At 66.5% G+C, this 54,734-nt stretch carries 59 protein-coding genes and 1 pseudogene (2 of these 60 cut by a window edge); 32 read left to right on the top strand and 28 right to left on the bottom strand.

Translation table 11 applies throughout. From position 1 onward, the window contains the following. Positions 1-829 carry the 5' portion of an NAD(P)H-dependent flavin oxidoreductase gene (locus ACQR13_RS30525; RefSeq protein WP_315752957.1) on the bottom strand. It extends 248 nt beyond the left edge of the window, so 829 of the gene's 1,077 nt are visible here — the first part of the coding sequence; the start codon lies at positions 827-829; the stop codon falls past the left edge of the window. A 9-nt stretch (positions 830-838) separates the two neighbouring features. Beyond that, a complete protein-coding gene (locus ACQR13_RS30520; RefSeq protein ID WP_315752958.1) occupies positions 839-1,825 on the bottom strand; it encodes an NAD(P)H-dependent flavin oxidoreductase in 987 nt (328 codons plus the stop codon). A 104-nt stretch (positions 1,826-1,929) separates the two neighbouring features. On the opposite strand from ACQR13_RS30520, the gene ACQR13_RS30515 reads away from it, so the two are divergent. Beyond that, positions 1,930-2,820 carry a LysR substrate-binding domain-containing protein gene (locus tag ACQR13_RS30515; protein ID WP_434863518.1) on the top strand — a complete coding sequence of 297 codons (891 nt, stop codon included), beginning with the start codon at positions 1,930-1,932 and terminating at the stop codon, positions 2,818-2,820. Between the two features lie 229 nt (positions 2,821-3,049). Next, entirely contained in the window at positions 3,050-3,997 is a 948-nt protein-coding gene (locus tag ACQR13_RS30510) for a cyclase family protein (protein WP_315711362.1), read from the top strand. 178 nt (positions 3,998-4,175) lie between these two features. On the opposite strand, the gene ACQR13_RS30505 is transcribed toward ACQR13_RS30510, so the two are convergent. Next, the gene (locus ACQR13_RS30505; RefSeq protein ID WP_315752961.1) at positions 4,176-4,775 is read right to left on the bottom strand and encodes a TetR/AcrR family transcriptional regulator; all 600 of its coding nucleotides are present in this window, start codon (positions 4,773-4,775) and stop codon (positions 4,176-4,178) included. 49 nt (positions 4,776-4,824) lie between these two features. Between ACQR13_RS30505 and ACQR13_RS30500 the strand changes: the two genes are divergently transcribed. From ACQR13_RS30500 to ACQR13_RS30490, 3 genes are all read left to right on the top strand, one after another. Continuing rightward, complete coding sequence (locus ACQR13_RS30500; RefSeq protein ID WP_315711360.1) at positions 4,825-5,667, top strand: oxidoreductase; 843 nt, start codon at positions 4,825-4,827, stop codon at positions 5,665-5,667. A gap of 147 nt (positions 5,668-5,814) precedes the next feature. Further along, entirely contained in the window at positions 5,815-6,300 is a 486-nt protein-coding gene (ruvX, locus tag ACQR13_RS30495) for a Holliday junction resolvase RuvX (protein WP_316165136.1), read from the top strand. A 3-nt stretch (positions 6,301-6,303) separates the two neighbouring features. Further along, positions 6,304-7,227, top strand: coding sequence for an AEC family transporter (locus ACQR13_RS30490; protein ID WP_316202697.1), 924 nt, complete (start codon positions 6,304-6,306; stop codon positions 7,225-7,227). A gap of 10 nt (positions 7,228-7,237) precedes the next feature. On the opposite strand, the gene ACQR13_RS30485 is transcribed toward ACQR13_RS30490, so the two are convergent. From ACQR13_RS30485 to ACQR13_RS30475, 3 genes are read right to left on the bottom strand one after another with little or no spacing between them, the layout of a single operon-like run. After that, positions 7,238-8,062, bottom strand: coding sequence for a CPBP family intramembrane glutamic endopeptidase (locus tag ACQR13_RS30485; protein ID WP_434863517.1), 825 nt, complete (start codon positions 8,060-8,062; stop codon positions 7,238-7,240). Further along, positions 8,059-9,702 (bottom strand): acyl-CoA dehydrogenase family protein, encoded by a 1,644-nt coding sequence (locus ACQR13_RS30480; protein ID WP_316202699.1) that lies wholly within the window; start codon positions 9,700-9,702, stop codon positions 8,059-8,061. Before ACQR13_RS30480 ends, ACQR13_RS30485 begins: the two co-directional genes overlap by 4 nt. Before the next feature lie 22 nt (positions 9,703-9,724). Continuing rightward, complete coding sequence (locus ACQR13_RS30475) at positions 9,725-10,450, bottom strand: M15 family metallopeptidase (RefSeq protein WP_434863526.1); 726 nt, start codon at positions 10,448-10,450, stop codon at positions 9,725-9,727. 151 nt (positions 10,451-10,601) lie between these two features. On the opposite strand from ACQR13_RS30475, the gene ACQR13_RS30470 reads away from it, so the two are divergent. From ACQR13_RS30470 to dprA, 5 genes are all read left to right on the top strand, one after another. Next, positions 10,602-11,555, top strand: coding sequence for an aspartate carbamoyltransferase catalytic subunit (locus ACQR13_RS30470; protein ID WP_315740287.1), 954 nt, complete (start codon positions 10,602-10,604; stop codon positions 11,553-11,555). A gap of 23 nt (positions 11,556-11,578) precedes the next feature. Continuing rightward, entirely contained in the window at positions 11,579-12,880 is a 1,302-nt protein-coding gene (locus ACQR13_RS30465) for a dihydroorotase (RefSeq protein WP_315711353.1), read from the top strand. Between the two features lie 30 nt (positions 12,881-12,910). Next, a complete protein-coding gene (plsY, locus tag ACQR13_RS30460) occupies positions 12,911-13,507 on the top strand; it encodes a glycerol-3-phosphate 1-O-acyltransferase PlsY (protein ID WP_434844107.1) in 597 nt (198 codons plus the stop codon). A gap of 147 nt (positions 13,508-13,654) precedes the next feature. Further along, the gene (locus tag ACQR13_RS30455) at positions 13,655-15,049 is read left to right on the top strand and encodes a patatin-like phospholipase family protein (protein WP_434844108.1); all 1,395 of its coding nucleotides are present in this window, start codon (positions 13,655-13,657) and stop codon (positions 15,047-15,049) included. Positions 15,050-15,111: 62 nt separating this feature from the next. Next, the gene (gene dprA / locus ACQR13_RS30450) at positions 15,112-16,230 is read left to right on the top strand and encodes a DNA-processing protein DprA (RefSeq protein WP_434844109.1); all 1,119 of its coding nucleotides are present in this window, start codon (positions 15,112-15,114) and stop codon (positions 16,228-16,230) included. A gap of 3 nt (positions 16,231-16,233) precedes the next feature. Here the strand turns inward: dprA and ACQR13_RS30445 are convergent, their stop codons facing one another. Then, positions 16,234-16,632 (bottom strand): winged helix-turn-helix transcriptional regulator, encoded by a 399-nt coding sequence (locus ACQR13_RS30445; RefSeq protein ID WP_434844110.1) that lies wholly within the window; start codon positions 16,630-16,632, stop codon positions 16,234-16,236. Between the two features lie 97 nt (positions 16,633-16,729). On the opposite strand from ACQR13_RS30445, the gene ACQR13_RS30440 reads away from it, so the two are divergent. Both ACQR13_RS30440 and ACQR13_RS30435 read left to right on the top strand, forming a co-directional pair. Then, a complete protein-coding gene (locus tag ACQR13_RS30440) occupies positions 16,730-17,341 on the top strand; it encodes an FMN-dependent NADH-azoreductase (protein WP_434844111.1) in 612 nt (203 codons plus the stop codon). A gap of 126 nt (positions 17,342-17,467) precedes the next feature. Next, a pseudogene (locus ACQR13_RS30435) lies at positions 17,468-17,740 on the top strand (hypothetical protein); the annotation flags it as partial. On the opposite strand, the gene ACQR13_RS30430 reads toward ACQR13_RS30435, so the two are convergent. Further along, the gene (locus tag ACQR13_RS30430; protein ID WP_315712655.1) at positions 17,675-17,884 is read right to left on the bottom strand and encodes a hypothetical protein; all 210 of its coding nucleotides are present in this window, start codon (positions 17,882-17,884) and stop codon (positions 17,675-17,677) included. The pseudogene ACQR13_RS30435 and the gene ACQR13_RS30430 sit on opposite strands and share 66 nt — an antisense overlap. Before the next feature lie 225 nt (positions 17,885-18,109). On the opposite strand from ACQR13_RS30430, the gene topA reads away from it, so the two are divergent. The 4 genes from topA to ACQR13_RS30410 are packed head-to-tail and all read left to right on the top strand — an operon-like array spanning position 18,110 to position 24,509. Beyond that, positions 18,110-20,881: a type I DNA topoisomerase gene (topA, locus tag ACQR13_RS30425; protein WP_434844112.1), complete on the top strand. Its 2,772-nt coding sequence runs from the start codon at positions 18,110-18,112 to the stop codon at positions 20,879-20,881. 4 nt (positions 20,882-20,885) lie between these two features. Beyond that, positions 20,886-23,267 (top strand): ribonuclease R, encoded by a 2,382-nt coding sequence (rnr, locus tag ACQR13_RS30420; protein ID WP_434863516.1) that lies wholly within the window; start codon positions 20,886-20,888, stop codon positions 23,265-23,267. Next, positions 23,264-23,710, top strand: coding sequence for a DUF983 domain-containing protein (locus ACQR13_RS30415; protein WP_315711344.1), 447 nt, complete (start codon positions 23,264-23,266; stop codon positions 23,708-23,710). The genes rnr and ACQR13_RS30415 overlap by 4 nt, the downstream gene beginning before the upstream one ends. A gap of 40 nt (positions 23,711-23,750) precedes the next feature. After that, entirely contained in the window at positions 23,751-24,509 is a 759-nt protein-coding gene (locus tag ACQR13_RS30410; RefSeq protein WP_315752972.1) for an NUDIX hydrolase, read from the top strand. Between the two features lie 15 nt (positions 24,510-24,524). Here the strand turns inward: ACQR13_RS30410 and ACQR13_RS30405 are convergent, their stop codons facing one another. Next, a complete protein-coding gene (locus ACQR13_RS30405; protein WP_315752973.1) occupies positions 24,525-24,707 on the bottom strand; it encodes a hypothetical protein in 183 nt (60 codons plus the stop codon). A gap of 47 nt (positions 24,708-24,754) precedes the next feature. Between ACQR13_RS30405 and ACQR13_RS30400 the strand changes: the two genes are divergently transcribed. The 3 genes from ACQR13_RS30400 (at position 24,755) to ACQR13_RS30390 (ending at position 27,942) form a co-directional block, all read left to right on the top strand. Next, positions 24,755-26,080, top strand: coding sequence for an LLM class flavin-dependent oxidoreductase (locus ACQR13_RS30400; protein ID WP_316187308.1), 1,326 nt, complete (start codon positions 24,755-24,757; stop codon positions 26,078-26,080). A 120-nt stretch (positions 26,081-26,200) separates the two neighbouring features. Then, positions 26,201-26,368 carry a 50S ribosomal protein L33 gene (gene rpmG / locus ACQR13_RS30395; RefSeq protein ID WP_015666342.1) on the top strand — a complete coding sequence of 56 codons (168 nt, stop codon included), beginning with the start codon at positions 26,201-26,203 and terminating at the stop codon, positions 26,366-26,368. A gap of 221 nt (positions 26,369-26,589) precedes the next feature. Further along, positions 26,590-27,942 (top strand): globin-coupled sensor protein, encoded by a 1,353-nt coding sequence (locus ACQR13_RS30390; protein ID WP_315827256.1) that lies wholly within the window; start codon positions 26,590-26,592, stop codon positions 27,940-27,942. A 64-nt stretch (positions 27,943-28,006) separates the two neighbouring features. Here the strand turns inward: ACQR13_RS30390 and ACQR13_RS30385 are convergent, their stop codons facing one another. The 7 genes from ACQR13_RS30385 to ACQR13_RS30355 form a co-directional block, all read right to left on the bottom strand. Beyond that, positions 28,007-28,237: a hypothetical protein gene (locus tag ACQR13_RS30385; RefSeq protein WP_315711336.1), complete on the bottom strand. Its 231-nt coding sequence runs from the start codon at positions 28,235-28,237 to the stop codon at positions 28,007-28,009. A gap of 145 nt (positions 28,238-28,382) precedes the next feature. Continuing rightward, positions 28,383-29,081: an aspartate/glutamate racemase family protein gene (locus ACQR13_RS30380; protein ID WP_315711335.1), complete on the bottom strand. Its 699-nt coding sequence runs from the start codon at positions 29,079-29,081 to the stop codon at positions 28,383-28,385. Between the two features lie 255 nt (positions 29,082-29,336). Beyond that, on the bottom strand, positions 29,337-29,666 hold the full coding sequence (locus tag ACQR13_RS30375) for a hypothetical protein (RefSeq protein ID WP_315729365.1): 330 nt from the start codon (positions 29,664-29,666) through the stop codon (positions 29,337-29,339). A 540-nt stretch (positions 29,667-30,206) separates the two neighbouring features. Beyond that, positions 30,207-30,614 carry a DUF1127 domain-containing protein gene (locus tag ACQR13_RS30370; RefSeq protein WP_315752977.1) on the bottom strand — a complete coding sequence of 136 codons (408 nt, stop codon included), beginning with the start codon at positions 30,612-30,614 and terminating at the stop codon, positions 30,207-30,209. A gap of 465 nt (positions 30,615-31,079) precedes the next feature. Continuing rightward, the gene (locus ACQR13_RS30365) at positions 31,080-31,250 is read right to left on the bottom strand and encodes a hypothetical protein (RefSeq protein ID WP_315740306.1); all 171 of its coding nucleotides are present in this window, start codon (positions 31,248-31,250) and stop codon (positions 31,080-31,082) included. An 879-nt stretch (positions 31,251-32,129) separates the two neighbouring features. Beyond that, entirely contained in the window at positions 32,130-33,551 is a 1,422-nt protein-coding gene (locus ACQR13_RS30360) for a PleD family two-component system response regulator (protein ID WP_315718396.1), read from the bottom strand. 12 nt (positions 33,552-33,563) lie between these two features. Beyond that, positions 33,564-33,929, bottom strand: a complete 366-nt coding sequence (locus ACQR13_RS30355) for a response regulator (RefSeq protein ID WP_008964019.1) — start codon at positions 33,927-33,929, stop codon at positions 33,564-33,566. Between the two features lie 217 nt (positions 33,930-34,146). Between ACQR13_RS30355 and ACQR13_RS30350 the strand changes: the two genes are divergently transcribed. Together ACQR13_RS30350 and ACQR13_RS30345 are read left to right on the top strand one after the other, a co-directional pair. Next, positions 34,147-34,446 carry a DUF3572 domain-containing protein gene (locus tag ACQR13_RS30350; RefSeq protein WP_315718395.1) on the top strand — a complete coding sequence of 100 codons (300 nt, stop codon included), beginning with the start codon at positions 34,147-34,149 and terminating at the stop codon, positions 34,444-34,446. Beyond that, a complete protein-coding gene (locus tag ACQR13_RS30345; RefSeq protein WP_434863515.1) occupies positions 34,443-35,750 on the top strand; it encodes a DNA polymerase IV in 1,308 nt (435 codons plus the stop codon). Before ACQR13_RS30350 ends, ACQR13_RS30345 begins: the two co-directional genes overlap by 4 nt. A gap of 8 nt (positions 35,751-35,758) precedes the next feature. Here the strand turns inward: ACQR13_RS30345 and ACQR13_RS30340 are convergent, their stop codons facing one another. Beyond that, the gene (locus ACQR13_RS30340; RefSeq protein WP_315718393.1) at positions 35,759-36,616 is read right to left on the bottom strand and encodes a cell envelope integrity EipB family protein; all 858 of its coding nucleotides are present in this window, start codon (positions 36,614-36,616) and stop codon (positions 35,759-35,761) included. 205 nt (positions 36,617-36,821) lie between these two features. Between ACQR13_RS30340 and ACQR13_RS30335 the strand changes: the two genes are divergently transcribed. The 4 genes from ACQR13_RS30335 (at position 36,822) to ACQR13_RS30320 (ending at position 39,914) form a co-directional block, all read left to right on the top strand. Beyond that, a complete protein-coding gene (locus ACQR13_RS30335; RefSeq protein ID WP_434863514.1) occupies positions 36,822-37,289 on the top strand; it encodes a RidA family protein in 468 nt (155 codons plus the stop codon). A gap of 75 nt (positions 37,290-37,364) precedes the next feature. Beyond that, on the top strand, positions 37,365-38,117 hold the full coding sequence (locus ACQR13_RS30330) for a glycerophosphodiester phosphodiesterase (RefSeq protein ID WP_434863513.1): 753 nt from the start codon (positions 37,365-37,367) through the stop codon (positions 38,115-38,117). Positions 38,118-38,219: 102 nt separating this feature from the next. Continuing rightward, complete coding sequence (locus ACQR13_RS30325; protein ID WP_434863512.1) at positions 38,220-39,428, top strand: GNAT family N-acetyltransferase; 1,209 nt, start codon at positions 38,220-38,222, stop codon at positions 39,426-39,428. A 60-nt stretch (positions 39,429-39,488) separates the two neighbouring features. Further along, a complete protein-coding gene (locus ACQR13_RS30320) occupies positions 39,489-39,914 on the top strand; it encodes an HIT family protein (RefSeq protein ID WP_315718389.1) in 426 nt (141 codons plus the stop codon). Here ACQR13_RS30320 and nadC read toward each other — a convergent pair whose 3' ends face one another. The 9 genes from nadC to ACQR13_RS30275 form a co-directional block, all read right to left on the bottom strand. Beyond that, positions 39,915-40,763, bottom strand: a complete 849-nt coding sequence (gene nadC / locus ACQR13_RS30315; protein WP_316194851.1) for a carboxylating nicotinate-nucleotide diphosphorylase — start codon at positions 40,761-40,763, stop codon at positions 39,915-39,917. Continuing rightward, on the bottom strand, positions 40,760-42,313 hold the full coding sequence (locus ACQR13_RS30310) for an L-aspartate oxidase (protein ID WP_434863511.1): 1,554 nt from the start codon (positions 42,311-42,313) through the stop codon (positions 40,760-40,762). Before ACQR13_RS30310 ends, nadC begins: the two co-directional genes overlap by 4 nt. Next, complete coding sequence (gene nadA / locus ACQR13_RS30305; RefSeq protein ID WP_434863510.1) at positions 42,310-43,296, bottom strand: quinolinate synthase NadA; 987 nt, start codon at positions 43,294-43,296, stop codon at positions 42,310-42,312. The genes ACQR13_RS30310 and nadA overlap by 4 nt, the downstream gene beginning before the upstream one ends. Before the next feature lie 68 nt (positions 43,297-43,364). Continuing rightward, on the bottom strand, positions 43,365-44,324 hold the full coding sequence (locus ACQR13_RS30300; RefSeq protein ID WP_434863525.1) for an NUDIX hydrolase: 960 nt from the start codon (positions 44,322-44,324) through the stop codon (positions 43,365-43,367). A 69-nt stretch (positions 44,325-44,393) separates the two neighbouring features. Further along, complete coding sequence (locus tag ACQR13_RS30295) at positions 44,394-44,828, bottom strand: hypothetical protein (RefSeq protein WP_434863509.1); 435 nt, start codon at positions 44,826-44,828, stop codon at positions 44,394-44,396. Continuing rightward, positions 44,829-45,305, bottom strand: coding sequence for a tRNA (N6-threonylcarbamoyladenosine(37)-N6)-methyltransferase TrmO (gene tsaA / locus ACQR13_RS30290; RefSeq protein ID WP_434863508.1), 477 nt, complete (start codon positions 45,303-45,305; stop codon positions 44,829-44,831). It lies immediately after the preceding gene. A 78-nt stretch (positions 45,306-45,383) separates the two neighbouring features. Further along, on the bottom strand, positions 45,384-45,728 hold the full coding sequence (locus ACQR13_RS30285) for an AzlD domain-containing protein (protein ID WP_434845189.1): 345 nt from the start codon (positions 45,726-45,728) through the stop codon (positions 45,384-45,386). Further along, positions 45,725-46,471 (bottom strand): AzlC family ABC transporter permease, encoded by a 747-nt coding sequence (locus ACQR13_RS30280; RefSeq protein WP_434845190.1) that lies wholly within the window; start codon positions 46,469-46,471, stop codon positions 45,725-45,727. Before ACQR13_RS30280 ends, ACQR13_RS30285 begins: the two co-directional genes overlap by 4 nt. 121 nt (positions 46,472-46,592) lie before the next feature. Then, positions 46,593-47,558 (bottom strand): transglycosylase SLT domain-containing protein, encoded by a 966-nt coding sequence (locus ACQR13_RS30275; protein WP_409977993.1) that lies wholly within the window; start codon positions 47,556-47,558, stop codon positions 46,593-46,595. A gap of 192 nt (positions 47,559-47,750) precedes the next feature. Between ACQR13_RS30275 and ACQR13_RS30270 the strand changes: the two genes are divergently transcribed. Both ACQR13_RS30270 and ACQR13_RS30265 read left to right on the top strand, forming a co-directional pair. After that, entirely contained in the window at positions 47,751-48,686 is a 936-nt protein-coding gene (locus ACQR13_RS30270; protein WP_434863507.1) for a glycine reductase, read from the top strand. Positions 48,687-48,800: 114 nt separating this feature from the next. Continuing rightward, positions 48,801-49,262: a PEGA domain-containing protein gene (locus ACQR13_RS30265; protein ID WP_316226296.1), complete on the top strand. Its 462-nt coding sequence runs from the start codon at positions 48,801-48,803 to the stop codon at positions 49,260-49,262. A 15-nt stretch (positions 49,263-49,277) separates the two neighbouring features. Here ACQR13_RS30265 and ACQR13_RS30260 read toward each other — a convergent pair whose 3' ends face one another. Then, a complete protein-coding gene (locus tag ACQR13_RS30260; RefSeq protein WP_315718379.1) occupies positions 49,278-50,294 on the bottom strand; it encodes a carbon-nitrogen hydrolase family protein in 1,017 nt (338 codons plus the stop codon). Positions 50,295-50,485: 191 nt separating this feature from the next. Between ACQR13_RS30260 and ACQR13_RS30255 the strand changes: the two genes are divergently transcribed. After that, on the top strand, positions 50,486-51,442 hold the full coding sequence (locus ACQR13_RS30255; protein ID WP_434844123.1) for a helix-turn-helix domain-containing protein: 957 nt from the start codon (positions 50,486-50,488) through the stop codon (positions 51,440-51,442). A 78-nt stretch (positions 51,443-51,520) separates the two neighbouring features. Here the strand turns inward: ACQR13_RS30255 and ACQR13_RS30250 are convergent, their stop codons facing one another. After that, positions 51,521-52,405 carry a LysR family transcriptional regulator gene (locus tag ACQR13_RS30250; RefSeq protein WP_315718404.1) on the bottom strand — a complete coding sequence of 295 codons (885 nt, stop codon included), beginning with the start codon at positions 52,403-52,405 and terminating at the stop codon, positions 51,521-51,523. A 94-nt stretch (positions 52,406-52,499) separates the two neighbouring features. Between ACQR13_RS30250 and bla the strand changes: the two genes are divergently transcribed. The 4 genes from bla to ACQR13_RS30230 all read left to right on the top strand — a co-directional run. After that, complete coding sequence (gene bla, locus ACQR13_RS30245; RefSeq protein WP_316165107.1) at positions 52,500-53,399, top strand: class A beta-lactamase; 900 nt, start codon at positions 52,500-52,502, stop codon at positions 53,397-53,399. A gap of 141 nt (positions 53,400-53,540) precedes the next feature. Next, positions 53,541-53,702, top strand: a complete 162-nt coding sequence (locus ACQR13_RS30240; RefSeq protein WP_315718376.1) for a hypothetical protein — start codon at positions 53,541-53,543, stop codon at positions 53,700-53,702. A gap of 41 nt (positions 53,703-53,743) precedes the next feature. Then, entirely contained in the window at positions 53,744-54,070 is a 327-nt protein-coding gene (locus tag ACQR13_RS30235) for a c-type cytochrome (protein ID WP_315718375.1), read from the top strand. A 99-nt stretch (positions 54,071-54,169) separates the two neighbouring features. Beyond that, a protein-coding gene (locus ACQR13_RS30230; protein ID WP_434863524.1) for an MFS transporter crosses the window boundary here: on the top strand, positions 54,170-54,734 show its start. It continues 860 nt past the right edge of the window; only the first 565 of its 1,425 coding nucleotides appear in the window; it begins with the start codon at positions 54,170-54,172; the stop codon falls past the right edge of the window.

The following is a 54,734-nucleotide window of genomic DNA, read 5'->3' as shown; positions in this document are numbered from 1 at the left end:
GCCGGCCGGTCATCACGTTGGTGATGACGGTGGATTCGTCGTCGGCGGCGGCAAGCGCGGCGCGGGCCATCGCGCTGACCTTGGACTCGGGGCAGCGCAGAAACGCGCTGCCGATCTGCACGCCGCTGGCGCCGAGCGCGAACGCCGCGGCGATGCCGCGCGCATCGGCGATGCCGCCGGCGGCGATGACAGGCAGCTTCACCGCATCCACGATCTGCGGCACCAGCGCGAACGTACCGACCTGCTCGGCAAGCTTGTCGGTCAGGAACGTGCCGCGATGACCGCCCGCCTCCGCACCTTGCGCGATGATGACGTCGACGCCGTTCCGCTCCAGCCACACCGCCTCCCGCACCACGGTCGCGGACGCCATCACGACCGCGCCTGTCGCCTTCACGCGCGCCAACAGCGACGGCTCAGGCAGGCCGAAATGGAAGCTGATGACCTCCGGCCCCAGTTCCTCGACGACGGCGCACATCGCGGCATCGAACGGAGCGCGGTTCGCGGCCGTCACCGGAGCCGCCGGATCCACGCCATACTCCTGGTAATAGGCGCCGAGCCTCTGCTTCCATGCGGCCTCACGTGCCGCATCGGCCTCGACCGGCGTGTGGCAGAAGAAGTTCACGTTGATCGGCGCCGACACGCGCTGGCGGATGATGTTGACCTGCTCACGCGCCTTGTCCGCGGAGAGCATGGCGCAGGGCAGCGAGCCGAGCCCCCCGCCTTGCGCCACCGCGATGACGAGATCGGCATCCATCACGCCGGCCATCGGCGCGAGCACGATCGGGTGCTCGGTCTTGACGAGATCCAGGAAGCGGCGGTCGGGCCACATGGGCTGCTCCTATTGCTTGGCGAAGACGGCGGACGAGTTGCGCCGCCCTTGCAGGATCTGCGCGGCCTCATCGACGATGCGCGCGACGATCTCGGCGGCCGGCGGGATATCATGGATCAGGCCGACGGCCTCGCCGGCAATGACGGCGGCGATGTCGAAATTGCCTTCGGTCCGTGCCTTCACATAGTCCGCCGACACGTTCTCGACCTGCTGCAGCAGCTCCACCTCGCGCCCCATCCAGCGGCGCGCATGATCGTTGACCAGGCAGCGGCCGGTGAACGGCGCCGGCCAGACATTGTTGCGCGACAGATCAAAGATGATGCCGCGCACGGTCTCGCCGGATTTTGCCGCGCAGATCCGCCGCTTGGCCTCGTCGGCGCCGGCAGCCTCCCGGCTGGCATAGAAGCGCGTGCCGAGCAGCACGCCCTCCGCCCCCAGCATCAGCATCGCCGCAAGGCCGCGGCCATCGGCAAGACCGCCGGCCGCCGCCACCGGCACTCGCCCCGCGGCGAGGTCGACGATCGCCGGCACGAGATCGAGCGTGGTCCGCGACGCGCCATGGCCGCCCGCCTCGGTTCCTTGTGCAACCAGGATGTCGGCACCCGCCGCGATCGCCTGCTCGGCCATCGCCTCATCCTGCACCTGGCAAATCAGCAACGCACCAGCCTGCTTGATTGCCGGCGCGAACCGCGCAGGATCGCCGAATGACAGCATGATCGCCGCAGGCCTGGCGGCGAGCGCCACGTCGAGCAGATCGGGCTGCTTCGCCAGCGACCAGGTGATGAAGCCGATGCCGAACGGCGCAGGCAGGCCTTCAAGCCGTGCGGTCTCTTGCGCGAGCCAGGTTCGATTGCCATAGCCGCCACCGAGAATACCGAATCCCCCGGCGTCGCTGACCGCGTGCACGAGGCGCGCATCGGCAATCAGATCCATCGGCGCCAGCAGGATCGGCTGGCTGATGCCGAGCTTCTCCGTCAACGCCGTCCGCAGTGCCATGAAAGTCTCCTCAACTCTGGACGGCGACTTTAGGCGCGGCTAGCATTCTCTCAAAATGAATACTTGAGAACTCTGCCATCGCAGATTCAAAACGGAGATTGGCCGTGGAGCTGAGCGACCTCCAAACCTTTGCAGCCGTCGCGCGCAGCGGCGGCATCACCCGTGCTGCTGAGGCCCTCAACACGGTGCAGTCCAACGTGACCCAGCGGATCAAGGCGCTGGAAGGCGAGATCGGCACCGCACTGTTCGAGCGGCACAGCCGCGGCATGACCCTGACCCATGCCGGGCTGCGACTTCTGCCTTACGCCGACCGGATGGCGGCGCTGTCGCGCGAAGCGCTGCTCGCCGCGCGCGATGACGGCGAGCCGAGAGGACCGTTGACGATCGGCTCGATGGAGACGACCGCCGCCGTGCGCCTGCCGACGCTGCTCGCGGATTTTCATCGGCGCTTCCCGGCTGTCGCCCTCGGTCTGCGCACGGCGCCAACCGCCGAGCTGGTGGCCGCCGTACTCGACGGGACGCTCGAGGGCGCTTTCGTGGCCGGCCCGATCGAACATCCCGAGCTCTCGGGTATCATCGCCTTCGAGGAAGAGCTGGTGCTGGTGACGGCCCGGCGCTTTGAAAGCCTGTCAGCCTTGCGTGCGGCCACGGCTGCCTCCGGCCCGACGGCGCTGGTGTTCAGGGCCGGCTGCACCTACCGGCAGCGGCTGGAGCAGGTCTTCAACGATTTCGGCTGGCCCGCGGCCGCGCGCATCGAGCTCGGTACGCTCGACGGCATGATCGGCTGCGTTGCCGCTGGCATGGGCGTCGCGCTGCTGCCACGCGCTGTGGTGACGCGAAACGAGATGATCGGCAGCGTCAGCCTGCACACGCTCGATCCAAGTCATGGACGCGTCGAAACCCTGTTCATCCACCGCCGCGCGGCGCATCGCAGCAGCGGCCTCTCGGCCTTCATGGCCGGACTCGCCGGCCGGGACCACGACATCGCAGCCTGACGCGATTCATTCAAAGATTGTGCTGAGCATCGCCAGCGAACGGCGCATTCCATTGCGCGAAATGACGTTTTCGCGCAGGGAAAAACAGCCATTTCGACCGATGCGACTTTCGGGCGCTGTGCAGCGCACGCGCGCGAAATAGCTTTGTCTGGCCATCCTCTACTACGTTAGGATGCAGCGCTGGCCCAGCGCGAAACAGAACAAACGTCAACATGTCGGAGGAAATGCGATGCGCAACGCGTTCGTGTTGTGCTGCTCGATTGCCATGATGGGTGCGATCGGGACGGCGAATGCCCAGGACAAGACCCCGGATTGGACGAAATCGAAATGGGGCCCACAGGACGAGATCGGCGCGGCCAACTACATCACGCCGGAGCTCGTGGTCAAAGCCGCCTCGCTGGTGAAGACCGGCAAGACCTACCCGCTCGGCATGATCGTCGATTCCAAGACGCCGGCCTATCCGCCGCGTTCGTTCAAGATCACCGTGGTGCAGCCGGGCCAGGCCGGAATTCCCGGCCTCGGCCCGAACAAGGCGACCTACAATGACGACATCGTCGAAGGCTGGGTCGGCGTCGGCAGCCAGATCGACGGGCTCGGCCATCTCGGCATCGAGCACGTCTATTACAACGGCAACAAGCTGCTCGACTTCGCCGATCCGACCGGCCTGAAGAAGCTCGGCATCGAGAAGGTGCCGCCCTTGGTGGCGCGCGGCGTGCTGCTCGACATGGCGGCTTATTACAACACCGACGTGGTCAAGGAAGGCACCGCGTTCAACGTCAAGGAGATCGAGGAAGCTGCCAAGAAGCAGGGCGTCGAGATCCGCCAGGGCGACATCGTGATCTTCCACACCGGCTGGCTTGGTTTGATCGGCAAGGACGATAAGCGTTACGGCGCCGGCGAGCCCGGTCTCGGCGTCGAGGGCGCCAAATACCTGACCTCGAAGGGCGTGGTCGCGGTCGGGGCCGACAACTGGGCGGTGGAGGCGATCCCGTTCGAGTCGCCGAACCTGTTCGAGGTGCACCAGATCCTGCTCGCCATGAACGGGACCTACATCCTGGAGAACATGAACACGGCCGACCTCGCCAAGGACAAGGGCTACGAGTTCCTGTTCGTGCTGGGTCAGCCGCGCTGGCGCGGCGGCGTCCAGGGCATGATCAACCCGATCGCGATCCGTTAAGCTCCGCCGATCTCCTCGTGAGGGCATCCCGGGAGCGCCGCGTCCTCACGAGGAGTCTGGAATCGTCCTGCGAAAGCAAGCCTTGGACAAGGAGTCCGCCGCAGGCGCGCCTGGAGCGAGCCGGCCGACACAGACCTGGGACCGGTCGGTCAGTCGACCAAGCCGCCCCTATCGGACGTTAATGGAGGTAGGCGAGCAACAAGGCACTCGCCATGTCTCGCGCACGCGGGGCGAGCGCCGCGTCCGACAATTCGCCCGCAGTCCAGAAGGACAACACGCCGCGGAAACTGAAGGCGAGTTGCTCTGGAAGGCAGCACAGCGCTTGTTCTCGCCGGCTGGCCGTCAGTCCCTCTCCCTTTCCCAAGGCCAGTGCCCAGAAGGCAGTGGATCGGGAAAGCGTCTGACCGGGCGAAGCCTGGGCGGCACCCAGCCATCCCATCACGGTCCGGTTCACGTCTGGATTCTCCAACATCACCGCCACCGCCGTATCAATAGCCAATAGCACGCGTGTCTTCGTATCTCTCGATGGTGGCGCGGCGGTGTACCGCGTCTCCATGGTGTCGATCCGACGTATGGAGAGAGCCTGCATGATCGCCGCCTTGTTGCCAAACTGATTGAACGGCGTCGCGAAGCTGACCCCCGCCTCAGCGGCAAGGTCTCGCATCGAGAAATCGGCCCTGCCCTGACGGAGAAGCCGCTCTGCCGCATCGAGGACGTGCCGACGAAGCGGCTCGCCTCTCATGCCAATGGATGAATGTTCGGTCTTGCGAGGTACCATGCAATATCTATATCATGATATATATGACCTTGTCATGCGGAGTTGTACGATGGCGGCTGCCGAATCGAAGATTTTCCTCGTCACTGGCGTCAGTTCGGGCTTGGGCCGAGCGTTCGCAAAGGGCGCGCTGGCCGCCGGCCATCGGGTGATCGGGACCGTGCGAAGGGTCGGGGATGCCGAGGCTTTTGCCGCGCTTGCAGCGGGCAAGGCTCATCCTCTCGTGATCGATGTTACCGATTTCGATGCAATCCCGGCTGCTGTGGCAGAGGCCGAAAAGCAGATTGGCGCGATCGACGTCCTGGTGAACAATGCCGGCTACGGTCACGAGGGCACGCTGGAGGAGTCCTCGCTCGACGATCTGCAGCGGCAGTTCGCCGCCAACGTGTTCGGCCCTGTCGCGATGATGAAGGCCGTGTTGCCGGGGATGCGCGCGAGGCGGCGCGGCCATATCGTCAATGTGACATCCATGGGCGGCTTCATCACCATGCCCGGGATCAGCTTCTATTGCGGCAGCAAGTTCGCGCTGGAGGGCATCTCGGAGTCGCTCGGCAAGGAAGTGGCCCCCTTCGGCATCCGCGTCATTGCGCTTGCGCCCGGTCAGTTTCGTACCGATTGGGCGGGACGGTCCATGGATCGCACGCCGCGCAGCATTTCCGACTACGACGCCGTCATGGATCCGATTCGCGCCGCCCGATTGGCCAAGAGCGGAAACCAACCCGGCGATCCCGCGAAGGCCGCACAGGCATTGCTTGCCCTCGTGGAAGCCGAAAAACCGCCTGTGCGGCTGTTCCTCGGTGAGGACGCGCTGGCCCTGGTCGAGCAGAAGATCGAGGGCATGAAAGCCGAAGTGAGTGCCTGGAACAAGCTCTCGCGCTCCACCAGCTTCGCTTGATGATCCAAAGCCGGCGCATCCGGGAAAGACTGCAACGCTCGACATCTGGGCCGGTCGACTCGCGTGCGCGAGCTTCATCGGGGCGGCGAAGCGATGCACGTCCTCACCTGCTGGCCCGCCACGCACCTGCGTGTTAAGCGCATTGCCATGCCCGCCCCCATCCTCCCCCTCATCGAAGCCGCCGGCCGCTGGCCCGAGCGCGGCGCGCTCGTCGGCCTCGATCTCGGCACCAAGACCATCGGCGTCGCCGTGTCCGATCCGGACCGGCGGCTCGCCACCGGCGTCGAGACGATCCAGCGCAAGGCCTTCAAGGCCGACGCGGCGCGACTGCTGGCGATTTGCACCGAGCGCAAGGTGATCGGCTTGGTGCTGGGCCTGCCCATCAACATGGATGGCAGCGAGGGGCCGCGGGCGCAGTCGACCAGGGCGTTCGCGCGCAATCTCGCCGGCCTCACCGACCTGCCGATCGGCCTGTGGGACGAGCGGCTGTCGACGGCGGCGGTCGAGCGCGAGCTGATCGGCATGGATGTCAGCCGCGCCAGGCGCGCCGAGGTGATCGACACGCATGCGGCGATCTTCATCCTGCAGGGAGCGCTCGATCGGCTTGCGACCTTGCGCCAGTCCGGTCGCTAGCCCATGAGCCCCGTCGCCGCGGCGCTCGCGCCGGTATTCCTGCTGATCGTGGTCGGCTTCGGCCTGCGGCGCAGCCTGATCCGGCTGGATACGCAATGGCACGGGCTCGAGCGGCTGACTTATTATGTGCTGTTTCCGGCGCTGCTGATGCAGAGCCTGGTGAAGGCCGATCTCGGCAAGGTGCCGGTCGCCGGCATCGGCGGCGCCTTGTTCCTTGCGATGCTGGCGATGTCGGCGCTGTGCCTCGCGCTGCGGCCGCTGCTCACCCGCTCCGGCATCGATGGTCCGGCCTTCACCTCGATCTTCCAAGGGGCAACCCGCTGGCAGACCTACGTCGCGCTCAGCGTCGCCGGCAGCCTGTTCGGCGCGTCCGGGCTTGCGGCGGCGTCGGTGGCGATGATCGCGATCATCCCAATGGTCAACGTGTTCAGCGTCGCCGTGCTCGCCCACTACGCCTCGCCGACCCGCCGCTCGATGCGTGAGATCCTTGCCACCATCGTGCGCAATCCGCTGATCTGGGCCTGCATCGCCGGGCTCGCGCTGAACGTGGCGCATATGCCGCTGCCAAAGCTCTGGCACGATGCCGCCGATGCGCTCGGACAGGCCTCGCTGCCGATCGGCCTGCTGGTGACCGGCGCCGGCCTGCACTTCGAAGGCTTGCGCCGCGCTGGCCCGGCCGCTGCGCTCGGCGTCGTGCTCAAGCTGGTCTTGATGCCCCTCCTCGCGATCGGGCTCGCCGGATGGTTCGGCGTCACCAGCCCGAGCCTCGTCGTCGTCGCGATCTGCGCGGCGGTGCCGACCTCGCCCAGCGCCTATGTGCTGGCCAAGCAGATGGGCGGCGACGCGCCGCTGCTGGCGCAGATCATCTCGCTGCAAACGGTGCTGGCGGCGCTGACCATGCCGCTCGCGATCGCCTGGGCGAGCTGAACGCGTCCGTTCAGGAAGAACCGCTGGCCAGCCACATGGTCTGCACCGTGGCGGCGAGGTTGTTGAGGCCGTGCAGCACCATGGTCAGATAGGTGGAGTGGGTTCGAGAGCGCAGATAGCCGAACCACACGCCGAGGGAAAACACGTTGAGGAGGGCGAACCAGTCGTACTGCAGATGCAGCACGGTCCACAGCAAGGACGACAGCACGATGGCGCCGGGCACGCGCAGGAAGGAGTCCGACCAGCCGCGGTAGAGAAAGCCACGCGCCATCAGCTCTTCCGACACCGGCGCGGCGACGCAGAAGGCGATGACCAGCAGCCAGACCACGCCGTCGCCTCTGGCGGTCTTCATGATGTCCACCATGAAGCTCGCCGACTTCTCTTCGCGTCCCGTCAGCTGCGCCGCCAGCTCCCAGCATCCCAGGATCACGACCATCCCGACAACGCCAAAGACGAAATTCTTCCAGCCGGTCCAGCGCAGGCCGAGATAGTCGACGAACGACATGCGGGTGTGGCGGACGGCAAAATAGATCGGGATCAAAATGGCCGGAACGCCCATGATCGCCGACAGCGAGACCGTGAGCGACCGGCTCGCGATCTGGATCATGGCCAACTGAAACGCGGCCATGCTGTCGATTGGACCCTCATGGCGCAGCAGGAAATAGACGATCGGAGTCAGCTGGCCGATGAAGAACACGACGATGATGAGGAGGCCCCACAGCAAGGTGCGCCAGAAGCCGAGCGTGCGCGGCTGATGCTGCGCCGGAACGACCTGCTGCGGCGGGTTGCCCGGATCGAGCGAATCCATCACGGCGGCTTCGGGAGTGTCGGTCAAGGCAGCGCGCGCTCCAGCAAGCTACGGATGTCTGAGCGATCGAGATCGACCGCGCCATACATGCTCGGGTGCACATTGGCGAGCCGCGTGGCGGCGAACAGCTCCGCACGAGCGGGCATAACGAGGTTGAGCGCGGCGGCGGCTGCGAGCAGCGCCAGCTTCTCGACTGCGAGGCGCGCGACGCGCTCGGAATCCGGCCGGCGGAAGCTGGTCTCGATGAAGGCGAGCGACTCCGCCGCGCCGGGCAACCCGCTGGTCTCTGCTTTGAGATGCATCAGGACGTGCGCGGCCGCCTCCGCCTCGCGCGCCAGCGCCCGCAGCACGTCCAGGCACATGACGTTGCCCGAGCCTTCCCAGATCGCATTGACCGGCGACTCCCGGAAATGGCGGGCGAGGATGCCGTCCTCGACATAGCCGTTGCCGCCCAGGCATTCCATCGCCTCATACAGGAACGGCGGCGCGCTCTTGCAGACCCAGTATTTGATCGCCGGCGTCAGCAGCCGCACGTAGTTCGCCTCCCGCGGCGACAGAGGCGCGCGATCGAACGCCTGACACAGCCGCATCACCAGCGCCACCGTCGCCTCGACATGGAGAGCCATGTCGGCGAGCACCGCCTGCATCAGCGGCTGGTCGGCGAGATGCTTCTGGAACACGCTGCGATGGCGCGCATGATGCAGCGCGTGCGCGAGCCCCGAGCGCATCAGGCCGGCAGACGAGATCGCGCAATCCTGCCGCGTCAGTTGCACCATCTGGATGATGGTGCTGATGCCCCTGCCCTCGTCGCCGACCCGCTCGGCATAGCTGCCTGCGAACTCCACCTCCGACGAGGCATTGGAGCGGTTGCCGAGCTTGTCCTTCAAGCGCTGGAACTGGATCGCGTTCACCGAGCCATCCGGCTTGAAGCGCGGCATGAAGAAGCAGGTCAGGCCGGCATCGGCCTGCGCCAGCACCAGGAAGGCGTCGCACATCGGCGCTGACATGAACCATTTGTGCCCCGTGATGCGATAGCCATCGGTCGTACGCTCAGCGCGCGTCAGGTTGGCGCGCACGTCGGTCCCGCCCTGCTTCTCGGTCATCCCCATGCCGAGTGTCATGCCGCGTTTTTGCCACCACGGCGCAAACGCCGGATCGTAGTCATCGGTCGCGATGACCGGCATCGCTCTTGCCAGCAGATCAGGCTGGGCGGCCAGCGCCGCCACCGAGGCCCGCGTCATGGTGATCGGGCAGAGATGGCCGCTCTCGACCTGCGAGGCGATATAGAACTTCGCGGCGCGCACCACCTCCGAGCAGCCGCCGACGGGCTGGCCTTCTGCCGTCCATGTCGAATTGTGCAGGCCGGCTGCGGCCGAGCGCGTCATCATCGCATGGTAGGCCGGATGAAATTCGACGACGTCTCGCCGAAAGCCCTTGGCGTCGAAGCTGCGCAGCTTCGGCGTGTTCTCGTTGGCGAGCCGGCCCTGCTCGGCCATCGCAGCCGAGCCCCATAGCTTGCCGAAAGCTGTCAGCTCCTGCTCGGCCCCGGCACCATCATTGGCCTTCAAGGCATCCATCAAGGGCCGGTCAGCCGTGAACAGGTTGACGTCCTCGAACGGCGGCGACTGGTTGAAGACCTCATGGGTCGCGAAGGAAGACTGCGTCATGGCCGTGCCCTACAGAGATCGATCATCGGCGCGGCCGAATGGGAAAAACATAAGTCGTCGCGCCAGCGCCCGGCAGCGAAAAGTGCCACCACTCCTTGGCATAGTTCACAAAACCTTGCCGCGCCATCACCGCGACCAGTTCGTTGCGCCAGCGGCGCTGCTCCGGTGTCAGGTTCTGCGCGGCGGTATGAGCCTTCACGTCGGAACAATCGTAGCCGGTTCCCATGTCGACGCTGCCCTCGGGCGCGCGTAGCGCTGCGGGCGCGGTGCAGTCCGCGTAGTCCTTGGCCGGGTCGAACGCCGCGGAATTGTCGGCCGCGAGCTCGACCAGCGTGAGATCGAGCGCCGCACCGGTCGAATGGCTCGAACGCACGGCGATGTAGCCGAGACGGAACAGGTCCTGCTTGGCAATGCGCGGACTGTAGCGGCGGCCGGCCGTGGTCTCGACGCCGTCCTGCGACCAGGCCAGCATCTCTGCGACCGCACGCACCGGCCGGTAGCAGTCGAGCATCTTCAGCGACAGGCCGCGCGGCCGCAGCTCGGCCTGAGCCGCCTGCAGCCGCCGCGCCACGTCACGCGTCACGACGCATTCGGCCGCCTCGTAGCCCGGCAAGGGTCGGCCGACGAAATTGTTGCTGCCGGCATAACGGATGTCCTGGAGGATCGTCGGGTCGATGTCGCGGAGATAGACGAAATCGAACGGCAACGCGGCCGCGCCGGCCGGCACGATCGCCGCCAGCAGGATCAGGGCGTATCGGAGCGGACCTCTTCCGGCGATGGCCCGCCAGTCCCCGGTTTGGAGCCCCCCGAGAGGCTCGGAAGACGGAACGGGGGAAAACTCGGAACCCCGGCTTTCGGCCTTGCCCCCCATGGAAACCGCGCCTATAGCTCTGGCTTTAATGGCAACCTCTCCGAAATCGACTTTCGTCCTCGGGCACCGGCATTTGCTGGGAATCGAGGGCCTTTCCGCCCACGACATCACCGGCCTCCTCGATCTGTCCGAGGAGTATGTCGAACTGAATCGTCAGGTCGACAAGAAGCGCACCGTGCTGCGCGGCCGCACCCAGGTCAACCTGTTCTTCGAGGCCTCGACGCGGACCCAGTCGTCGTTCGAGATCGCTGGCAAGCGGCTCGGCGCCGACGTCATGAACATGTCGGTGTCGTCCTCGTCCATGCGCAAGGGCGAGACCCTGATGGACACCGCGGTCACCCTGAACGCGATGCATCCGGACATCCTGGTCGTCCGTCACCACGCCTCTGGCGCGGTGGAGCTGCTGGCGCGCAAGGTCGACGGCTCCGTGATCAATGCCGGTGACGGCGCGCATGAGCATCCGACCCAGGCGCTGCTCGATGCGCTGACCATCCGCCGCAACAAGGGCCGCATCGAGGGGCTGGTCATCGCGATCTGCGGCGACGTGCTGCACTCGCGCGTCGCGCGCTCCAACATCCTCTTGCTCAACACCATGGGCGCCCGCGTCCGCATCGTCGCGCCCTCCACTTTGCTGCCGCCGGGCATCGAGCGCATGGGCGTCGAGGTCGCGCGCGACATGCGCGAAGGGCTCAACGGTGCCGACATCGTCATGATGCTGCGGCTGCAGCGCGAGCGCATGAACGGCTCGTTCGTGCCGTCCTCGTCGGAATATTTCCAGTATTTCGGGCTCGACCAGAAGAAGCTCGCCTACGCCAAGCCCGACGCGCTGGTCATGCATCCGGGACCGATGAACCGCGGCGTCGAGATCGAGTCCATCGTCGCCGACGGTGCGCAATCGCTGATCCGGGAGCAGGTCGAAATGGGCGTGGCCGTGCGCATGGCCGTGCTCGAGGCTCTGGCCCGCAACCTGCCCAACGCGTGATACAGAAGTCGGGACCAAACGCCATGCTGACCGACCGCCGCCCGATCCTGCTCGCCAATGCGCGCGTCATCGATCCCTCCCGCGACTTCGACGGCCCCGGCGACGTGCTGATCGCCGACGGCGTGATCCGCGACCTCAAGCGCGGCATCGGCGCCGCGGGCGTGCCCGAGGGCACCGATGTCGTCAACTGCGCAGGCAAGATCGTGGCCCCCGGCCTGATCGACATGTGCGCCTTCGTCGGCGAGCCCGGCCTCGGCCATCGCGAGACCTTTGCCAGCGCCAGTCAGGCGGCGGCGACCGGCGGCATCACCACCATCATCTGCCAGCCCGGCACCGAGCCGGTGATCGACAATTCGGCGACCGTCGACTTCGTGCTGCGCCGCGCCCGCGACACCGCGATCGTCAACATCCAGCCGATGGCGGCGCTGACCAAGGGCCTGCGCGGCGAGGAGATGACCGAGATCGGGCTGTTGCGCGCCGCCGGCGCCGTCGCCTTCTCCAACGGCCACACCAGCGTGATGAACGCGCAGGTGATGCGCCGCGCACTGACCTATGCGCGGGATTTCGACGCCCTGATCGTGCATCACACCGAAGATCCCAATCTCGTCGGCGAAGGCGTCATGAACGAAGGCGAGTTCGCCTCGCGGCTCGGCCTCTACGGCATCCCGCCCGCAGCGGAAGCCGTCGTGCTCGAACGCGACATGCGCCTGGTGGCGCTCAGCAAGGGCCGCTACCACGCGGCCGCGCTGAGCTCGATCGACTCGCTCGACATTCTCAGGCGCGCGCGCGAAGCCGGCCTCACCGTGAGCGCGTCGGTCTCGATCAACCACGTGACGCTGAACGAGAACGACATCGGCCCCTACCGCACCTTCCTGAAGCTGACGCCGCCGCTGCGCACCGAGGCCGACCGCCGCGCATTGGTCGAAGCGCTGGCCTCGGGCCTCATCGACGTCATCATGTCGGACCACACGCCGCAGGACGTCGAGGTCAAGCGGCTGCCGTTCGCGGAGGCTGCGAGCGGCGCGGTCGGGCTCGAGACCATGCTGCCGGCGGCGTTGCGGCTCGTGCACAATGGCGAGCTGAGCTGGACGACCCTGATCCGCGCCATGTCGACGCGGCCCGCCGAGCTGCTCGGCCTGCCCGGCGGCAGCTTGCGGGCAGGCGCGCCGGCCGACATCATCGTGATCGATCCGGACGTGCCCTGGATCCTCGATCCGGCCGACCTCAAATCGCTGTGCAAGAACACGCCGTTCGACGAAGCCCGCTTCACCGGCCGCGTGGTCCGCACCATCGTCGGCGGCCGCACCGTGTTCGAACATGTCTGACGCAAGGCGAAGCTTGGAAGGAGTGGTGTGATGGGTTCCGAAGCCTTCCTGCCGGTCGCTCTCATCATCGGCTATCTCCTGGGGTCGATCCCGTTCGGCCTGATCCTGACCAAGCTGGCCGGCACGCAGGATCTGCGCAGCATCGGCTCCGGCAATATCGGCGCCACCAACGTGCTGCGCACCGGACGCAAGGGGCTCGCGGCAGCAACCCTGCTCGGCGACGCGCTGAAGGGTACGGCGGCGGTCATCATCTCGGGCTATCTCGGCGGCCCGAATGCCGCGATGATCGCGGGCCTCGGCGCCTTCCTCGGTCACTTGTTCCCGGTGTGGCTGAAGTTCCGCGGCGGCAAAGGTGTCGCCGTTTACATCGGTATTTTGATCGGTCTGTTCTGGCCGGGCGCGATCTTCTTCTGCCTGGTCTGGCTCGCCACCGCATTCGCGCTCCGCTACTCATCACTCGCGGCACTCGTCGCCAGCGTGCTGACACCCATCGTGTTGTGGGCATTCGGCCACACCGCGCTGGCGGCCCTGTTCGGCCTGCTCACACTGTTGCTCATTTACATGCATCGCGAAAACATCAAGCGATTGCAGTTGGGCACCGAGAGCAAGATCGGGGCGAAGAAGTAGTCGCTCCGGACAAATACGGAGCAAATACGGAAAACCTGTGTTGCGCCCTGATTTCACAGCGGCTGCGCAGCAACACCGGCGATTCATCAGCTCATAAGTTAACGCGGGACTCTGGCGTGAATCATGATTGCCTGTCATGATTCCTGCATGTGGTTACGCAAGACCAACTCCAGCGTTTCGTCGGCCACGCACGATGACCGTACTGATCAGGCTCCGGCGCAGCAGAAGGCGGCCCCGGCCCGGTCGAACGCCAGCCTGCTGCTATCGGCCGCTGAGATCTGGTCGACCGGCATCACGGCCGCTGCAGAACCGGCGCAGACGCCCGAGACGCCTGCCGGGCCGGTCATGTCGGACGTCGCGCTCCCCGCCGAAATATCCGAGCCCAGCCCTGCGCCGGAACGAGCCGATGGCGCGCCGGCGGTCGCCGAGATGATCATGGCGGCCACGAGCACGCCCGTGATCAGCGAGACCAAGACCGCAGAGGCGCCCGAGCGAACGCTCGCGGAGACGATCGCAACGGTTAAGCTGCCGCCGCCGCCCCGGACATGGCCGCCGCGCAAGCTGTCGCTGGCCCTGCAGGGCGGCGGAACGTTCTCGGCCTTCACCTGGGGCGTGCTCGATCGCCTGCTCGAGGAACCCGGTTGCGACTTCGACACCATCAGCGGCGCCAGCGCCGGTGCGGTCAACGCCGCGCTGCTCGCGAGCGGGCTCGCCAAGGGCGGCCGCGACGAGGCGCGCAACCGGCTCGCTTTGTTCTGGACCCGGCTGATGGAGGAGGCGTCGTTCCGATCGCTGCTGGTGATCGGCGCGTACTCGCCGGCGAGCAGCTCGGTGTCATTCGGTGCGGGGCTGCGCGGCGGACGCGCCGACCCGCTCGATCTCGATCCGCTCCGCGACATCCTCCGCGAGACGATCGATTTCGACGCCGTGCAGGGCCCGGCCGCGCCCCGCCTGCTGGTTGCGGCGACCCGGGCTCGTGACGGCCTGCCGCAGATCTTCCGCAATGCCGGCATCACGCCGGATGCACTGCTCGCCTCCACCTGTCCCGCGCAACTGCACGCCGCTGTCGACATCGAGGGCGAAGCGTATTGGGACGGCGGCTACGTCACCAATCCGCCGCTGATCCAGATCGCGCATGAGTCCAGCGCCGCCGACCTGCTGGTCGTTCAGGTCACGCCCGCGCGCGACGGCCATGTCCCGATGACCTCGGCCGCGATCGATCGCCGCCTCGACCAGATCGCCGGCAATGCGGTCCTGAACGCCGAACTCGCGGCGCTCGAATGGGCGCGCAGCGACGGCCTGCATCCGCCGCGCGTCCATCGGCTTGCGGCCGAGGACGAGATCGAAGCCCTGGCACAGCGCGATGCGACCGATCTCGGCAGCGACTTCGTCGAGCTGCTGTACCAGCGCGGACGCGATGCAGCCGAGCGCTGGCTGCGCGAAGCTCCGGTCGGCACCACGCCAGCCATCCAGGGCGATCAGCCGGTGCTATCGTCTCCGGTGTCCGAGTCCGAGGATGTGCGCGACGTCGCGCCGGCGTAGCGCGCCCTCTTCCCTGCGTCCTCGGGTTGCTCCATTCTAGTCCCCGGTAAAGGGGGCTTTGCGTGGATGCCATCAACACGACGATCGAGCTGAGCGACACCGAGCGGCGCGACCGGCTGCGCCTGATCCGGTCCGACAATGTCGGCCCGCGCACCTTCCGCTCGCTGCTCGACCATTTCGGCACCGCGCGCGTAGCGCTCGACCGGCTGCCCGATCTGGCACGCCGCGGCGGCGCGGCCGGAGCCGGCCGGATCTGCACGGTCGGCGAAGCCGAGGCCGAACTCGAAGCCTGCAAACGGCAAGGCGTCGAACTGCGGGCGCCGGACGAAGACGGCTATCCGCCCCGCCTCGCCACCTGCGAGGATGCTCCTCCGCTGCTCGCGGTGCGTGGCGCCCGCGAGACGTTGATGCGCCCGATGATCGCCATCGTCGGCTCGCGCAACGCCTCCGCCGCCGGGCTGAAATTTGCCGGCCAGATCGCCCATGAGCTCGGCCAGGCCGGCTTCGTCGTCATCTCCGGCCTCGCCCGCGGCATCGATCAGGCTGCGCATCGCGCGAGCCTCGGCAGCGGCACGGTCGCGGTGCTCGCCGGCGGCCATGACCGGATCTATCCTCCGGAGCACGTCGACCTGCTCGGCGCCATCGTCAGTGGCAGCGGCGCCGCAATCTCCGAGATGCCGCTCGGACACGAGCCGCGCGCCCGCGACTTTCCCCGCCGCAACCGGCTGATATCAGGCGCTTCGCTCGGCGTCGTCGTCGTCGAGGCCGCGCATCGATCGGGCTCGCTGATCACGGCGCGCATGGCCGGCGAACAGGGCCGCGAGGTCTTCGCCGTCCCGGGCTCGCCGCTCGATCCCCGCTGCGCGGGCACCAATGATCTCATCAAGCAGGGCGCGGCGCTCGTCACCGAAGCCGCAGACATCATCCAGGCCGTCGGCCCGATCATGGAGCGGCCGCTGCCCTTTTCGCTGCGCGAGCCGGAGGAGGAGTTGTTCGCCCCCGATCCCGAAAGCCACGACCGCGCGCAGATCACAGCCCTGCTCGGCCCGACCCCGGTTTCGATCGACGACCTGATCCGGATCAGCGGCCTGTCACCCGCCGTGCTGCGCATGGTGCTGCTTGAGCTCGAGCTGGCCGGCCGCCTGGAGCGCCACGGCGGCGGGATGGTGTCGCTGACCTGACGCTCAGTCAGCATCCCTGCGCGCGTCGAAGCGCGAGCGCGCCTGCTCGATCAGCTCCTGGTGCTGCATGGCCCACTGTCCGAGCGCCTGCACCGGCTGCGACAGCCCGCGGCCGAGATCGGTCAGCTCATAATCCACCCGCGGCGGGATGGTCGGAAACACCGTCCGCGTCACCAGCCCGTCGCGCTCGAGGCCGCGCAGGGTCAAGGTCAGCATCCGCTGGGAGATGCCGCCGACGAGCCGCTTCAGCTCATTGAAGCGCTTCGGCCCGTCCTGAAGCATCATGATGACGAACACACTCCATTTGTCGCCGACACGCGCCAGGATCGAGGCCACGCCCCGGCAATCATGATGATTTGGCTGCGTCGGGAGGTCGGGATCATCGCTGTCAGCAGGGGTCATGGCTGTGCCCGGGTTTCAAAAATGTGCGTTCTTGTGGGGTTACAGCACAGTCACTCATAGTGCGCCAGTTACAAACCAATACCGAGGTAACTGACCAATGACCCTCCTCCTCCACATCGACTCCAGCGTGCTCGGCCCCAACTCCGTCAGCCGTCAGGTGTCCGCCGCGATCGTCGCACGGCTCCGCCAGATCACGCCGGGGCTGGAGGTGACTTACCGAGATGTCGCAGCCGAGCCGCTGTCGCATCTGTCCGGAACGCATGTCGCCGTCGCATACGGTGCGCCCGTTGAGGATCCCGCAGTGGAAGCTGATGTCGCGGCCGGACAGGCCGTGCTGGAGGAGTTCCTGGCCGCCGATATCGTCGTGATCGGCGCCCCTATGTACAACTTCTCCATCCCGAGCCAGCTCAAGGCCTGGGTCGACCGCATCGCTGTCAGGGGCAAGACTTTCAGCTATGGCCCGAACGGCCCGCAAGGCCTGGCCGGTGGCAAGCGTATCATCGTGGCGGTCTCGCGCGGCGGCCATTACGGCGCGGACACGCCGATGGCGGCATTCGAACACCTGGAGACCTATTTGCGCAGTGTCTTCAGCTTCATCGGCGTCACGGATCTCGAATTCGTTGCGGCCGACGGTGTCCAGATCGGCCCGGAGCATCGCGAGCAGGCGCTGGCGAAGGCGATTCAGACGGCCGGCGGTCTCGCCGCTTGAGTCCCTCGGTGGCTGCCGCCGGCAGCCACCGCTTTCAATCCCGGGGGCAGGTCTCAAACCGCCACCGACCCGGCCGGTTAGCCCCGAAAGATCGGCGCTCCGGCCGGCGAGCTCGTGGCACCGCCATCGCCGAAGGGCCGCGGCCTGTTTCCCATCCTGGTCGCGCTGCGGCAGTGGAGCGAGGAATTCGACGAGCACCCCGACGAGATCGCCACCGCGCTCGTCGACCGCGCGAACCGCAGGCCGGTTCGCAAGCTGCTGCTGACTGCGGAGGACGGCCGGGTGCTGGCGCCGGAGAAACCGCCCTCGCCCCGCGGTGAGCGCGGGCGGCCGTCAGCAGAGCCTGCGGCGGCTGCGCAGCCTCAGATGCTCCTCGGCCTCAAGGTTCGCCATGCGTAGGAGGTAATCGAGCATGTCGAGACGATGGCGCTGCGCCAGATGCGACAGGCTGGCCGTCACCTCGGCGATCAGCGCCGCCGCGGCGTCGGGATCCTCCACCATCGCCTCGACGTCCGGGTCGCTTTTGTCCGCTGCCTTGGCCAACAACCGTCACCCAGCATAAGGAATTTGACGAAAAACAACCTCAAGAGCGCGCGGTTCTCATCGTGCTCCGTACAACCTGATAGGTACTTCGCCGGTCCAACGCAATCGCCTTTCAACATCCCTCGATTTGACAGGAACCCCCTCACCACCCATGTTCGGGTCAACGCAGCCGGCGCGAATCCCGCGAAGCCAGCTTCAATCCTTCCACTAAGCCATTGGAAATACATGAATATCGTCATCGTGGAGTCGCCTGCCAAGGCCAAGACGATCAATAAGTATCTGGGCTCCTCCTACGAGGTTCTGGCCTCTTTCGGTCATGTCCGCGACCTTCCGGCCAAGAACGGTTCCGTCGATCCGGACGAGAATTTCCGCATGATCTGGGAGGTCGATCCCAAGGCGGCGGGCCGACTCAACGATATCGCCAAATCGCTGAAGGGCGCTGACCGGCTGATTCTCGCCACCGACCCTGATCGCGAGGGCGAAGCGATTTCCTGGCATGTGCTGGAGGTGTTGAAGGAGAAGCGCGCGCTCAAGGATCAGAAGATCGAGCGCGTCGTCTTCAACGCCATTACCAAGCAGGCCGTCTCTGAGGCGATGAAGCACCCGCGCCAGATCGACGGTGCGCTGGTCGACGCCTACATGGCGCGCCGCGCACTCGATTACCTCGTGGGCTTCACTCTCTCTCCCGTGCTGTGGCGCAAGCTGCCGGGCGCCCGCTCGGCCGGACGCGTGCAGTCGGTCGCGCTGCGTCTCGTCTGCGATCGCGAGCTGGAGATCGAGAAGTTCGTGCCGCGCGAATACTGGTCGCTGATCGCAACCCTGGCGACGCCGCGCGGCGACACCTTCGAGGCGCGTCTCGTCGGCGCCGACGGCAAGAAGATCCAGCGGCTCGACATCGGCGCCGGCGCGGAGGCCGAGGATTTCAAGACCGCGCTCAACGCGGCGAGCTACACGGTCGCGACCGTCGACGCCAAGCCGGCGCGCCGCAACCCGCAGGCGCCCTTCACGACGTCGACCCTGCAGCAGGAAGCGAGCCGCAAGCTCGGCTTCGCGCCGGCGCACACGATGCGCATCGCGCAGCGTCTCTATGAAGGCATCGACATCGGCGGCGAGACCACCGGTCTCATCACCTATATGCGAACCGACGGCGTGCAGATCGACGGCTCGGCGATCACCCAGGCCCGCAAGGTGATCGGCGAGATCTACGGCAACAAATATGTGCCGGAGAGCCCGCGCCAGTACCAGGCCAAGGCCAAGAACGCCCAGGAAGCGCACGAAGCGATCCGCCCGACCGACCTGTCGCGCAAGCCGGCCGAGCTACGCAAGCGGCTCGATGACGACCAGGCCAAGCTCTACGAGCTGATCTGGACCCGCACGATCGCGAGCCAGATGGAATCCGCCGAGCTGGAGCGCACCACCGTCGACATCATCGCCAAGGCCGGCGCCCGTACCCTGGAGCTGCGCGCCACTGGCCAGGTCATCAAGTTCGACGGCTTCCTCGCCCTCTATCAGGAAGGCCGCGACGACGAGGAGGACGAGGACGGCCGCCGCCTGCCGCAGATGAGCCCGAACGAGCCGCTGAAGCGGCAGGATCTCGCGGTCACCCAGCATTTCACCGAGCCGCCGCCGCGCTTCTCGGAGGCCTCGCTGGTCAAGCGCATGGAGGAGCTCGGCATCGGCCGGCCCTCGACCTATGCCTCGATCCTGCAGGTGCTGAAGGACCGCGGCTATGTGAAGCTCGAAAAGAAGCGGCTGCACGGCGAGGACAAGGGCCGCGTCGTCATTGCCTTCCTGGAGAACTTCTTCCGCCGCTACGTCGAGTACGATTTCACCGCCGATCTGGAGGAGCAGCTCGACCGCATCTCCAACAACGAGATCGCCTGGCAGCAGGTGCTGAAGGATTTCTGGACCGGCTTCATCGGCGCCGTCGACGACATCAAGGATCTGCGCGTGGCGCAGGTGCTCGACGCGCTCGACGAGATGCTGGGGCCGCACATCTACCCGCCGCGCGACGATGGCGGCGATGTCCGGCAATGCCCGACCTGCGGCACCGGACGGCTCAACCTCAAGGCCGGCAAGTTCGGCGCCTTCGTCGGCTGCTCGAACTATCCGGAATGCCGCTACACCCGCCCGCTCGCCGCCGACAGCGAGGCCGCGGCCGACCGCGTGCTCGGCCAGGATCCGGACACCGGCCTCGACGTCGTCGTCAAAGCCGGCCGCTTCGGCCCCTACATCCAGCTCGGCGAGCAGAAGGATTACGCCGAGGGCGAGAAGCCGAAGCGCGCCGGCATCCCGAAAGGGACGTCGCCCGCGAGCCTCGAGCTCAACTACGCGCTGAAGCTGCTGTCGCTGCCGCGTGAGGTGGGCATCCATCCGGAGACGGGTCTGCCGATCATCGCCAATCTCGGCCGCTTCGGGCCGTTCGTGAAGCACGACAAGACGTATGCGAGCCTGGAGGCCGGCGACGAGGTGTTCGACATCGGCCTCAACCGCGCCGTCACCCTGATCGCCGAGAAGATCGCCAAGGGCCCGAGCAAGCGGTTCGGCGCCGATCCCGGCAAGGCGCTCGGCGACCATCCCTCGCTCGGCCCCGTCGCCGTCAAGGCCGGCCGCTACGGCGCCTATGTCACCGCCGGCGGCGTCAACGCCACCATTCCCGGCGACAAGGAAAAGGATACGATCACGCTCGCCGAGGCGATCGCCCTGCTCGACGAGCGCGCCGCCAAGGGCGGCGGCAAGAAGGCCAAGGGCAAGGCTGCGGCGAAACCGGCCAAGGCTGCCAGCAAAGCGGCTGCCAGCAAGGCCAAGCCGAAGACCGGCGGCGACGACGACACGCCGAAGCCGGCGAAAAAGGCCGCGGCGAAGAAGGCGGCCGCCAAACCGAAATCAGACTCCACCAGCAAGGCGCGTGCGCCGGTCGCCAAGGCCGCCAAGACCTCGGCCAAGCCTGCGACCAAGGCGACGCCGAAGAAAAGCGCCGGCAAGGCCCGCGGATGAGAAAATGACCCAAAAGCGCGACATCGGCTTCCCTTCGCGGGAGGCCATCGTCGCCTTCATCCGCGCCAATCCGGGCAAGGTTGGCACCAAGGACATCGCCCGCGCGTTCGGCCTGAAGAACGCCGATCGCGTCGCGCTCAAGCAGTTGCTGCGCGAACTCGTCGCCGACGGCACGGTGAAGAAGAGCGGCCGCAAGAAAGTCGTCGAGACCGCGTCCCTGCCGGCCACGCTGGTCGCCGACATCACCGGGCGCGACAGCGACGGCGAATTGATCGCCAAGCCGGCCGAGTGGGACGAGGCCGAGCAGTCCGAGCCGCCGCGCATCCGCATCCACACGCCGCGTCATGCGGGGCCGGGCTCGGTGGCCGGCGTCGGCGACCGCGCGCTGCTGCGGGTCGAGCCGATCAAGGATGATGGCGGCGTGTCCTATCGCGGCCGCGTCCTCAAGGTGCTGGATCAGGCGCGGCCGCGCGTGCTCGGCATTTTCCGCAGCAATCCCGGCGGCGGCGGCCGCCTGATTCCGGTCGACAAGAAGCAGGCCGGACGCGAGCTCTCCATCGCCCCCGCCGACACCAAGGACGCCAAGGACGGCGATCTCATCAGCGTCGACCTGCTGCGCGGCCGCGGCTACGGCCTGCCCTCGGGCCGGGTGAAGGAGCGCTACGGCTCGGTCGCGACCGAGAAGGCGATCAGCCTGATCGCGATCCATGCCCACGAGATCCCGATGGACTTCTCGGCCGCGGCGGTGGCGGAAGCCGAAGCCGCGCAGCCCGCGACCTTGAAGGGCCGCGAGGACTGGCGCGAGCTGCCGCTGGTCACGATCGATCCGCCCGATGCCAAGGACCACGACGACGCGGTTCATGCCGAGCCGGATCCCGATCCGAGCAATGTCGGCGGCTTCATTGTCCATGTCGCCATCGCCGACGTCGCCTACTATGTGCGGCCGGGCTCGGCGCTCGATCGCGACGCGCTGATCCGCGGCAACTCGGTCTACTTCCCCGACCGTGTCGTGCCGATGCTGCCGGAGCGCATCTCCAACAACCTGTGCTCGCTGGTGCCGGGCGAAGCGCGCGGCGCGCTCGCCGTGCGCATGGTGCTCGGGGCCGACGGCCGCAAGCGCTCGCACTCGTTCCACCGCGTGCTGATGCGCTCGGCCGCCAAACTGTCCTACGCACAGGCGCAGGCCGCCATCGATGGCAAGCCGGACGACGTCACCGGTCCCCTGCTCAAGCCGATCCTGAAGCCGCTCTATGCCGCCTATGAGGTCGCCAAGCGCGGCCGGGACGCGCGCGATCCGCTCGACCTCGACATTCCCGAACGCAAGATCCTGCTCAAGAAAGACGGCACGGTCGACCGCGTCGTCGTGCCGGAGCGCCTCGACGCCCACAGACTGATCGAGGAGTTCATGATCTCGGCCAACGTCGCCGCGGCCGAACTGCTGGAGAAGAAGGCACTGCCGCTGATCTACCGCGTGCATGACGAGCCGACGGTGGAGAAGATCCATGCGCTGCAGGAATTCCTGAAGACGCTCGACGTGCCCTTTGCGAAGAGCGGCGCGCTGAGGCCATCGCTGTTCAACCGCGTGCTGACGCTGGTGGCCGGCCAGGACTACGAGCATCTCGTCAACGAGGTCGTGCTGCGCTCGCAGGCGCAGGCGGAATATTCGACCGACAATTACGGACATTTCGGCCTGAACCTCCGCCGCTACGCGCATTTCACCTCGCCGATCCGCCGCTACGCCGACCTCGTCGTGCATCGCGGCCTGCTGCGCGCGCTGGGCCTCGGTGACGGCGCCCTGCCCGACAGCGAGACGCCGGATCATCTCACCGAGGTCGCGGCGCAGATCTCGGTCACCGAGCGGCGGGCGATGAAGGCCGAGCGCGAGACAGCCGACCGCCTGATCGCCCACCACCTCGCCGACCGCATCGGCGCGACGTTCCAGGGCCGCATTTCCGGCGTCACCCGCGCCGGCCTCTTCATCAAGCTCGACGATACCGGCGCCGACGGCCTGGTTCCGATCCGGACCCTCGGCACGGAATATTTCGACTATGATGAGACGCGGCATGCGCTGATCGGCCAGCGCAGCGGTGCCATGCACCGGCTGGGTGACGTCGTCGACGTGCGTCTGGTAGAAGCTCAGCCGGTGGCCGGCGCGCTGCGCTTCGAACTCTTGACGCAGGCCGACGTGCTTGTCTCGCGCCACGGCCGCCGCGAGCGGCCGAAGGGCAAGGCCGGGATCAAGGCAAGGGCCAAGAGCAAGGCAACGAAGCGCGCCAAGGCCGAGGCGCGGCCGAAGCACAAAGAAAAGAACCGCAAGGAAAGTCAAACGGCAGGGGCAAAACGCAAGCCCGGCACATCGAAGAAAGGCAGATCGTGGACGCCATGACCTCAACGCCCAGCACATTGCCCCCGCAGACGTGGACGCGCGACACCGGCCTCGCCGAGAAGCGCGACGTCTGGACAGCGATGAAGCGCGGCCTGCGCGGCCGCTGCCCGCGCTGCGGCGAGGGCAAGCTGTTCCGCGCCTTCCTGAAGGTCGCGGACAACTGCGACCGCTGCGGCCAGGATTTCTCCGGGCATCGCGCCGACGATCTTCCAGCCTATCTCGTGATCGTCATCGTCGGCCACATCATCGTGCCGCTGGTGCTCTCGATCGAGACCAACTACGCGCCGCCGGTGGCGCTGCAACTCGCGATCTATCTGCCGGTGACCCTGGTCGCCGCGCTCGCCTTGATTCAGCCGGTCAAGGGCGCCGTCGTCGGGCTGCAATGGGCCTTCCGCATGCACGGCTTCGACGACAATCCGGTGGAAGGCATTCCGCCGGTCTGAGCGACCGAACGATCAACAAACAAGAAAAAGCGGGGAGGACATGAGCGATACGGCACAGGCGACCAGCGCACCGGCGGGCAAGCCGGCCGAGAAGGAAGCCGACCATCATCCCTACACCAAGCCGAAGGATGCAGCGACGCTGATCCTGGTCGACCGCAGCGGCACGGTGCCGAAGGTGCTGGTCGGCAAGCGCCATGACAAGGTCGTGTTCATGCCCGGCAAGTTCGTCTTCCCGGGCGGCCGCGTCGACAAGTCCGATCATCGCATCCCGGTCGCAGCGCCGATGCCGGCCGAGCTCGAAGCCAATCTGTTCAAGGGCAAGCCGCAGACGACGGCCTCGCGCGCGAAGTCGCTCGCCGTCGCCGCGATCCGCGAGGCCTGTGAGGAAACCGGTCTCTGTCTCGGACGCAAGGTCGGCGGCTCCGCGCCGAAACTGGACGGGCCATGGGCGCCGTTCGCTGACGCCGGCCTGCTGCCCGATCCCTCCGGCCTGTTCCTGATCGCCCGCGCCATCACCCCGCCCGGCCGCATCAAGCGCTTCGACACGCGCTTCTTCACCGCCGATGCCTCCGCCATCACCCATCGCGTCGACGGCGTGATCCACGCCGATGCGGAGCTGGTCGAGCTGGTCTGGGTCGAGCTCGGCTCCAAGCCGCTCGCCGATCTGCACCCGATGACCAAGAACGTGCTCCACGAGCTCGACCGCCGCCTCGCCACCGGCCCGCTGCGCCACGACGCCCCGGTGCCGTTCTTCCACTTCTACGGCGGCAAGATGCAGAAGGACGTGCTGGGCGGGTGATCGCCGCGTATTCGATCATCCATCGTCGATGATAGCGGTCGCCTCGATTTCGAGCAGCGAGCGGACAATGGTGTCGTCCCGGCGAACGCGGGGATGACACAATTGTTTGGATCGCTTGCTCGGCACTTCATGGAATGAGCGTGCTACGTCCGCCAGCAAAAACGAAATCGTGTTCTGCGGCGGGTTGCTGACACGCATGGGCCGCGTTCCTATCTGCTCAAGATAGCAATCATCGCGGACACCCCATGGCCCCACGTCAACTCAAGCTCGGCGCCTTCATGCGTCCGGTCTCCATCCACACCGGCGCGTGGCGCTATCCCGGCGCCTGGCCGGACGCCAATTTCAACTTCGCGCATCTCAAGCGGCTCATCCGGAAATTGGAGGCCGGCAAGTTCGACGCCTTCTTCATGGCCGATCATCTGGCCGTGCTGAACATGCCGATCAATGCGCTCAAGCGCAGCCACACCGTGACGTCGTTCGAACCGTTCACGCTGCTCTCGGCGCTGTCGGCGGTGACCGAGAATATCGGCCTGATCGCGACCGGATCGACCACCTTCGACGAGCCCTATCACCTCGCCCGCCGCTTCGCTTCCCTCGACCACATCTCCGGCGGCCGCGCCGGCTGGAACATCGTCACCACGTCGAATCCAGATGCCGCGCTGAATTTCGGGCTCGACGACCACATGGAGCATGCCGAGCGCTACAAGCGCGCCCGCGAGTTCTACGACGTCGTCACCGGCCTGTGGGATTCGTTTGCCGACGATGCCTTCGTGCGCGACGTCGAGAGCGGGCTGTTCTTCGATCCCGACAAGATGCACGTGCTCGACCACAAGGGCAAATATCTGAAAGTCCGCGGCCCGCTCAACATCGCCCGCCCCGTGCAGGGCTGGCCGGTGATCGTACAGGCCGGCGCCTCGGAGGATGGCAAGCAGCTCGCGGCGGAGACCGCGGAGGCCGTGTTCACAGGCGGCGGCAGCCTCGCCGATGGGCAGAAGCTCTATGCCGACATCAAGGGCCGCATGGACAAGATCGGCCGTGATCCTGAGCATCTGAAGATCCTGCCCGGCGCCTTCGTGGTGGTCGGCGACAGCGTCGACGAGGCGAAGGAGAAGCGCGCGCTGCTCGACAGCATGGTGCATTACGACAGCGCCATCGCCTCGCTCTCGGTCATCCTCGGCACCGACGCTTCCGGCTTCGATCCCGACGGTCCGCTGCCTGATATCCCCGAGACCAACGCCTCCAAGAGCGGCCGCCAGCGCCTGGTCGATGTCGCCGCGCGCGACCAGCTCACGGTGCGGCAACTGGCGCAGCGGGTCGGCGGCTACGGCGGTCTGTCCTTCGTCGGCACAGCCAAGACGATCGCCGACCAGATGCAGGAGTGGCTGGAAAGCCGTGGGTCGGACGGTTTCAACATCATGTTCCCGTTCCTCCCCGCAGGGCTCGACGACGTCGTCGACAAGGTGATTCCCGAGCTGCAGCGCCGCGGGATCTTCCGGACGGAGTATGAGGGGCCGACCCTGCGGGACAATCTCGGCCTGCCCCGACCGAAAAACCGCTTCTTCGCGGCCTAGGGACCCCAGAATCTGGCCCTCAAACCTTGACTTTGGGGGCTGGCTGGGTAGGTTGCCCGCCAACGGCGCCCCCTCTTTGGCCGGTGCCCACCCCCGATCCCGATTCCAGAGGTTCAAGACATGGCCAAAGCGGTCACCATCAAGGTCAAGCTCGTGTCGACCGCCGACACCGGCTTCTATTACGTTGCCAAGAAGAACTCGCGCACCATGACCGACAAGATGGTCAAGAAGAAGTATGACCCGGTCGCGCGCAAGCACGTCGAATTCCGCGAAGCCAAGATCAAGTAAGATCGCGGTCTGCTGCGACTTCAACGGGGCCGTTTCGGCCCCGTTTTTTATTGCGCGCGATGCTCCCACTGCTGCGGCACGGGCCGTCCGCTTCTGATCGGTCCATTGGCTGCGGCTGAATCTGGTTCCCGACTTAAGGAGCCATCAACCAAACCCGTGCGATTTGGGGTAGCGGCGCACCCCCGTAGCGTCTCCCTCCTTATCTTACCGGCAGACCAGCGATGACCGATCCTCAGACTTTGCAGTCCCGTCTCGATTTCATCGGCATCGACAATGCGACCCGAGAGGCGCTGCGGGAGCTCCGGCCGCTGATCGGCAAGGTGCTGCCCGGCCTGCTGGAGCAGTTCTACGCCCATGTCGGCAAGGTCCCGCATCTCGCCAAGATGTTCTCCAGCCAGGCCGCGATGCGGCACGCCTCGAAGGCCCAGCTCGACCATTGGATGTCGCTGGCGACCGCGAAGTTCGACGATGCCTATGTGAAGTCCGTGACGAGGATCGGCCAGGCGCACAACCGGATGGGGCTGGAGCCGCGCTGGTACATCGCCGGCTATTCGCTGATCGTGACCGGGCTGCAGAAGGCGATCGAGACGGAGATCGCGGACGGCTGGTTCGGCGGCCAGGCGGCCCGCGAGAAGAAGGCCGCGCTGCAGGCTGCGATCACCAAGGCGGCAATGATCGACATGGATCTCGCCATCTCGGTCTATCTCGATGCGGCCAAGACCGAGCAGCACGTCGCCATGCAACGCATGGCCGACGAGTTCGAAGCCACCGTCGGCCAGATCATCAACAAGGTCCATGCGGACGCGCGCACGCTCGAGGTCTCGGCCAACACGCTGAGCAAGACCGCCGAGCAGACCCAGCAGCTGTCGGCCAGCGCGGCCTCGGCCTCGGGCCAGGTCTCGACCAACGTGCAGTCGGTCGCCTCGGCCGCCGAGGAGATGACCTCCTCGGTCCATGAGATCGGGCGGCAGGTCAGGGAATCGACCACCATTGCCAAGGAGGCCGTTCGCCAGATCGAGCAGACCGATGTCGGCATCAGCGAGCTGTCGCGCACCGCCGAGCGCATCGGCGACGTGCTCAAGCTGATCACCTCGATCGCCGCCCAGACCAACCTGCTTGCGCTGAACGCGACCATCGAGGCGGCGCGCGCCGGCGATGCCGGCCGCGGTTTCGCGGTGGTGGCCTCCGAGGTCAAGGCGCTGGCGTCGCAGACCGCCAAGGCCACCGAGGAAATCGGCCAGCAGATCGAAGGCATTCAGAGCGCGACGCAGTCCTCGGTCGCCTCGATCAAGCAGATCGGCGGCACCATCCAGCAGATCTCGGAGATCGCCGCCGGCATCGCCGCCGCCGTCGAGCAGCAAGGCGCCGCGACGGGGCAGATCTCGCGCAACGTGCAGGAGGTCGCCGGCGGCACCGCGCGCGTCGTCGGCAACATCGGCGACGTCAGCAAGGGCGCCAGCGCCACCGGCACCGCCTCCGCGCAGGTGCTGTCATCCGCGCACTCGCTGTCGCGCGAGAGCGATCACCTCAAGGATGAGCTGGAGAAATTCTTGCGCAGGGTCCGTGCGGCCTGACTACAAAGAAGGGCGGATCGGCGTTGGCCGTCCGCCCTGCGACGTCGCGACGCTGCGCGCCGGCTTACATCCCGTGGCTCAGGAACACCGCCGAGCAGCGCTTGCTCAGCTTGGCCCGGTTCTGCGTCAGACAGTTCTGGACGCCGAAGTCATCGCCGAGCTGAGCGCGGCAGAAGCGCTTGGCGTCGGGCGCGCAAGCCTTCTGCTCCTGCGGCGTCCCCATATGGCCCTGAGCCATGGCAAATGGCGGCAGAACGGACAGCGACACGGCAACCGCAAATATCAGCTTCTTCATTGGGCGCTCCTCCTTGGGCTGAAACAAACGTTTCCCGCCCAAGGGGGTTCCGACGGAACTGTGCGTCCGAAGGCCGGATGGCGAGCGTCGCAGCCAGTGCTGCCTGCACGTCCCACTCTGAACGGCCAGCGCCTTGCCGCAATTCTCAGCCGGCGCAGGACGTGGCCCGCGCCAGCGCAGCACGCGCGAGCAGACGCGTCGAATCCAACGTCGGCAGAGGCGAGTTGGCATCGTCGATGATCAGCGGAATCTCGGTGCAGCCGAGCGCGACGGCATCGCAACCTTCCTCCTTCAGTCGCGCGATGATCGCCTGAAACGCGGCGACGGAGGGCGGCTGAAACCGCCCGTAGACCAGCTCATCCATGATGATGCGGTTGGCTTCGACGCGATCGGCTTCTTCCGGACGCGCGAACGCCAGCCCGCGTGCGGTCAAGCTATCCGGATAGACATTGCTGTCGACCAGCCATTTGGTGCCGGTGATGCCGATACGCCTGTAGCCTCTCCTGACCGCTTCCGTCGCGACCACGTCGGCGATGTGCAACCACGGCAGCGGAGAGCGCGGCAGCACCAGCGGCAGGGCCTGGTGGATGGTGTTGTCCGGGCAGATCAGGAAATCCGCGCCGGCCGCGGCGAGCTTGCGCGCCGAGGTCAGCATCAGCTCGGCGACGCCATCGAGATTGCCGCGATCGAGGCAGGCCACGTAGTCGGCGAGCGACGGCGTGTGCATCGACACCTCGGGATGGGCATGCGGCCCGAGCAGGTCGGCGCCCTCCTTGCAGATCGTGCGATAGCAGAGCGCCGCGCCCTCGGCGGAGCAGCCGACGATGCCGATATGTTTTGCCATTCGTCGTTCCATTTCCATCAACGTTGACGACGATGATAGCGCGAAAAGCGGCCGAGGGTGAACATCAACCCACCACGCACCATCCTCTGCCATTGCGCGCACAGCGAAGCAATCCAGAGTCCTTGCTGAGCCCTGGCTTGCTTCGCTGTGCTCGCAATGACGCGGTTGCAACAGATCGCGCGCACGACATCGCCAGGGCCGATCACACGCTGATCCGCCCTGCCGAGACATTTGTTCGCACTGGCCTGTTCGCAGCTACATCACACCGCGGGACATCATGGCGTTCGCTATGTCGAATCTCAGGCGCTCGAGCGCGCGGTGGGCTGCGATATGGTCGAGATCGCCTTGCGTCAGGCCGATATCCACCAGTTGCGCCTCGCTCAGGTCGCATAGATCGACTCTCATCCGCCTGAGCCGACGGCCTTCCTGAAACACCAGCCAATAGCGCGCGAGCAGGCCGAACAGCCCCGGAGCCGAGATGCCCGGCGGCCCGGCCGCATTCTTTTCCGACAACGCGTCACGCAGCACCGTGACGGATGCGCTGGGTCGCGGCGCGGCTGGCGCCTGGTGCGCCGCGTTCTTCACCAATGAGAGGGGGCGATCGCGCGTGGCGGAATTGCGGGCGATCTCGTCTGTGAGATGGGTCTGAGGTGGCATCGGTCGCTCCTGCTGCGTGATGCCGGCAGGGAGCGTGGCCAAACAAAAGGCCCCGTCCGATGCCGGCGGGGCCTGGTGGAATGATCGTGTCGTCGAAATCCTAGCGCACGACTCCTCCCACGGCCCAGCTGCGGCGGGCCGCATGTTTGCGGTTGGAGTTGCGCACGACGTTGATCATGGTTTGTCGGTACCACGATGATTGCGCCAGATCAAGGCATGTAGTTCCTGCGCTCGCACATGAGCACCTATGCGAGGCTTGTGTTCTGCCGAACTCCGCGCACGCGGCGTCTCCGGCAGGATAGTGTCCATAGATAAGCGCGATCTCACCTCCGTCGTTGCGAGCGCAGCGAAGCAATCCAGAGTCGTGTGCGGGACCCTGGATTGCTTCGCTGACGCTCGCAATGACGTCGCGGCGACCATCTCGCGCTGTTGGTCGGTTATCCCTGCGTCGCCACTTTCAACGACCAACTACATTCCCCGACGCGAGACGCCGCCCGGATATGGATCATCCCTCAATCTGTCGAGCGTCCGCAGCGCGGCGATGTGCTCGATCTCGGCGCGCGTGATGCCGATATCTGTGAGCTCGCGTTCGCTCAGGTCATGCAGGCAGTCCCGCACGCTCTCGCGGCGTTGCCATTCTTGGATCGCGCGCCAGCACCAGCCGATCAAGCGGATGATCGGCCAGGTCGGCGTGGCCGGCGGACCGGCCGCGTCCTTTTCTGGCGACACGTCTCGCAACGCTGCGATCGACGCTTCGGACTGCATCGATGGCTGCACGCTGTCGATCGCGTCGGTGATTGACGCGATCGAGAGATCGACGTTGAGCGCCGACACGTGCGCAGCGTCGATCGTCGCGTTGGTCTGATGGGGTGGCATCCTCTGCTCCTGCTGTTATGCCGGCAGGGAGCGTGGCCAAACAAAAGGCCCCGTCCGATGCCGGCGGGGCCTGGTGAAACGATCGCAACGTCCAATTCCTAGCGCGCGACTCCTTCCACGGCCCAGCCGAAGCGGGTCATGTGATAGAAGTTGACGATGCGGACCGATTTGCTCATGTCACGTAAGGTATCATGGCACGCACGCAACATCAAGGGATATTTGGGCGCCCCACATCCTGGCGGCGAGTTGTTGTAGATCGACCGCGCGAGCACGGCGGGCGGATTGGCGTCAGCTCAATCTGCCGATTTGCGGCGAACGTGAAGCGGCGCGCTGATCCGCCCTACGGAGTGCGGACTACCAGCTGAAATGTCCACATCGGGCACACTCCACAAACATCAGACGCTCTCTCGTCCGAGATACATCGGAATGAGTCGACAACCATCCGGCCTTGCGCGCTGACCAGCGCTACGTACCGCGCCCCGCCATGAACCGATCCAAGATGTCAGCCAGCGAGCCCGAAACGCCTCCCAAGACCATGAAAACCAAAAGGTTGGTCTGCACACCGAGCGCTTCGAGGACCAAGACTCCACACAACATCAGCACGCCGGCCAAAACACCCATGCGAAGCGGCTTCATGCCTTTTCCCTAACAAGAGAGCAACGCCGCAACTAAGCTAACATGAGACGCCTGAAGTTCGTAGGGCCGATCAGCGTCGGCCTGATCATCAGGGGTCCATCCTGAAGCATTGAGATGAGGAAGCGATCTTCCCATCGAGCGCCCCCGAGACGGTCCTGCGCCGAAGACTAACTTTTCGAACGCTTTCAACGAGATCGCTCTCGCCGGCTATCCAGATCGCAATTTTTTTCTTTCGCTTTTCCAGAATTCATGCTATCCCCCTGCACATCCCACCTCGCCAAGAGGGGCGCATCGCGATCGTCACGAGCGTGAGGTGGGCTGCGGTGGGCGTGTCGGGTTGCAGCGTGGCTTGTCCGCGCCGACGAACGATCCGGTGCGCACGGTCAAGCCGTGTGGTCCTGGCCTCCCGATGCTGAGGCCAAGCGGGCGCTGCGACGAAGCGCGCTCGCGACGGGGGCAAGAACGCCGGTCCCCGGGGAGAGCGCGGAGTAAGCCGTAAAGCCATCGCGCAGGGAGGGCCGGATGTCCGGCTCGTACCTGTGGTTCTGCCGCGTGCTTTCTTTCTGCACGCGGACCATGGGTGCGACCTGCACCCGGCCTTCCCTGCGCCCTCTGTTCTCGAAGAGGGTTTTCAATGGCACAGCTCGGGCGCGGAGGCGCGGCGAGGATGGGATCTCATGTGTGCTGAAGCAGGCTGCCCAGAGCTCACCGTCATTCCGGGGCGCCCGGAGGGCGAGCCCGGAATCCATAACCACGATCGGGAGTATGGATTCCGGGCTCGCGCTATGCGCGCCCCGGAATGACGTGGGGAGACGGTTGCGGCTACTCACGACCATCGTAGGCGCAGCAACGATCCGACGGCTCCACCGCCCTGCCCCTCTAGCGGCCGCGGCCGGCGGCTTGCGGCAGGAACGGCGCCGGCTGATGCACGGGGGCGATCGCCACCGCGCGGTTGCGGCCCTCGTTCTTGGCGCGGTAGAGCGCATTGTCGGCGCGCTTCATGACGTCGGCGATCGGCTCACCCTTCTGCTCCAGGGTCGACAGCCCGATCGACGTCGTGACCTCGATGCGCTTCTCGCCCTTGTGCACCGAGAACGGCTCGTTGGCGACCGAGCGCCGCAAGCGCTCGGCGACCATGCCGGCGACGTGCAGGTCGGTTTCGGGCATCACGATGACGAACTCCTCGCCGCCATAGCGGCAGGCGAGATCGATGCCGCGGATCGACTTGCGCACGCGCATGGCGAACTCGCGCAGCACGTCGTCGCCGGCATCATGGCCGTAATTGTCGTTGATCGACTTGAAGTAGTCGATGTCGAGCATCATCAGCGCCAGCGGCTTGCCACGGCTCGCGGCCTGGTCGGCGAGCGTCGAAAGATGCGTCTCCATGTAGCGGCGATTGTGCAGGCCCGTCAGCGCGTCGGTGATCGCCATCTCGATCGAGTTCTGGACGTTGTCGCGCAGATGGTCGGTGTAGCGGCGCTTGCGGATCTGGGTGCGGGCGCGCGCCAGCAGCTCGTTCTTGTCGACGGGACGCAGCAGATAATCGTTGACGCCGATCTCCAGGCCGCGCAGCAGCCGCGAATTGTTCTCGGCTTCCGCAATCGCGAGGATCGGCACCTGCCGGGTGCGTTCCAGCGAGCGCAGCTGGCTGCACAGCCGCAGGCCGTCGTAATCGTTCAGGTCGAGCGAAACGATGACGAGGTCGTAATTGCCTTCGGCGGCGTTGAACACGGCCTCGGCGGGATTGGTCTCGACGTCGATGGCATGCTCGGTCGCCAGCATCGGCCCGAGCCGCTCGTAGGACGACGGCCGGTCGTCGACCAGCAGCACCCGCCCGCCCTTGCCGGCGTCGGCAACCGCGTTGCGCTCGGGCGCCTGCACGCCAATCTCGAGGGAGGTCAGCGCGCGCATGCGCAGCTCGTCCGTCATCATCTTCAGCCGCGTCAGCGAGCGCACGCGCGCGATCAGCACGACGTCGGAGACGGGCTTGGTCAGGAAGTCGTCGGCACCGGCCTCCAGGCCGCGCACGCGGTCGGACGGGCTGTCGAGCGCCGTCACCATGACAACCGGAATGAAATGCGTGGCCGGATTCGACTTCAGCCGGCGGCAGACCTCGAAGCCGTCCATGTCCGGCATCATGACGTCGAGCAGGATGATGTCGCATTCGGCGCGCTGGCAGATCTGCAGCGCCTCGGCGCCGTTCGCGGCGGTCAGCACGTCGAAATATTCGGCCGACAGCCGCGCCTCCAACAGCTTGACGTTGGCCGGGACGTCGTCGACGACGAGGATACGCGCGGACACTGCAGAAACTCCTTAGCCGATAAAGCGGCGTACCGTTTCAATGAATTTTCCGACCGAGATCGGCTTGGAAAGATAGGCTTCGCAGCCACCCTCGCGGATGCGCTCCTCGTCGCCCTTCATGGCAAAGGCCGTCACTGCCACCACCGGGATGGCACGCAAATCCGGATCGTCCTTGATCCATTTCGTCACTTCCAGGCCCGAGACCTGCGGCAGCTGGATGTCCATCAGGATCAGATCGGGGCGGGTCCGGCGCACGATGTCGAGCGCCTCCACGCCGCTGGACGTACCGGACGTCTGGTACCCGTGAGCTTCCAACAGATCGCGGAAGAGCTTCATGTTGAGCTCATTGTCTTCCACGATCAGGACGGTCTTGCCCATCCGCCCCTCCGAATCACTGACACCGGCATGTCCTCTGGCGGACGCCTGTCCACCGCTACTCATCTAATTCAAACTAGCCCCAGATTCGTTCTAAGCCGTTAAGTCGGTATTCGATCTTTCCCCGAGATGGTTTCCACTTGCTTGAACCCATTCCGAAGACTCGGGCATGATGGGCGCAAAGTAGAGCCGACAAGTTAACGGAAAGGCAAATCCGCCGTTGAAAAAGCCCGTTCGAAATCCGCGCGAAGTCGCTGAAATCGTTGCAGTTCAGGCCCTCGGCTTCCTGGCCGGCGAACCGGAGCGGCTGGGCCGCTTCCTGGCCGAGACCGGGATTGGGCCGGAGACGCTGCGATCCTCGGCCGCCGACCCCAATTTCCTGGTCAGCGTGCTCGATTTCGTGCTGCGCGACGACGAGACGGTAAAGGCTTTTGCCGCCCACTCCAAGTTACATCCGACCAATATCATGGCAGCACGGCAGGTATTGGGCGACCGGCAGTGGGAGCGCGACGTGCCGTGACCGAGTCAGCGCCAGCGAGCGGGTCGCGCACGGTCGCCGGGCCGGCCTGCTTCTGCCGCGACTGCCTGACGGACCTCGATGATGGCGCGCGCCGCTGTACGGTCTGCGGCTCGCCGCGCCTCGTCCGCCATCGCGCCCTGCCCGCGCTGACGCTGGCCCATATCGACTGCGACGCGTTCTATGCGACCGTCGAGAAGCGCGACAATCCCGAGGTCGCCGACCGGCCCGTCATCATCGGCGGCGGCAAGCGCGGCGTGGTGTCGGCCGCCTGCTACATCGCCCGCACCTATGGCGTGCGCTCGGCGATGCCGATGTTCAAGGCACTGGAGCTGTGTCCCGCGGCGGTCGTGATTCCCCCGGACATGGCGAAATATGTCCGCGTCGGCCGCGAGGTCCGGCAGGCCATGCAGGCGCTGACGCCGCTGGTCGAGCCGCTGTCGATCGACGAGGCGTTCCTGGACCTGTCCGGGACCGAGCGCGTCCACGGCATGATCCCGGCAAAGGTGCTGGCGCGCTTCGCCCGCGAGATCGAGCAGCGCATCGGGATCACCGTCTCGGTCGGGCTGTCCTGCAACAAGTTCCTCGCCAAGATCGCCTCCGATCTCGACAAGCCCCGCGGCTTCGCCGCGCTCGGCCAGGACGAGGCGCCGGCGATGCTGGCCGACAAGCCCGTCGGCTTCATCTTCGGCGTCGGCCCCGCCACGCAGCAGCGGCTGGCGAACCAGGGCTTCCGCACCATCGCCGACCTGCAGCGTGCCGACGAGATCGAGCTGATGAAGCAGTTCGGCGGTGACGGCCGCAGACTGTGGCGGCTGGCGCGCGGCATCGACGACCGCAAGGTCGTCGCTGATCGCGGCGCCAAGACGATCTCCAGCGAGACCACCTTCGACACCGACATCCGCGACTACGCGACCCTGGAAAAGACCCTGTGGCGGCTGTCGGAGAAGGTGTCGGCACGGCTGAAGGCGAGCCAGCTCGCCGGGTCGACCATAACGCTGAAGCTTAAAACCGCGGACTTCCGCCAACGAACGCGCTCGCAATCGATCGCGGCGCCGACGCAGCTCGCCGGCAAGATCTTCGCAATCTGCAAGGAGATGCTGGCGCGCGAGACCGACGGCACGGCGTTCCGGCTGATGGGCGCAGGCGTCAGCGCGCTGCGCCCGGGCTCGGAGGCCTCCGACACCGACATGCTCGACCGCCGCTCGGCCTCGGCCGAGCGCGCGATCGATGCGCTACGCAAGAAGTTCGGTCAGGCCGCGGTCATCCGCGGCATCGCCTATGACGGCCCGGAGCAGACGGAATGATGCCCCGGTCAATTGCTGCAAGGCTTGCCGTCCTTCACGTCCTTGACGTCGAACTTGCCGAGCGCGCCGGCGATGACGAAATCATTGTAGTCGAGCACGAGCGCGCGCGAGACGCCGTTCTCGTAGAGCTCGAACGACATCGCGTAGACTGGCGTCTGCTCGCCCTCGGCCCGCTTGGCGTCGCGGTCATAATAGCTGACCGTCACCGGCCAGCGCGTCATCTTCTTCATCTCGTCATTGTCGGTCGAGGCGTCGGGCTTGGCGGCCGCCTTGTCGGCCGGCACGGGCGCACCGATCACGGTCAGCGTGTTGTAGACCTTCTCGCCATTGTCCGAGCCGTCATAGACCGTCAGCTCGAGCAGCGACTTGCCCTCGCGCGCGGCAGCGATGATGCGATGAATCTGCTCGGTCGGAAATACGGTCGAGCCGTCGAGCGTGAAGGTCTTCGCCTCGGGCTGCTTGAGCTTGACGGTGATGTGATCGCCGGTGCGCTCGGCGATACCGTCGACCGGGCTGGAGGCCTGCTCGTTCATGCGCGAGTCGATCTTGAAGCGGTAGCTCTTGCCGGCGCCGTCCTCCCACGCGGTGGAGCGCAGGTCGCTCAGGGTCACCTTGCCCTCACCGAGATCGAGCTCCGAGACCTGGCGGAATTCCGAAGTGTAGCCGTTGCAGGCGTTGCCGGAGAAATTGTAGAGGATGCGGCCGCGCGCGCTGTTGACGGGGCTCGAGCCGCGCGACTTGACCAGGCTCAGGTCATAGAGCGCCTGATGCGGCAGGAACGGCACCGCCGCCCCGGCCTGCGCCGGACCGAACGTGATCGCCGCGACGGCGAGCGCTCCCATCGACAGTCGGAACGAATGAGCCATGAGTTTTCCTCGGAGGACGTATCGCTGAACCGTCACATTAGAGATCGCTGCATTGCGTCGCAACTGCGGCTGTCTCACGGAAACGTGCGTTTAAAGCGCCGGAATCGCGTCGGTGCTGGCGGCTTGCATGTCACTGGCAACTGCGCCAAACAGGGCCGCGGTCCGGCACGGGACCGGCTTTCAGGCGACAGAACGGGGATTCGAGATGGCGGGTACGGTTGAACAGAACCTGGCGGCACAGGGCATCACACTGCCGGCACCAAAGGCGCCGGTGGCCAATTACGTCCCGTTCGTGCGCACCGGCAACCTGCTGTTCGTGTCGGGCCAGGTCTGCCTCGGCGCCGACGGCAAGATGATCGCCTCCGGCAAGCTCGGCGGCGGCGTGTCGATCGACGACGGCTATGCGGCCGCGAAGGGCTGCGGGATCAACCTGCTCGCCCAGGTCAAGGCGGCGGTCGGCGATCTCGACAAGGTCGTGCGCGTGGTCCGGCTCGGCGGCTTCGTCAATTCGGCGCCCGATTTCCTCGACGGGCCCAAGGTGCTCAACGGCGCCTCCGACCTGATGGTCGCAGCGTTCGGCGACAAGGGCCGCCACGCCCGCACCACAGTCGGCGTCTCAGCCCTGCCGTCGGACGCGGCGGTGGAAGTCGAAGGCGTGTTCGAGGTTGAGTGAGAGAGAGCGCATGATCCGGAATAGTGCGCGGCGGTTTTCCGACGAGATCATGCGCCAGCAAAACGGACGGGGCGAATGCGCGCACCTGACTGGCTGACGGCCCGCCCCGTCGCCCATCGCGGCCTGCACGATGCTGATCGCGGCATCATCGAGAACATGCCGGCCGCCGCACGCGGCGCCGTGGCCGGCAACTTCGCCATCGAATGCGACATCCAGCTGTCGGCCGATGGCGAGGCCATGGTGCATCACGACTATGATCTCGGCCGCCTCACCGAAGGCACCGGCCCGCTGATCGAGAAGACCGCGGCAGAGCTGAAAGCGATCCAGTTCAAGCAGACCGACGAGCAGATGATGACGCTCGGCGACCTCTGCAACCTGATCGCCGGGCGCGTGCCGCTGGTCATCGAGGTCAAGAGCACGTTCCAGGGCGATCGCCGGCTGGTCCGGCGCATGGCCGAGGTGCTGGCGTCCTACTCCGGCCCGGTGGTCGGGATGTCGTTCGATCCGGACCAGGTCCGCGCCTTGCGCGAGACCATGCCGACGCTGACGCGCGGCATCGTCGCGCAGCGCAGCTACGAGGACGGCTACTGGGCCAAGCTGACCCAGGCGCAGCGCGACAGCATGCTGCATCTCAAGCATGGCTTCAGCAGCCAGCCGCATTTCGTCGCCTATTGGATCGAGCAGCTGCCTGCGCCCGCCCCCTGGATCGCGCGCAACGTGTTCGGCTGCCCGCTGCTGACTTGGACCGTCCGCACTCCCGAGCAGCGCGCCGCCGCAGCCCGCTATGCGGATCAGATGATCTTCGAGGGGTTTACACCGGGGACGTGACGCCGGCCTTGAACTCGCTGCTGCGATGCACGATCTTCAGGGCGTGGCATCTGGAGCGTCCCGGCCGGGGCGTGCCGTGCCGGCCCGTTTGACAAGGATTCGATGGCATCGCCTGAGATCACGCTCGAAGCCGTTCCCGGGATCAGCGAGGTCCCGGCCGCAGCATGGGACGCCTGTGCCAATCCCGAGGGCCGCGTCAATCCCGGCTCATCTTCCGCCTGCGGCCGCGCCTACAATCCGTTCATCTCACACGCGTTTTTCTCGGCGCTCGAAGCCTCCGGCTCGGCCACCCTGCGCACCGGCTGGGCGCCGCGCCATCTGGTGGCGAAGATGGGTGACGAGGTCCTCGGCGTCGTGCCGTGCTACCTCAAGTCCCACTCGCAGGGCGAATATGTCTTCGACCGCGGCTGGGCCGATGCCTATGAGCGGGCCGGCGGGCGCTACTATCCGAAGCTGCAGGTCTCGGTGCCGTTCACACCGGCCACAGGGCCGCGGCTGCTGATCCGCGCCGACCAGGACCGGGACATGATTGGCAATGCCCTCGCCCAGGGACTGAAGGCGCTGTGCGGGATCAGCGAGGCGTCCTCGGTCCACGTCACCTTCGCCCGGCAGGCCGAATGGGAGCTGCTCGCCGCGCAGGGCTTCCTGCAACGCACCGACCAGCAGTTCCACTGGCACAATCAGGGTTTTTCCACCTTCGACGATTTCCTGGCGACGATGAATTCGCGCCACCGCAAGGCGATCAAGCGCGAGCGGCGCGACGCATTGGCCGCCGGCATTACCATCCATTGGCTGACCGGCAAGGACATCACCGAGGACGCCTGGGACGCATTCTTCGAATTCTACATGGAGACCGGCTCACGCAAGTGGGGCCGGCCGTATCTCAACCGCAAGTTCTTCTCGCTGATCGGCGAGAGCATGGCCGACGACGTGCTGCTGGTCATGGCCAAGCGCGAGGGCCGCTGGATCGCCGGCGCGATCAACTTCATCGGCTCGGACACGCTGTTCGGGCGCAACTGGGGCGCCATCGAGCACCACCCGTTCCTGCATTTCGAGGTCTGCTACTACCAGGCGATCGACTTTGCGATCCAGCACAAGCTCCAAGTCGTCGAAGCTGGCGCCCAGGGCGAACACAAGATCGCGCGCGGCTACCTGCCGCAGACCACCTACTCCGCGCACTACATCGCCGACCGCGGCCTGCGCCGGGCCATCGACGACTATCTCAAGCGCGAGCGCGCCTATGTCGAGGAGGCCGGCCGCGAGCTCGCCGAATCCGCCCCGTTCCGGAAAGGCATGGACGAGCCGTCTTGACCGGCGACACGTGCCGGTGAGAGTAAGGCGCACCAAGAGGAACCGCTTAAGGGACTGCCCATGACCGCCTACGATCCCAACAATCCGTTCGCGAAGATCCTGCGCGGCGAATTCCCCTGCACCAAGGTCTATGAGAACGACCACGTGCTGGCGTTCCTCGACATCATGCCGCGCGTGCCCGGCCACACCCTGGTGATCCCGAAGGCCGCTGCACGCAACATCCTCGACATCACCGAGGAGGACTATCTCCACGTCGGCCGTGCCGTGCGCACCATCGCCCGCGCCGCCAAGACCGCGTTCGCCGCCGACGGCATCACGGTGCAGCAGTTCAACGAGCATGCCGGCGGCCAGATGGTGTTCCACCTGCACGTCCACATCATGCCTCGCCACAACGGCGATTCCCTGCTGCCGCCGGCGAGCCGCAAGGAAGATCCGAAGGTGCTGGAGGAGAACGCCGCCAAGCTGATTGCGGCGCTGAAGGGCTGATCAGGCCTCGTCGAGCCCGATGTCGAGCGCGGCCGACGAATGCGTGATCCAGCCGACCGAGATCAGGTCGACGCCGGCCGCGGCGATCGCGGGCGCGGTCTCCACGGTGATCCGGCCCGAGGCCTCGGAGATGGCCTTGCCGCTGATCATGCCGACCGCGGTTTCGAGCTCCGCCGGCGTCATGTTGTCGAGCAGCACCGCATCGACGCCCAGCGTCAGCGCCTGCTCGAGCTGAGCCAGAGTGTCGACCTCGACCTCGATCTTGACGAGATGGCCGGCATGGGCCTTTGCGCGCGTGATGGCAGCCTTGATGCCGCCGGCGATGGCGATGTGGTTGTCCTTGATCAGGACGGCGTCATCGAGCCCGAACCGGTGATTGCCGCCGCCACCCGCGCGCACCGCATATTTCTCCAGCGCGCGCAGGCCCGGCGTGGTCTTGCGGGTGCAGACGATCTGCGCCTTCGTCCCCTTCACCGCTGATACCAGGGACGCCGTCGCGCTGGCGACCCCGCTCAAGCGGCAGAGGAAGTTGAGCGCCACGCGCTCGCCGGTCAGGAGCGCCCGTGCCGGGCCGCTGATGGTCGCGATCGCGTCTCCCGGCGCCACGGGGCTGCCGTCGGGCCGCACGATCTCCATGCGCACGTCCGGCGAGACGACCTGGAAGGCGCAGCGCGCGACATCGAGGCCTGCGATCACGCCGTGCTGGCGCGCCCGCAGCTTCAGCGAGGCGCGCTGCTCGGCGGGGACGATGGCATCGGTGGTGATGTCGCCGGCGCGGCCGAGATCCTCGAGCAGCGCCATGCGCACCAGCGGCTCGTAGAGCAAGGGCGAGAGAGGATTGAGACTCATGGCACTGCGCTCCTGGACGGCGTCTGCTCGGCGTCGACAATGTCGCGGGCAACCGCGATCGCCTCGGGCAGAGTGAGGCTGGATGGCTGCGCGACGGGCAGCGTGCCCGGACGATCGCTGCGGAAATGCGCGCCGCGGCTCTCCTCCCGCGCATGGGCCGCGACCGCAAGCATCAGGCCGACCAGCGCCGGGTCAGCCATGGGCCCGGCCTGCTCTGCCAGCGGAAGCAGGCTGCTGACGGCAGCCGCGATCGCGCCGCGCTCGCGCATCACGCCCAGCGCATGCGACAGCAGCGGCCGTACGGCCGACGGATCGGACCCCGGCGGAATGGCAGCCACCGCGCACGGCTTGCCCGCACGCTGCGGCGCGCCGGCCACGCTTTCGGCCACCCATTGCGCGCAGACGATCGCTTCCATCAGCGAGTTGCTGGCGAGCCTGTTGGCGCCGTGCAGGCCGGTGCGGCTGGCCTCGCCACAGGCCCATAAGCCCTCGACCGTGCTGCGTCCCAACGTGTCAACAGCGATGCCGCCCATATGATAGTGCACGGCCGGCCGCACCGGGATCGGATCGCGCGCGGGATCGATGCCCGCCATGCGGCAGAAGGCGCTGATCACGGGATAGCGCGCGGCGAAATCCTTGCCCGGCTTGTCGCGCGCATCGAGGAACACGCGGTGGCCTTGCGCACGGCTGCGCCATACCGCCCGCGCCACCACGTCGCGCGGCGCCAGCTCAGCGCCGGGCTCGTCGGCCATGAAGCGCGTACCGGTGTCGTCGATCAGGACAGCGCCATCGCCGCGGATCGCCTCGGTGAGCAGCGGCAGCGGCCGCGACGGTCCGTCGAACGCGGTGGGGTGAAACTGCACGAATTCGAGATCGGACAGCACGGCCCCGGCCCGCGCCGCCAGCGCGAGGCCCTGGCCGAAACAGCCGGCCGGATTGGTGCTGTCGAGGAACAGGCCGCCGATGCCGCCGGTTGCGATCACGACGCGTGTCGTGGCGAGGATCAGAGCCTCATCGCCGCGCGCCGCAGCCACGCCCTGGATTGCGTTGTCATTGACGATCAGCCGGCGCGCCTCGACGCCTTCAAGCAAGGTCACCGAAGCACAACGCCGCACAGCCGCGATCAGCGCGCGCATGATCTCGCGTCCCGTGCCGTCGCCCGTCGCATGCACGATCCGGTTGCGGCTGTGTGCGGCCTCCAGGCCCAGACGCCAACGTCCATCCGCACCTCGGTCGAACGCAACGCCAAGCTGCGCGAGGCGCTCGACGGCGGCCGGCGCAGCATCGATGATGCGGCGCGCGGCGGGCTCGTCGCACAATCCGGCTCCGGCCGCGAGCGTGTCCTTCAGATGCAGCGACGGATCATCGTCATCGCCAACCGCGGCGGCGAGGCCACCCTGCGCCCACATGCTCGACGCCTCCGCGCCGAGCGGCGACTTCGACAACAGCACGACCGGCTCGGGCGCAAGCGCAAGCGCCGTCATCAGACCTGCGGCACCGCCGCCGATGATCACGGGACGGCCGATCAACTTCGAAACATCGATGCTCATGATGCCAGCATCCTTTCCACCGCGCGCCGCGCGCGCTCGGCCATCGCGGGATCGATCGTGACCTCGTGCGTGTTGGTCTCGAGCGCATGGCGGATGTTCTTCAGGGTGATCCGCTTCATGTGCGGGCACAGATTGCAGGGGCGGATGAACTCGATGTCGGGATGGAGCACGGCGACATTGTCGCTCATCGAACATTCTGTCAGCAGCACCACCCGGGCCGGCCTTCTTGCTCCGACGAAGTCCGACATCGCCGCGGTGGAGCCGGCGAAGTCCGCCTCCGCCACGACCTCTGGAGGACATTCCGGATGCGCGAGCACGGTGACACCAGGATGGTTGTCGCGCAGCGTGCGGACGTCCTCGGCGCTGAAGCGCTCATGCACCTCGCAATGCCCTTTCCAGGCCGTGATCCTCACCTTCGTCTGTGCGGCGACGTTCCGCGCGAGATATTCATCCGGCAGCATGATGACGTGATCGACACCGAGCGACTCGACCACCGCTTGCGCGTTGCCGGAGGTGCAGCAGACGTCGGACTCGGCCTTCACCGCCACCGACGTGTTGACATAGGCGACCACGGGCACGCCCGGGTGGCGCGCGCGCATCAGCCGCACGTCGTCGGCGGTGATCGACTCCGCCAATGAGCAGCCCGCCTCTACGTCGGGGATCAACACCGTCTTGCCGGGATTGAGCAGCTTGGCGGTCTCGGCCATGAAGTGGACGCCGGCGAGCACGATCACCTCGGCATCGACCTTGGTCGCTTCGCGCGCCAGCAGCAGGCTGTCGCCGACGATGTCGGCGACGCCGTGATAGATTTCGGGCGTCTGATAGTTGTGCGCCAGCACCACGGCATTGCGCCGGCGCTTCAGCGCCAGAATGGCTTCGACATCGTCCTCGAAGACAGCCCATTCCGGCGGCGGGATCACCCGGCTCAGACGCTCAGCAAGCGATGCATTCGGCGCGACGGCGGGCAGGACAAGATCGACCATTTATACTCTCCGTGAGCATAAGATGGCTTATACTTATCCTGAGCATAAGCTGTGTCAAGAGCCGGAGATCAAGATCGCGAGAGCGGCAGCTTGGTTCCGACCACCGCCCGCTCGGCCAGCACCCCCTGCCGGAAGCGAAACAGCTTGGCCGGCCGGCCAATCGTGTCGGCAGCAATTGCGCCTGTCTCTTCAACCAGTTCCTGCTGCTCGATGAGGCGGCGGAAGTTCTGCTTGTGCACGAGCCGGCCGGCGAGAGCCTCGACGCTGCGCTGCAATTGCAGCAGTGTAAATTCTTCCGGCATCAACTCGAACACGACCGGCCGGTATTTGATCTTGGCGCGCAGGCGGGCAATGCCGGTGGCGAGAATCCGACGGTGATCACCGATCATGGCGCGCCCGGGCAGCATCGGCTGGCTGGCCCCCTTCTCGCGCACGCTCTCAGGGATCATCGCCGCCTCATACAGCAGCTCATAGCGCTGCAGCGTCAGCTCCTCGTTCCACTCGCGGCCATCGAGACCGAAGGTGATTGCGGCGCGCTGCCATCTCGTCTTTTGCAGCGCCGGCTCGTCGGCGGCTCGCGCCCAGGCCTTCAGCTTCGGCGCGATGATCTTGGCCAGGATCGTCGGCGGTCCGTCGCGATGATCCTCCCACGGGAAGTAGTCGTACCACGACGACCATTGCGCATCCGCGCCCTCACGCCCCTCTTCCTCGCGGGTCAGGCCGAGATAGCTGATGGAAATGCGGTGCGGCGCGTCGGGATCGCCGCCGCGACCGCGGTCGGCGAAGGTGTAGAGCTGCTCGACATAGCCGAGCGGATGGCCGGTCTGGGCCTCGACCCAGGCGCGCAGCCCCATCTGCAGTGAGCGGTGCGCGAACTGAAACGGTCCGCTCGGCAGCGCCGCAGCATGCTCGATCGTCATGATCTTCGGGTGCCCGTCGGTCACCGCCACCAGCACGGCGACGAGGTCCGCCGTGATCGCATCCTGAGCCGTCACCGTCTTCTGCGGCCGCTTGTTCACATTCCAAATCCCGGTTCGCTGAACTGTCGGTGGTGGCTCGCATTCCGCATTGACGAAACGATCCTACGTAAAATTGGCTTATAGACCTGACTTTATAGTCTTCTTCCGTCCTTCCGGCTCGCCCCGAAACGGCTCGGCCACGAGCTGATGATCATCTTCGAAGATCACATAGCCGGGTCGATCGGTCCTGATCTGGCTGACCTGAATGCCACTTCGTTCGAGAATGGCAGCGAGCTCGCGCATTTGCGCGACATGTTCTGACGCGGTCGATTTGAGCCACGATACGCCGGCCGTCCGTCGGCGATAATATCCCTTCGACGTGCTGCGATTGAACCGACGCGGCACGGCCAGATTAGCTTCGAGCCAGGATAGCAGAACTCGCAGCTCGGCACGATCCTGCTCCGACGTAGTCGGATCGTCGCGAAGACGATACGCGGCGTGGAAGATGCCTTCGGCCACCCCTGTATCAGGATGGGGCTGTCGCAAGATGAAGCGGAGCAGATCGCTCGCCAACTATTCCGCCCCGCCCGCCCCTGGCGTGAACACGCAGCGATCCGGCTTCAGGTCGATCAGCGGCGTCTCGTCGAGGCAGTCGAGACCGCGCACCAGCACGGTGTTGCCTTCCAACGCGACGAAGCGGACGGTCGACACGCCGATCGGATTGGGACGCACCGGCGAGCGCAGCGCGAAGGTGCCCCGGGTTTCGCCGTCATGATGGCGCGGGCTCTGCTTGACGAGATCCCGGCGCGCCCGGTTGAGCCAGTACAGCACCTGGAGGTGGCTGAAGGCGTCGACGCCCTGCAGCGCCGGCACCCAGGGCTCGAAGATCTCGAGCCGGCACACCGGCCCCTCGAAGCTGCCCTGCCGCGGCGTCTCGAGCCGCGAGGTCCAGGGCGTGCGGATGCGGCCGATGAAATACAGCGTGGCGTCGCGCGGCTGGGGCGCGTCGACGGCGACTTCTCCCGGGCGGAGATCGGAATCAGTGGTCATTGCGGAGTCCTTGGATCCTCCCGGCAATCTATCCGAACCTCGGCTCACCGCAATTGCGGTCGCGCAAGATCGCGCAACTCAGCCGAGCCACCATTTGCCGGCCAGCATCGCGGCTTCGCCGCAGACGACACCGGCAAAGATCGAGCGGCGGCTCGCCATGAAGGCCGCAACGCCGGCGACGACGGCACCATAGCGCAGGCCCCAGGGCACGCTGGCGAGCGCGCCCGGCGGCTGCACCAGGATCTGGGCGATGACCCCCGCCAAGATGGCGGTCGCGACCGCCTTGACCCACATCAGCAGGTCCGAGCCCTCGTCGAGCCCGCTGCCGAACCAAAGTCCGAGCAGGCGCCAGATCTGGTTGGGGATCACGCCCGCCACCAGCAGCACCACGAGCGCATGCCAATCGCCGATGAAGTCGCTCATGCCGGCCCCCGCCGCTCGCGCCATTTGTGCGCGCCGAACGCGAGCGTTCCGGCGACGACGCCGCTGACCAGGATGTCGACGCCGCTGTCGAGCTGGGCGGCCAGAGGATACAGCACGAGGCCGAGACCCAGCGCGAGCACGTCGGCAAGCTCCCTGGCGTTGCGCAGGGTCGAGAACAGGAAGGCCAGCGGCGTCAGCAAGAGCACCGCGGCGCCGAAGGTCTGCGACAGATTGGCGGCGAGAAGATACCCGATGATGGTCGCGATCAGCGCAATCCCCATCAGGCCGCTGCCGAGCCCATGCACGAAGGCGATGCGGCGATCGCGCGGCACATGCGGCAGGAAGCGATAGCATTCGACCCACAGGGTCACGGCGGTGAAATGCGCGATCAGCACCAGGTGCCGCCGCTTGGTCTGCGGCGAGCGGATCAGGGGCAGCACCGCCACCACCATCGGAAACAGCCGGATCGCGCTCATCGTGACCGCGATCGCCGATTGCAGAATGGTCTGGCCGGAGCCGAGCGTGGAGACCAGGATGATCTGCGCTGGACCGGCCCATACCAGCACCGTGCTCAGGATCGCCCAGAGCATGCTGAAACGGGTATCGTGGGCGAGCGCGCCGATGCCGATGAAGGTGACGAACAGCACCAGTGACAGGATGGTGGCTGACGTCGCGCGCAACCCCCAGCCGAAGGCGCGCAGTGAACCATGCCATTGCGGCGAATCGAGCGGAGGAAGTGTCACGGGCGGCCCAGCGGAACGAACCGCGATAAGGCTGGCGAAAGCCGCTCGCGTCAACCGCCATCAGGCGCGCGCGGGTCTGCGTCCGGCGCAGCCATCCCCCACACGCCGCGCTGCGGCAGCTCTATCCGGAGCGATTGCGCAGCACGAAGCAGGCACCGCCGGCCTCGCGGATCCGACTGCAGAGCGCGTCGGCCTCGGCCCGTGTCTCGGCGCCGATCCGCACCTGGTAGAAGGCGCGGTTGCCGCGCGAGCGCATCACCGACGACAGCAGGCTCGGGTCTCGGTCGCCAATGACCGGGCCAAGCCCCTTGATCGCCCGCGAATACATCGCGAGCGCCTTGTTGCGGTCGAAGCCTGCAGCCAGTTGGACGCCCCAGGGTTTCGCGGCCGACAGCGCCACATGCTGCTCGAGCTCCGTGACGAACGGATTCGGCGCGCGCTTCAACATCGCCATCAGCTGGCGACACGAGGTCGGCGGCGGGCTCGGCGGAGTCTTGCCGCCGTTACCGGCGGCCGCCCACTCATCGATCGTGGCTCCCGTGATGGCGGAGACGTAGTTGCGGGTCTCCCAGGGCATCTGCCCCTTGCCGGCGAGCCAGTCCTGCACCCGGCGCGGCCCCGCATTGTAGGCCGCCGCCGCGAGCCCGAGATTGCCGAACTGGTCGCGCAGCTCGGCCAGGAACTGCGCCGACTTCGGCAGCGCCTGAACCGGATCGAACGGATCGAGCAACTGGCGCTCGTTCGCCGTGCCCGGCATGAACTGCGCGATTCCCTGCGCGCGCTGGCCGTTGCGCGTGACCGGCCCGACTGCATCGCTCTGAAAGCGGCTCTCCTGCCAGATCACGCGAGCGAAGAATTCGAGCGGCAGATCATTCGCCTTGGCTGCGGATTCGATCATCAGGCAGATCGCCTCGCGCGTACCGCTCTCCTTGGCCTCCTCGGACTTGTTCTCCGAGCCCTCTGCCGCAGCGTCTGCCGGCTTGGCAGCCTCCTGCGGCGAATCCTGCCGGGCGCCGTCCTTCGGATCAGCCGGCACGGCAGCGTCACGGTCGGAGGCCTGCTCCGCCGCCACGCCGGACAAGGGCATGGTCAGCATCAAGGCAAGGCCGAGACAGGCAATGCGAGCAACCGAAACCATGGAAAGCATCGTGAGCGCGGTGCAATGGTTGAATTCTGCCGACAGACAAAGCCGAAGACCATGCGGGGTTCCACCGCGCGGCGCCTTGACACAGCGAACGAGCCGGCTAGCAATCCCCGAGTGCCGCAGGGAGCGCGACGGATGACCGCACCGACCGACGACAGACTCGGCTTCGCGCCCGAAAGCGACGCGCCATTGTCCTACATGGCACGCACGCGCGACTACTATCTCGCAATCGGCTATGACACGCCCTATCGCTGGGCTCACTACACGTCGGCGCCGTTCCATCCCTTGCGCAAGCCGCTCGCGCAGTCGCGCGTCACCGTTGTCACCACGGCCGCGCCTTTCGATCCCGCCAAAGGCGATCAAGGCCCCGGCGCGCCCTATAATGGCGGCGCCAAGTTCTACTCCGTCTATGACGGCGACACGTCGGCGCAGCACGACCTGCGCATTTCCCACATCGCCTATGATCGCGCGCACACCTCGGCGGAGGATTCCGGCACCTGGTTTCCGCTACCACAGCTCCTAAGGCTGGCAGGTGAAGGCCGCATCGGCGCGGTCGGACCGCGCTTCTTCGGCGCGCCGACCAATCGCAGCCACCGCGTCACGATCGAGACCGATGCGCCAGAGATTCTCGCGCGCTGCCGCGCCGACGAGATCGACGCCGTCGTGCTGGTGCCGAACTGTCCGGTGTGCCACCAGACCGTGAGCCTGGTGGCACGGCATCTCGAAGCGAACGGCGTCGCGACCGTCGTCATGGGCTGCGCCAAGGACATCGTCGAGCACGCCGCCGCGCCGCGCTTCCTGTTCTCGGATTTTCCACTGGGCAATTCCGCCGGCAAGCCGCACGACGCGGCCTCACAGGCCTTCACGCTCGAGTTGGCTTTGCGTGTCCTCGAGAGTTCACCAGCCGCACGCACGACCGTGCAATCGCCTTTGCACTGGAGCGACGATCACGGCTGGAAGCGCGACTACAGCAATCCGGCCATGCTCGCGCCGGACGAGCTGGCGCGGCGGCGCGCCGAGTTCGATGCGCAGAAGGCGATCGCGCGGCAGGTTCGTGGAAAGCAGGTGTGAAAGCCACACTCGCGCGAAACTCGCCCGGGAATTTCTTCGGATAATGCTGATTGCGCTTGCCGTCCCGCTCCAGTTGCGCTTGAGTTCCCCCGGGTTTGAAGGGGGCAGTACCAAATGAGAGTTGTAGCGTTGGTGGCGCTGTGCGCCGCGCTGGGAGGCTGCGCGTCCGTAACGCGGGGTACAACCGAGACGATCAGTGTCGCGTCGACGCCGTCCGGGGCCGAAGCCACGATCGCCGGTCTCGAAGCGCCGATGACCTGCACGACGCCCTGCTCGTTCGTCGCCAAACGCAATGCCGACATCTCCGTCACCATCGAAAAACCGGGCTACGAGACCCAGATCATCCCGTTGACCAAGGACATCCCGGCGACCGGCGCGGCCGGCTTCGCCGGCAACATCCTGGCGGGCGGCCTGATCGGCATGGGTGTGGACGCAGCGACTGGCGCGGCGACCGACCACAAGCCGAACCCGGTGATCGTCACCTTGCAGCCGCGCATGGCGGCGCCGGCAGGCCGTGCGCAGCGGCCGCCGCGGCGGTCAGCCCCGCCGCCGGCACAACCGGAGGCCGGGACCTAGCGCCCGCCAAGCCTGTCAGCCAGCCGCCGATGGCGCCTCGCCGGGAGTGACCGTGTCGACCGGCAACGCGAACTGCTCGACCCGGTTGAGCGGCTTCTTGTTGAGCAGCAGCCGGGTGACGTCGGGGCGCGAATAGTGTCCCGCCGGATCGGCGGCATTCTTGGCGATGCCGATCATGCCCAAATCGATCTCGGCGATCAGCAGGCCTTCCTGCTCCGGCGGCAGCTTCTCGGCGAGCGAAGAGCCATCCGGACCAAAGATCGCGGCGTGGCCGCCGCCGACATGCAGCAGCGCGTGCTTGTCGGGCCGGTCACACAGCTCGTCGATCATCGCCTGCGAGACGGTGGCGCACGGCGCCAGCACGAAGCACGAGCCCTCGACCGCATAGACGCGCGAGGCGGCGTTGTTGACCTCGGCGCCGAGCGCCGGCGCGAACGGATCGTACAGCGAGAAGCTCGGCCACGCGGCGACGTGCACCTGCTCGTTCTGCGCGTACATCGCATATTTCGACAGCGGCTGCAGATGCTCCCAGCAGCACAGCGCACCGATCCGGCCGATGTCGGGACGATCATGCACAGCAAGGTCGCTGCCGTCGCCCTCACCGTAGACGGTGCGCTCGGCATGGGTCGGCCGCAGCTTGCGGCGCCGGGCAATGGTCTCGCCGTCCGGGCCGATCAGCCATTGCGCGATGTAGAGGCTGCCGCCGTCGCGCTCGGAGAGTCCCAGTACGGCCGTCAGCCCGGCCTTGCGCACGGCAGCCCGCAGCGCTTCGGCCTGCGGGCTGTCATAGGCCAGCGAGTTGTCGAAATAGCGCTGCACGAAGCCGCGACCGATGCACCAGGCCGGCGAGTCCATCCAGATGTGCCAGGGATAGCCGGGGATGAAGACCTCCGGAAACGCGATCAGCTTGGCGCCCTTGTCGGCCGCCTCCTCGATCAGGGCGATGGTCTTCTTGATCGAGGCGTCCAGGTCGAGCCAGGCCGGTGCCGCCTGCACCACCGCCACCTTGTATTTCGGATGTGCCAGTCCCATCGCTGCTGCTCCCTGATGCCGTGCGCGGCGGTGGCGCCGCGACCGGGCCAACTATTGACGCCAGCCGGCTTTCGCGCTCGTCTGCCAGGGAACGAAAATTCGACTGCGGCCGAGACGAAGACCCCAGCCGGCCCGGAATTTGCTGCATTGCCACAGTTCAAGCCGGCAGAGGTGCAGGGGGAGACGGAGCGATGCCGATCCTGTTCACCACCGACGGAAGCCCGGGCCACCGCCGGCTGGCGCGGTGGCAGGACATCGTCTGCGACGTCTATGTCGGGCTCGATTGCACGTCCGATCTCGGCAGCGCGTTTCGCGGCTCGGTGACCCATACCGCGTTGGGACGGGCTGTCTGCTCCGAGGTTGCCTCGGACCGGCAGCGCGTGCACCGGACCTCGCAGCGGATCTCCCGGGCGGATGCCGACTTCGTTCTCGTCGCATTCGGACGTGAGGGAATCGGCGGCGTCGTCCAGGATGGCCGCGACACCGTGATCCGGCCCGGCGAGTTCGCGATCTACGACACGACCCGCCCCTATGAGCTGCAGTTCGACGCCGCGTTCAAGCAGATCGTGTTCAAGCTCCCGCGCGAGATGCTGCAGCGCCGGATCGGCCCGACGGAGACCGTGACGGCGATCAGCTTTGGCCCCGACAGCCCGCTCCAGCCCCTCGCCCATGAGTTCATCGTCAGGCTCTGCGAGCGCGCCGAGCACATCGGCCCCGAGCATGCCGAACCTCTCGCCAACCAGGCCGCCGACCTGCTCGCCATGACCTTGGCCGAGCGGCTGCGCGCACAACCCCTGCCCGCCTCGAGCCATCGCGCAACGCTGCTCTATCGGATCAAGGCGCACATCCGCACCCGACTATCCGACGCCGGCCTCTCACTGCCGGAGATCGCACGCGAGCTCGGGCTATCGACGCGCTACGTCAATGATCTGTTCTCGGACGAGGAGACGTCGTTCCAACGCTTCGTTCTGGCCGAGCGGCTCAAGCAGTGCCGGCGCGATCTCGGCTCGCCGATGCTGGCGCATCGTCAGATCAGCGAGATCGCGTTTTGCTGGGGCTTCAATGACCTCTCGCATTTCGGCCGCGTGTTCCGCGAGCAGTTCGGCCTGTCGCCACGCGAGTGGCGGCGCAGCGCCGTAAAGCGCTGAGCTGGCCGCAACGCGCCCGCCTCACGCGCCTCGTGGCGCTGTTCGCGCCCTCGGCTTGTGCGCGGTGGCGCCCGGCCGTCAGCGCGGCGGATCGGCGCGCAAGGCGTCGACCAGCCAGTCACGAAAGGCAAGCATGCCGGACGTCGGTTCTTTCGACTTCAACCAGGTCAGCCAATAAGAACCGGCGGCGACCCCAGCCGCAAACGGCCGGACCAGCCGACCCGTCTCGAGCTCGCAGTTGAACATGGCGATCGGAACCAGGCCAACGCCGACGCCGCGCGCGGCCGCTTCGGCCATCGCGACGGAGCTGTCGAAGATCGGCCCCTGGATCATCGGACATGGAGCGCCCGCGACTGCAAACCATAATGGCCATTCCTCGGCGCGATACGACCGCAGGAGATTTTCGCCCGCGAGGTCCGACGGCGCGCGCAGACGACTCGCGACATCGGGATGACAGACGGGCGACAGCGGGGCAGACATCAGATGGATGGCCTCAGTGCCGTGCCAGGATCCGTCGCCGAAGCGAAGCGCGATGTCGAGCCCGTCTCCGGCGATATCGATGCGGTTGTTGTTGGTGAGGAGGCGCAGGTCGATATGGGGGTGCGCATCTCGAAAACCGTCGAGGCGTTGCAACAGCCATCCCGTTGCAAAGGTGCCGACACAGCCGACGGTCACGACCTCGCGGGTTCCCTTCGCTTCGATGCGATCGATCGCGCCGCTGATGCGACTGAACGCATCGTTGAGGACGGGAAACAGAGCCAGGGCTTCGTCAGTCAACGTGAGGCCACGCGGCAGGCGCCGGAACAGGTGAGCGCCCAACATCTGCTCGAGCTGTTTCACCTGGTGACTGATCGCGGTCTGCGTGACCCTGAGCTCCAAGCCTGCCTTGGTGAAGCTCAGATGCCGGGCGGATGCTTCGAAGGCCCGCAAGGCGTTCAAAGGGAGATGGCTGCGGATGGGCATGATGACCAAGTTCTGCTCATGGCTCGACGAATAAATGATCGTTTGTCAGTCGTCACCTCGTTCGGCAGGTTCGCGCAGTCACTGGAGAATGAACATGCTGACGAGACGGCGTCTGGGTTTTGGAATCCTCGGGATGGCGGCTGCGGCGAGCGGGCTGCCATCACCTGCGGCGAAGGCGGCGGCCGACCGAAGGGCGCATCTGGAAGGGGAACTCGCCCGCATCGAGCGCGAGAGCCTCGGACGGCTCGGCATCGCCGTCCTCGACTCCGAAAGCGGGTTCGAGGCGGGCCTGCGCTCGGCCGAGCGCTTTCCGATGTGCAGCACGTTCAAGTGTCTGGCTTCCGCGGCTGTCCTGAAGCGCGTCGACGCCGGCGAACTGCATCTCGACACGCGCGTCCCGTTCGAGGCGAAGGATCTCGTAACATATTCGCCGGTGACCAAGGAGCACGTCGGCCGCGGCATGACACTCGCCGAGCTCTGCGAAGCTGCGCTCACCCAGAGCGACAACACCGCGGGAAATCTCCTGTTGCGGCAGATCGGCGGTCCTGCGGGTCTGACGCGTTTTGCCCGATCGATCGGCGACGAGATCAGCCGCCTGGACCGCTGGGAAATTGAGCTCAACGAGGCGCTGGCCGACGACCCTCGCGACACGACCAGTCCGGCCGCCATGCTACAGAACCTGCGCCGCGTGCTCCTTGGCGAGGTCTTGTCGACGAATATGCGCCAGCGATTGACGGACTGGATGATCGCCAACAAGACCGGCGACACTCGGCTTCGCGCCGGTGTGCCGCGTGACTGGCGCGTCGCCGACAAGACGGGCGCTGGGGACCGCGGCACGACCAACGACATCGGCATTCTCTGGCCCCCGGGCCGCAAACCGGTTCTGGTCACGGCCTATCTGACTGGTTCACAGGCGTCTCCCGAGGATCGCAACGCAACGATCGCGAAAGTCGCGCGGGCGGTTGCAGACGTCGTGATGGGACAGGCTGGGTAGTTCCAGCATCCGGCTTCCGAGCCCCTCCGGAAGCCGGACATCAGACCCAAGATGTTCGCCATGGCGGCGCAACGATTGGGCAGGCTAAGCTGCGGCCGGCCCACGTCATCGGAATGTGCGGCCGCTGCCGGGATCGATCCGATGCGCCGCTTTGCCATGAAGGCCCTGTTCTCCCTGCTGACCTTGCAGCGGGACGACGAGACACAGCTGCGCTGGGACCGGATCGTCCTGATCGGCTCGACCCTGGTGACGATCGGGCTGATCGCCCTATATGCCTATAGCAAGGCCGAGGGCCGCTGGTAGCCGGGCGCAAGACACGCGAGAACGAGTTCATGAGACGACGAATGGGGTCCGCCTGCCTGCTGCTGGCGTTCGCGTCGACCGCCAGCCATGCGCTGGACAGCGAGCAGAAGCGTGGAAAAGCGCTCTTGCAAAGCCTTTGCAGCCGATGCCATGCGGTAGGTCTCACAGGCGCCAGCCGGCACCCCGACGCGCCCCCGTTCAGGACCTTCGGTGACAGCAAGCTCTACGACGAGGATTTCGCCCAGCGGCTGCAGGCCGGCCTGTCGACCATTCACAAGGACATGCCGAGCTTCCAGTTCGATCGGCCCGAGGCAGAGGCCGCGGTCAATTACCTCAAGGCGATCCAGGTCCGCCCCAAACGGCGGTGACGCGCCGGCGCGCTCCGCTGGCGTGGAACGGGACTTGTACGGCCCGGTTGCCCGTTCCCGTTCATTGTCCGCGGCCCGGCTGCGATCGGAGCCCGCATGATGACGCCGACGACCACGGGTCTGCACGCCGACGGACTGCCGCTGCCGCAGCGTACCTGGGCGATCGTGACGATCGCCCTGGGCATCGTGCTGGCCGTGATCGACGGCGCCATCGCCAATGTGGCGCTGCCGACGATCGCCCGCGACCTCCATGCGAGTCCTGCTTTTTCGATCTGGATCGTCAACGGCTATCAGCTCGCGGTAACGATCTCGCTGCTGCCACTGGCCTCGCTCGGCGAGATCATCGGCTATCGGCGGGTCTATCTCGCCGGCCTCATGCTGTTCACGGCTGCCTCCGCCTTCTGTGCGCTGGCCGACAGCCTGCTACTGCTGACGCTCGCGCGCATCCTGCAGGGCTTCGGCGCCGCCGGCATCCTCAGCGTCAACTCGGCGCTGGTGCGTTTCACCTATCCGCACGCTCTGCTCGGCCGCGGCATCGGCATCAATGCGATGGTGGTCGCGGTCTCCGCCGCACTCGGTCCGACCATCGCCGCCGGCATCCTCGCCGTCGGTAGCTGGCCGTGGCTGTTCGCGATCAACGTGCCGCTCGGCATCGTCACCTTCG

The organism is Bradyrhizobium sp. HKCCYLRH3059, assembly GCF_051168035.1.
Taxonomy (GTDB): domain Bacteria; phylum Pseudomonadota; class Alphaproteobacteria; order Rhizobiales; family Xanthobacteraceae; genus Bradyrhizobium.
This window is presented reverse-complemented; position numbering and strand designations above follow the sequence as displayed.

Bases quoted from the DNA above. Each gene is read 5' to 3' on its own strand.
- ACQR13_RS30520 (WP_315752958.1), bottom strand. From the start codon at position 1,825: ATGGCACTGCGGACGGCGTTGACGGAGAAGCTCGGCATCAGCCAGCCG.
- ACQR13_RS30455 (WP_434844108.1), top strand. From the start codon at position 13,655: ATGTGGTTACGCAAGACCAACTCCAGCGTTTCGTCGGCCACGCACGAT.
- ACQR13_RS30505 (WP_315752961.1), bottom strand. From the start codon at position 4,775: ATGGTACCTCGCAAGACCGAACATTCATCCATTGGCATGAGAGGCGAG.
- ACQR13_RS30490 (WP_316202697.1), top strand. From the start codon at position 6,304: ATGAGCCCCGTCGCCGCGGCGCTCGCGCCGGTATTCCTGCTGATCGTG.
- ACQR13_RS30285 (WP_434845189.1), bottom strand. From the start codon at position 45,728: ATGAGCGACTTCATCGGCGATTGGCATGCGCTCGTGGTGCTGCTGGTG.
- topA (WP_434844112.1), top strand. From the start codon at position 18,110: ATGAATATCGTCATCGTGGAGTCGCCTGCCAAGGCCAAGACGATCAAT.
- ACQR13_RS30470 (WP_315740287.1), top strand. From the start codon at position 10,602: ATGGCAACCTCTCCGAAATCGACTTTCGTCCTCGGGCACCGGCATTTG.
- ACQR13_RS30445 (WP_434844110.1), bottom strand. From the start codon at position 16,632: ATGACCCCTGCTGACAGCGATGATCCCGACCTCCCGACGCAGCCAAAT.
- rpmG (WP_015666342.1), top strand. From the start codon at position 26,201: ATGGCCAAAGCGGTCACCATCAAGGTCAAGCTCGTGTCGACCGCCGAC.
- ACQR13_RS30270 (WP_434863507.1), top strand. From the start codon at position 47,751: ATGACCGCACCGACCGACGACAGACTCGGCTTCGCGCCCGAAAGCGAC.
- bla (WP_316165107.1), top strand. From the start codon at position 52,500: ATGCTGACGAGACGGCGTCTGGGTTTTGGAATCCTCGGGATGGCGGCT.
- rnr (WP_434863516.1), top strand. From the start codon at position 20,886: ATGACCCAAAAGCGCGACATCGGCTTCCCTTCGCGGGAGGCCATCGTC.
- ACQR13_RS30275 (WP_409977993.1), bottom strand. From the start codon at position 47,558: ATGCCCTTGTCCGGCGTGGCGGCGGAGCAGGCCTCCGACCGTGACGCT.
- ACQR13_RS30330 (WP_434863513.1), top strand. From the start codon at position 37,365: ATGCGCGCACCTGACTGGCTGACGGCCCGCCCCGTCGCCCATCGCGGC.
- ruvX (WP_316165136.1), top strand. From the start codon at position 5,815: ATGCCCGCCCCCATCCTCCCCCTCATCGAAGCCGCCGGCCGCTGGCCC.
- ACQR13_RS30235 (WP_315718375.1), top strand. From the start codon at position 53,744: ATGGGGTCCGCCTGCCTGCTGCTGGCGTTCGCGTCGACCGCCAGCCAT.
- nadC (WP_316194851.1), bottom strand. From the start codon at position 40,763: ATGAGTCTCAATCCTCTCTCGCCCTTGCTCTACGAGCCGCTGGTGCGC.
- ACQR13_RS30405 (WP_315752973.1), bottom strand. From the start codon at position 24,707: ATGCGTGTCAGCAACCCGCCGCAGAACACGATTTCGTTTTTGCTGGCG.
- ACQR13_RS30310 (WP_434863511.1), bottom strand. From the start codon at position 42,313: ATGAGCATCGATGTTTCGAAGTTGATCGGCCGTCCCGTGATCATCGGC.
- ACQR13_RS30410 (WP_315752972.1), top strand. From the start codon at position 23,751: ATGAGCGATACGGCACAGGCGACCAGCGCACCGGCGGGCAAGCCGGCC.
- ACQR13_RS30265 (WP_316226296.1), top strand. From the start codon at position 48,801: ATGAGAGTTGTAGCGTTGGTGGCGCTGTGCGCCGCGCTGGGAGGCTGC.
- ACQR13_RS30340 (WP_315718393.1), bottom strand. From the start codon at position 36,616: ATGGCTCATTCGTTCCGACTGTCGATGGGAGCGCTCGCCGTCGCGGCG.
- ACQR13_RS30370 (WP_315752977.1), bottom strand. From the start codon at position 30,614: ATGCCACCCCATCAGACCAACGCGACGATCGACGCTGCGCACGTGTCG.
- ACQR13_RS30365 (WP_315740306.1), bottom strand. From the start codon at position 31,250: ATGAAGCCGCTTCGCATGGGTGTTTTGGCCGGCGTGCTGATGTTGTGT.
- ACQR13_RS30380 (WP_315711335.1), bottom strand. From the start codon at position 29,081: ATGGCAAAACATATCGGCATCGTCGGCTGCTCCGCCGAGGGCGCGGCG.
- ACQR13_RS30335 (WP_434863514.1), top strand. From the start codon at position 36,822: ATGGCGGGTACGGTTGAACAGAACCTGGCGGCACAGGGCATCACACTG.
- ACQR13_RS30510 (WP_315711362.1), top strand. From the start codon at position 3,050: ATGCGCAACGCGTTCGTGTTGTGCTGCTCGATTGCCATGATGGGTGCG.
- ACQR13_RS30385 (WP_315711336.1), bottom strand. From the start codon at position 28,237: ATGAAGAAGCTGATATTTGCGGTTGCCGTGTCGCTGTCCGTTCTGCCG.
- ACQR13_RS30390 (WP_315827256.1), top strand. From the start codon at position 26,590: ATGACCGATCCTCAGACTTTGCAGTCCCGTCTCGATTTCATCGGCATC.
- ACQR13_RS30440 (WP_434844111.1), top strand. From the start codon at position 16,730: ATGACCCTCCTCCTCCACATCGACTCCAGCGTGCTCGGCCCCAACTCC.
- ACQR13_RS30320 (WP_315718389.1), top strand. From the start codon at position 39,489: ATGACCGCCTACGATCCCAACAATCCGTTCGCGAAGATCCTGCGCGGC.
- ACQR13_RS30355 (WP_008964019.1), bottom strand. From the start codon at position 33,929: ATGGGCAAGACCGTCCTGATCGTGGAAGACAATGAGCTCAACATGAAG.
- plsY (WP_434844107.1), top strand. From the start codon at position 12,911: ATGGGTTCCGAAGCCTTCCTGCCGGTCGCTCTCATCATCGGCTATCTC.
- nadA (WP_434863510.1), bottom strand. From the start codon at position 43,296: ATGGTCGATCTTGTCCTGCCCGCCGTCGCGCCGAATGCATCGCTTGCT.
- ACQR13_RS30325 (WP_434863512.1), top strand. From the start codon at position 38,220: ATGGCATCGCCTGAGATCACGCTCGAAGCCGTTCCCGGGATCAGCGAG.
- ACQR13_RS30500 (WP_315711360.1), top strand. From the start codon at position 4,825: ATGGCGGCTGCCGAATCGAAGATTTTCCTCGTCACTGGCGTCAGTTCG.
- ACQR13_RS30240 (WP_315718376.1), top strand. From the start codon at position 53,541: ATGCGCCGCTTTGCCATGAAGGCCCTGTTCTCCCTGCTGACCTTGCAG.
- ACQR13_RS30465 (WP_315711353.1), top strand. From the start codon at position 11,579: ATGCTGACCGACCGCCGCCCGATCCTGCTCGCCAATGCGCGCGTCATC.
- ACQR13_RS30250 (WP_315718404.1), bottom strand. From the start codon at position 52,405: ATGCCCATCCGCAGCCATCTCCCTTTGAACGCCTTGCGGGCCTTCGAA.
- ACQR13_RS30400 (WP_316187308.1), top strand. From the start codon at position 24,755: ATGGCCCCACGTCAACTCAAGCTCGGCGCCTTCATGCGTCCGGTCTCC.
- ACQR13_RS30255 (WP_434844123.1), top strand. From the start codon at position 50,486: ATGCCGATCCTGTTCACCACCGACGGAAGCCCGGGCCACCGCCGGCTG.
- ACQR13_RS30415 (WP_315711344.1), top strand. From the start codon at position 23,264: ATGACCTCAACGCCCAGCACATTGCCCCCGCAGACGTGGACGCGCGAC.
- ACQR13_RS30260 (WP_315718379.1), bottom strand. From the start codon at position 50,294: ATGGGACTGGCACATCCGAAATACAAGGTGGCGGTGGTGCAGGCGGCA.
- ACQR13_RS30480 (WP_316202699.1), bottom strand. From the start codon at position 9,702: ATGACGCAGTCTTCCTTCGCGACCCATGAGGTCTTCAACCAGTCGCCG.
- tsaA (WP_434863508.1), bottom strand. From the start codon at position 45,305: ATGACCACTGATTCCGATCTCCGCCCGGGAGAAGTCGCCGTCGACGCG.